At 76.2% G+C, this 56,445-nt stretch carries 46 protein-coding genes and 1 pseudogene (1 of these 47 only partly in view); 26 read left to right on the top strand and 21 right to left on the bottom strand.

Features of this window, described 5'->3' with window-relative positions; genetic code table 11:
* Positions 1-1,413: dipeptidase (locus ABTZ17_RS04650; protein ID WP_352194021.1), on the bottom strand; the 1,413-nt coding region annotated here is incomplete at its 3' end.
* Between the two features lie 176 nt (positions 1,414-1,589).
* On the opposite strand from ABTZ17_RS04650, the gene ABTZ17_RS04655 reads away from it, so the two are divergent.
* Positions 1,590-3,098, top strand: a complete 1,509-nt coding sequence (locus ABTZ17_RS04655; protein WP_352194022.1) for a geranylgeranyl reductase family protein — start codon at positions 1,590-1,592, stop codon at positions 3,096-3,098.
* Here ABTZ17_RS04655 and ABTZ17_RS04660 read toward each other — a convergent pair.
* Positions 3,085-3,552: a nitroreductase family deazaflavin-dependent oxidoreductase gene (locus tag ABTZ17_RS04660; protein ID WP_352194095.1), complete on the bottom strand. Its 468-nt coding sequence runs from the start codon at positions 3,550-3,552 to the stop codon at positions 3,085-3,087. The two genes, ABTZ17_RS04655 and ABTZ17_RS04660, sit on opposite strands and share 14 nt — an antisense overlap.
* Before the next feature lie 131 nt (positions 3,553-3,683).
* Here ABTZ17_RS04660 and ABTZ17_RS04665 point away from each other — a divergent pair, with 131 nt between their 5' ends.
* The gene (locus tag ABTZ17_RS04665; protein ID WP_352194023.1) at positions 3,684-4,376 is read left to right on the top strand and encodes a TetR/AcrR family transcriptional regulator; all 693 of its coding nucleotides are present in this window, start codon (positions 3,684-3,686) and stop codon (positions 4,374-4,376) included.
* 15 nt (positions 4,377-4,391) lie between these two features.
* On the opposite strand, the gene ABTZ17_RS04670 is transcribed toward ABTZ17_RS04665, so the two are convergent.
* Positions 4,392-5,156, bottom strand: a complete 765-nt coding sequence (locus tag ABTZ17_RS04670) for a maleylpyruvate isomerase family mycothiol-dependent enzyme (protein ID WP_502994593.1) — start codon at positions 5,154-5,156, stop codon at positions 4,392-4,394.
* A 115-nt stretch (positions 5,157-5,271) separates the two neighbouring features.
* On the opposite strand from ABTZ17_RS04670, the gene ABTZ17_RS04675 reads away from it, so the two are divergent.
* Both ABTZ17_RS04675 and ABTZ17_RS04680 read left to right on the top strand, forming a co-directional pair.
* Positions 5,272-5,919, top strand: coding sequence for an alpha-ketoglutarate-dependent dioxygenase AlkB (locus ABTZ17_RS04675; RefSeq protein ID WP_352194024.1), 648 nt, complete (start codon positions 5,272-5,274; stop codon positions 5,917-5,919).
* Positions 5,920-5,979: 60 nt separating this feature from the next.
* Positions 5,980-7,224, top strand: coding sequence for an ROK family protein (locus tag ABTZ17_RS04680; RefSeq protein WP_352194025.1), 1,245 nt, complete (start codon positions 5,980-5,982; stop codon positions 7,222-7,224).
* A 47-nt stretch (positions 7,225-7,271) separates the two neighbouring features.
* On the opposite strand, the gene ABTZ17_RS04685 is transcribed toward ABTZ17_RS04680, so the two are convergent.
* On the bottom strand, positions 7,272-7,799 hold the full coding sequence (locus ABTZ17_RS04685; RefSeq protein WP_352194026.1) for an ATP-binding protein: 528 nt from the start codon (positions 7,797-7,799) through the stop codon (positions 7,272-7,274).
* Positions 7,800-8,222: 423 nt separating this feature from the next.
* Positions 8,223-8,507, bottom strand: coding sequence for a hypothetical protein (locus tag ABTZ17_RS04690; RefSeq protein ID WP_352194027.1), 285 nt, complete (start codon positions 8,505-8,507; stop codon positions 8,223-8,225).
* A 181-nt stretch (positions 8,508-8,688) separates the two neighbouring features.
* On the opposite strand from ABTZ17_RS04690, the gene cds1 reads away from it, so the two are divergent.
* Entirely contained in the window at positions 8,689-9,843 is a 1,155-nt protein-coding gene (gene cds1 / locus ABTZ17_RS04695) for an L-cysteine desulfhydrase Cds1 (protein ID WP_352194028.1), read from the top strand.
* A 48-nt stretch (positions 9,844-9,891) separates the two neighbouring features.
* Here the strand turns inward: cds1 and ABTZ17_RS04700 are convergent, their stop codons facing one another.
* Positions 9,892-10,374: an SRPBCC family protein gene (locus ABTZ17_RS04700; RefSeq protein WP_352194029.1), complete on the bottom strand. Its 483-nt coding sequence runs from the start codon at positions 10,372-10,374 to the stop codon at positions 9,892-9,894.
* A 236-nt stretch (positions 10,375-10,610) separates the two neighbouring features.
* Here ABTZ17_RS04700 and ABTZ17_RS04705 point away from each other — a divergent pair, with 236 nt between their 5' ends.
* Positions 10,611-13,145, top strand: a complete 2,535-nt coding sequence (locus tag ABTZ17_RS04705) for a hypothetical protein (RefSeq protein WP_352194030.1) — start codon at positions 10,611-10,613, stop codon at positions 13,143-13,145.
* On the opposite strand, the gene ABTZ17_RS04710 is transcribed toward ABTZ17_RS04705, so the two are convergent.
* The 5 genes from ABTZ17_RS04710 to ABTZ17_RS04730 all read right to left on the bottom strand — a co-directional run bounded on the left by ABTZ17_RS04710 (position 13,078) and on the right by ABTZ17_RS04730 (position 19,166).
* Entirely contained in the window at positions 13,078-15,555 is a 2,478-nt protein-coding gene (locus ABTZ17_RS04710; protein ID WP_352194031.1) for a right-handed parallel beta-helix repeat-containing protein, read from the bottom strand. The two genes, ABTZ17_RS04705 and ABTZ17_RS04710, sit on opposite strands and share 68 nt — an antisense overlap.
* A 103-nt stretch (positions 15,556-15,658) precedes the next feature.
* Complete coding sequence (locus ABTZ17_RS04715; RefSeq protein ID WP_352194032.1) at positions 15,659-16,270, bottom strand: Rv1733c family protein; 612 nt, start codon at positions 16,268-16,270, stop codon at positions 15,659-15,661.
* Between the two features lie 69 nt (positions 16,271-16,339).
* Positions 16,340-17,176 carry an MOSC domain-containing protein gene (locus ABTZ17_RS04720; protein WP_352194033.1) on the bottom strand — a complete coding sequence of 279 codons (837 nt, stop codon included), beginning with the start codon at positions 17,174-17,176 and terminating at the stop codon, positions 16,340-16,342.
* A 66-nt stretch (positions 17,177-17,242) separates the two neighbouring features.
* Positions 17,243-17,779 (bottom strand): DUF6643 family protein, encoded by a 537-nt coding sequence (locus ABTZ17_RS04725; protein ID WP_352194034.1) that lies wholly within the window; start codon positions 17,777-17,779, stop codon positions 17,243-17,245.
* Between the two features lie 220 nt (positions 17,780-17,999).
* Positions 18,000-19,166 (bottom strand): glycosyltransferase, encoded by a 1,167-nt coding sequence (locus ABTZ17_RS04730; protein ID WP_352194035.1) that lies wholly within the window; start codon positions 19,164-19,166, stop codon positions 18,000-18,002.
* A gap of 188 nt (positions 19,167-19,354) precedes the next feature.
* On the opposite strand from ABTZ17_RS04730, the gene ABTZ17_RS04735 reads away from it, so the two are divergent.
* The 4 genes from ABTZ17_RS04735 (at position 19,355) to ABTZ17_RS04750 (ending at position 22,984) form a co-directional block, all read left to right on the top strand.
* Positions 19,355-20,143 (top strand): glutamate racemase, encoded by a 789-nt coding sequence (locus ABTZ17_RS04735; RefSeq protein WP_352194036.1) that lies wholly within the window; start codon positions 19,355-19,357, stop codon positions 20,141-20,143.
* 147 nt (positions 20,144-20,290) lie between these two features.
* The gene (locus ABTZ17_RS04740) at positions 20,291-20,827 is read left to right on the top strand and encodes a hypothetical protein (protein ID WP_352194037.1); all 537 of its coding nucleotides are present in this window, start codon (positions 20,291-20,293) and stop codon (positions 20,825-20,827) included.
* An 86-nt stretch (positions 20,828-20,913) separates the two neighbouring features.
* A complete protein-coding gene (lnt, locus tag ABTZ17_RS04745) occupies positions 20,914-22,494 on the top strand; it encodes an apolipoprotein N-acyltransferase (RefSeq protein WP_352194038.1) in 1,581 nt (526 codons plus the stop codon).
* Positions 22,495-22,504: 10 nt separating this feature from the next.
* Positions 22,505-22,984 carry an NUDIX hydrolase gene (locus tag ABTZ17_RS04750; RefSeq protein ID WP_352194039.1) on the top strand — a complete coding sequence of 160 codons (480 nt, stop codon included), beginning with the start codon at positions 22,505-22,507 and terminating at the stop codon, positions 22,982-22,984.
* Between the two features lie 75 nt (positions 22,985-23,059).
* Here ABTZ17_RS04750 and ABTZ17_RS04755 read toward each other — a convergent pair whose 3' ends face one another.
* Positions 23,060-23,830: a trypsin-like serine peptidase gene (locus ABTZ17_RS04755; protein ID WP_352194040.1), complete on the bottom strand. Its 771-nt coding sequence runs from the start codon at positions 23,828-23,830 to the stop codon at positions 23,060-23,062.
* 172 nt (positions 23,831-24,002) lie between these two features.
* Between ABTZ17_RS04755 and ABTZ17_RS04760 the strand changes: the two genes are divergently transcribed.
* Positions 24,003-25,079 (top strand): TerC family protein, encoded by a 1,077-nt coding sequence (locus tag ABTZ17_RS04760; protein ID WP_352194041.1) that lies wholly within the window; start codon positions 24,003-24,005, stop codon positions 25,077-25,079.
* Between the two features lie 4 nt (positions 25,080-25,083).
* Positions 25,084-25,323 carry a hypothetical protein gene (locus tag ABTZ17_RS04765; protein ID WP_352194042.1) on the top strand — a complete coding sequence of 80 codons (240 nt, stop codon included), beginning with the start codon at positions 25,084-25,086 and terminating at the stop codon, positions 25,321-25,323.
* A gap of 12 nt (positions 25,324-25,335) precedes the next feature.
* Here the strand turns inward: ABTZ17_RS04765 and ABTZ17_RS04770 are convergent, their stop codons facing one another.
* Entirely contained in the window at positions 25,336-26,859 is a 1,524-nt protein-coding gene (locus ABTZ17_RS04770; protein ID WP_352194043.1) for a glycosyltransferase family protein, read from the bottom strand.
* A gap of 178 nt (positions 26,860-27,037) precedes the next feature.
* On the opposite strand from ABTZ17_RS04770, the gene ABTZ17_RS04775 reads away from it, so the two are divergent.
* Both ABTZ17_RS04775 and ABTZ17_RS04780 read left to right on the top strand, forming a co-directional pair.
* Positions 27,038-28,345, top strand: a complete 1,308-nt coding sequence (locus tag ABTZ17_RS04775; RefSeq protein ID WP_352194044.1) for an ATP-binding protein — start codon at positions 27,038-27,040, stop codon at positions 28,343-28,345.
* Positions 28,346-28,878: 533 nt separating this feature from the next.
* The gene (locus ABTZ17_RS04780) at positions 28,879-29,196 is read left to right on the top strand and encodes a DUF6191 domain-containing protein (RefSeq protein WP_352194045.1); all 318 of its coding nucleotides are present in this window, start codon (positions 28,879-28,881) and stop codon (positions 29,194-29,196) included.
* Positions 29,197-29,253: 57 nt separating this feature from the next.
* Here the strand turns inward: ABTZ17_RS04780 and ABTZ17_RS04785 are convergent, their stop codons facing one another.
* The 3 genes from ABTZ17_RS04785 to ABTZ17_RS04795 all read right to left on the bottom strand — a co-directional run bounded on the left by ABTZ17_RS04785 (position 29,254) and on the right by ABTZ17_RS04795 (position 32,494).
* Complete coding sequence (locus tag ABTZ17_RS04785; protein ID WP_352194046.1) at positions 29,254-30,102, bottom strand: hypothetical protein; 849 nt, start codon at positions 30,100-30,102, stop codon at positions 29,254-29,256.
* Positions 30,099-31,811, bottom strand: a complete 1,713-nt coding sequence (locus tag ABTZ17_RS04790) for a serine/threonine-protein kinase (RefSeq protein WP_352194047.1) — start codon at positions 31,809-31,811, stop codon at positions 30,099-30,101. Before ABTZ17_RS04790 ends, ABTZ17_RS04785 begins: the two co-directional genes overlap by 4 nt.
* A 188-nt stretch (positions 31,812-31,999) precedes the next feature.
* The gene (locus ABTZ17_RS04795; protein WP_352194048.1) at positions 32,000-32,494 is read right to left on the bottom strand and encodes an NUDIX hydrolase; all 495 of its coding nucleotides are present in this window, start codon (positions 32,492-32,494) and stop codon (positions 32,000-32,002) included.
* Between the two features lie 229 nt (positions 32,495-32,723).
* On the opposite strand from ABTZ17_RS04795, the gene ABTZ17_RS04800 reads away from it, so the two are divergent.
* A complete protein-coding gene (locus tag ABTZ17_RS04800) occupies positions 32,724-32,915 on the top strand; it encodes a DUF1272 domain-containing protein (RefSeq protein ID WP_352194049.1) in 192 nt (63 codons plus the stop codon).
* Between the two features lie 114 nt (positions 32,916-33,029).
* On the opposite strand, the gene ABTZ17_RS04805 is transcribed toward ABTZ17_RS04800, so the two are convergent.
* Positions 33,030-34,265, bottom strand: a complete 1,236-nt coding sequence (locus ABTZ17_RS04805) for a cation diffusion facilitator family transporter (protein ID WP_352194050.1) — start codon at positions 34,263-34,265, stop codon at positions 33,030-33,032.
* A 161-nt stretch (positions 34,266-34,426) separates the two neighbouring features.
* Between ABTZ17_RS04805 and ABTZ17_RS04810 the strand changes: the two genes are divergently transcribed.
* From ABTZ17_RS04810 to ABTZ17_RS04820, 3 genes are read left to right on the top strand one after another with little or no spacing between them, the layout of a single operon-like run.
* Positions 34,427-36,790, top strand: a complete 2,364-nt coding sequence (locus ABTZ17_RS04810) for an ABC transporter ATP-binding protein/permease (protein ID WP_352194051.1) — start codon at positions 34,427-34,429, stop codon at positions 36,788-36,790.
* A gap of 13 nt (positions 36,791-36,803) precedes the next feature.
* The gene (locus ABTZ17_RS04815) at positions 36,804-37,703 is read left to right on the top strand and encodes an SH3 domain-containing protein (RefSeq protein ID WP_352194052.1); all 900 of its coding nucleotides are present in this window, start codon (positions 36,804-36,806) and stop codon (positions 37,701-37,703) included.
* Positions 37,700-38,674 (top strand): serine/threonine-protein kinase, encoded by a 975-nt coding sequence (locus tag ABTZ17_RS04820; RefSeq protein WP_352194053.1) that lies wholly within the window; start codon positions 37,700-37,702, stop codon positions 38,672-38,674. The genes ABTZ17_RS04815 and ABTZ17_RS04820 overlap by 4 nt, the downstream gene beginning before the upstream one ends.
* A gap of 33 nt (positions 38,675-38,707) precedes the next feature.
* On the opposite strand, the gene ABTZ17_RS04825 is transcribed toward ABTZ17_RS04820, so the two are convergent.
* Positions 38,708-39,976 (bottom strand): streptophobe family protein, encoded by a 1,269-nt coding sequence (locus ABTZ17_RS04825; RefSeq protein WP_352194054.1) that lies wholly within the window; start codon positions 39,974-39,976, stop codon positions 38,708-38,710.
* A gap of 160 nt (positions 39,977-40,136) precedes the next feature.
* Between ABTZ17_RS04825 and ABTZ17_RS04830 the strand changes: the two are divergent.
* Together ABTZ17_RS04830 and ABTZ17_RS04835 are read left to right on the top strand one after the other, a co-directional pair.
* Positions 40,137-41,474: pseudogene (locus tag ABTZ17_RS04830) on the top strand (DUF6777 domain-containing protein); the annotation flags it as partial.
* Between the two features lie 450 nt (positions 41,475-41,924).
* Positions 41,925-44,336 carry a SpoIIE family protein phosphatase gene (locus tag ABTZ17_RS04835; protein WP_352194056.1) on the top strand — a complete coding sequence of 804 codons (2,412 nt, stop codon included), beginning with the start codon at positions 41,925-41,927 and terminating at the stop codon, positions 44,334-44,336.
* 24 nt (positions 44,337-44,360) lie between these two features.
* On the opposite strand, the gene ABTZ17_RS04840 is transcribed toward ABTZ17_RS04835, so the two are convergent.
* Together ABTZ17_RS04840 and modA are read right to left on the bottom strand one after the other, a co-directional pair.
* Positions 44,361-46,433: an ABC transporter permease gene (locus ABTZ17_RS04840; RefSeq protein WP_352194057.1), complete on the bottom strand. Its 2,073-nt coding sequence runs from the start codon at positions 46,431-46,433 to the stop codon at positions 44,361-44,363.
* 259 nt (positions 46,434-46,692) lie between these two features.
* The gene (gene modA, locus ABTZ17_RS04845) at positions 46,693-47,517 is read right to left on the bottom strand and encodes a molybdate ABC transporter substrate-binding protein (RefSeq protein WP_352194058.1); all 825 of its coding nucleotides are present in this window, start codon (positions 47,515-47,517) and stop codon (positions 46,693-46,695) included.
* A gap of 276 nt (positions 47,518-47,793) precedes the next feature.
* On the opposite strand from modA, the gene ABTZ17_RS04850 reads away from it, so the two are divergent.
* From ABTZ17_RS04850 to ABTZ17_RS04860, 3 genes are all read left to right on the top strand, one after another.
* Entirely contained in the window at positions 47,794-48,168 is a 375-nt protein-coding gene (locus ABTZ17_RS04850) for an RNA-binding S4 domain-containing protein (protein ID WP_352194059.1), read from the top strand.
* A 240-nt stretch (positions 48,169-48,408) separates the two neighbouring features.
* Positions 48,409-49,095, top strand: a complete 687-nt coding sequence (locus tag ABTZ17_RS04855; RefSeq protein WP_352194060.1) for a DUF4142 domain-containing protein — start codon at positions 48,409-48,411, stop codon at positions 49,093-49,095.
* A gap of 4 nt (positions 49,096-49,099) precedes the next feature.
* Entirely contained in the window at positions 49,100-50,563 is a 1,464-nt protein-coding gene (locus tag ABTZ17_RS04860; protein WP_352194061.1) for a DUF1996 domain-containing protein, read from the top strand.
* A gap of 82 nt (positions 50,564-50,645) precedes the next feature.
* Here the strand turns inward: ABTZ17_RS04860 and ABTZ17_RS04865 are convergent, their stop codons facing one another.
* Positions 50,646-51,710, bottom strand: coding sequence for a PucR family transcriptional regulator (locus tag ABTZ17_RS04865; RefSeq protein ID WP_352194062.1), 1,065 nt, complete (start codon positions 51,708-51,710; stop codon positions 50,646-50,648).
* Positions 51,711-52,893: 1,183 nt separating this feature from the next.
* On the opposite strand from ABTZ17_RS04865, the gene ABTZ17_RS04870 reads away from it, so the two are divergent.
* From ABTZ17_RS04870 to ABTZ17_RS04880, 3 genes are all read left to right on the top strand, one after another.
* Positions 52,894-53,745 carry a ferric reductase-like transmembrane domain-containing protein gene (locus ABTZ17_RS04870; RefSeq protein WP_352194063.1) on the top strand — a complete coding sequence of 284 codons (852 nt, stop codon included), beginning with the start codon at positions 52,894-52,896 and terminating at the stop codon, positions 53,743-53,745.
* The gene (locus ABTZ17_RS04875) at positions 53,742-55,238 is read left to right on the top strand and encodes an NADH-ubiquinone oxidoreductase-F iron-sulfur binding region domain-containing protein (protein ID WP_352194064.1); all 1,497 of its coding nucleotides are present in this window, start codon (positions 53,742-53,744) and stop codon (positions 55,236-55,238) included. The genes ABTZ17_RS04870 and ABTZ17_RS04875 overlap by 4 nt, the downstream gene beginning before the upstream one ends.
* Before the next feature lie 191 nt (positions 55,239-55,429).
* Positions 55,430-56,445 carry the 5' portion of an SCO0930 family lipoprotein gene (locus ABTZ17_RS04880; RefSeq protein ID WP_352194065.1) on the top strand. Its footprint extends 79 nt past the window's final position, so the window shows 1,016 of its 1,095 coding nt (coding positions 1-1,016); it begins with the start codon at positions 55,430-55,432; its stop codon lies off the right edge, out of view.

The following is a 56,445-nucleotide window of genomic DNA, read 5'->3' on the forward strand; positions in this document are numbered from 1 at the left end:
GGCGAGCTTGCTGTCCACGTAGTCGTCGGCCTCGGCGCGGATCTCCTCCGCCTCGCGGCGGGCGTCGGCCAGGATCCGTTCGGCCTCGGCCACCGACAGCCGCTCCAGCTCCTCCGGGGAGACGCTCTCGTTGGCGGCGTGGATCTGCGCCTCCGGCTCGCTGAGCCCGATGAGCAGGATCTCCGCCTCCGGGTAGAGGCCCTGGAGGGTGTTGCACAGCGGGATCGAGCCGCCCATGCCCGCGGCCTGCATCTCCTGGCCGGGGTAGGCCACGCGCATCGCGGCGGCCATCGAGGCGTAGGCGGGGCTGCCGGTGTCGCCCTGGAAGGGCTGGCCCTGGCCGACCTGCTCGGTGCGGACCCGGGCGCCCCACGGGGTGTGCGCCACCAGGTGCGCCTCCAGCAGCTTGTTCGCCTCCACGGTGTCCATGCCCGGCGGCACCCGCAGGCTGATCAGGGCCTTGGCGGAGGCATGCACGGACGGGGTGGCGCCGACCACCGGCGGGCAGTCGATGCCGAGGACCGTCACCGCGGGCCGGGCCCAGAGCCGGTCGGCGACGGTGCCGTCGCCCTCGCCGATCAGGCCGACCCCGTCCAGCACCTTGGCGTCCCCGCGGAAGTCGGACTCGGGGTACTGCAGGCCCTCCCAGGCGGCGTCGGCGGCGAGCCCGTCCACCGTGGTCGAGCCGTTCTCCGAGCGCAGCGAGTCGAGGACCCGGATCAGCGCGGCGAGGGCGTCCGGGGCGGCGCCGCCGAACATGCCCGAGTGCAGGTTGCCCTCCAGCGTGTCCACCTCGACCCGGACCAGGGTCATGCCGCGCAGGGTGGCCGTGACCGTGGGCAGGCCGAGCCGGAAGTTGCCGGCGTCGCCGATCACGATGGCGTCGGAGGTCAGCAGCTCCGGGTGGGCCTCGGCGTACTGCTGGAGGCCGCCGGTGCCCTGCTCCTCGGAGCCCTCCACGATCACCTTGACCGACACCGGGACCCCGCCGTTGGCCTTCAGCGCCCGCAGCGCCAGCAGGTGCATGACGAACCCGCCCTTGCAGTCCGCGGCGCCGCGGCCGTACCAGCGGCCGTCCCGGTCCGTCAGCTCGAAGGGCGGGGAGACCCAGGCGGCCTCGTCCAGCGGGGGCTGCACGTCGTAGTGCGCGTACAGCAGCACGGTGGGGGCGCCCTCGGGGCCCGGCAGGAAGCCGTACACGGACTGGGTGCCGTCGGGGGTGTCCAGGAGGGCCACGTCCCGGAAGCCCTCGGCGCGCAGCGCGTCCGCCACCCAGTTCGCCGCGCCCTCGCTCTCGCTCTTCGGGAACTGCGCCCAGTCCGCCACCGACCGGAAGGCCACCAGCTCGGCCAGCTCGCTGCGCGCCCCCGGCATCAGGGAGGCGACGGTCTCGGCGATCGGGTGGGAGGTCATGGGCACGCTCCTCGTGGGTGCGACGTTGTACGGGTACGCCGGTACGGGGCGCTTCGTGAGCGCTCCGGGGCCCGGCGGGGACAGAGCCGATCTTCCCACAGCGGTACCGGACCGGGGGCCGCCGTAGGATGCGACCGGCACCGGAGCACTCAGGGGATCAGGAGCGACAGCACATCGTGAGCGAGCACGGGGACCAGCAGGACCGTCAGGACGGCGCGCAGGAGCGGCCGCAGCCCGTCGAACCGGTCGGCGCGGACCGGCCCGCGGCGGACGCCGACGCCGCCCGGGAGCCGGAGCCCGGCGCCGAGGTCGGGCCGGAGTCCGTGGCGGGCGAGGAGTCCGTCGCGGAGTCCGGACCGGGCGCCGCCGGGGCCGAGGCGGCAGCGGCGGCGGAGCCGGGCGCGGACGGGGACCGGGTGGTCTGGGACGTGGTCGTGGTCGGCGCGGGACCGGCCGGGGCCTCGGCCGCGCAGGCCGCCGCGGCGGCCGGGCGCAGGGTCCTGCTGCTGGAGAAGGCCGAGCTGCCCCGGTACAAGACCTGCGGCGGCGGCATCATCGGTCCCTCGCGGGACTCCCTGCCGCCCGGCTTCGTGCTGCCCCTGAAGGACCGGGTGCACGCCGTCACCTTCTCGCTGAACGGCCGTCTCACCCGGACCCGTAGGTCCCGGCACATGCTGTTCGGGCTGGTGGACCGGGCCGAGTTCGACGCCGGTCTGGTCGCGGCGGCCCAGCGGGAGGGGGCCGTGCTGCGGACCGGGGTGACGGTCGCCCGGGTCGAGCAGCACGGCGCGGCCGTGCCGGACCGCCGGACGGTGGCCGTGGTGCTCGCCGACGGCGAGACGGTGCTGGCGCGGGCCGTGGTCGGCGCCGACGGCAGCGCCAGTCGGATCGCCTCGCACGTCGGGGTGAAGACCGAGCAGGTGGACCTGGGCCTGGAGGCCGAGATCCCGGTGCCGGAGACGGTGGCCGAGGACTGGAAGGGCCGGGTCCTGATCGACTGGGGTCCGCTGCCGGGCAGTTACGGCTGGGTCTTTCCCAAGGGCGACACCCTGACCGTCGGTGTGATCTCCGCGCGCGGGGACGGCGCCGCGACCAAGCGGTACCTGGAGGACTTCATCGGGCGGCTGGGCCTGGCCGGTTTCGAACCGGCCCTGTCCTCCGGCCATCTGACGCGCTGCCGCAGCGAGGACTCCCCGCTCTCGCGGGGCCGGGTCCTGGTGGCGGGTGACGCCGCCGGGCTGCTGGAGCCGTGGACCCGCGAGGGCATCTCCTTCGCGCTGCGCTCCGGGCGGCTCGCGGGCGAATGGGCCGTGCGGATCGCCGAGGCGCAGGACGCCGTGGACACCCGCCGGCAGGCCCTGAACTACGCCTTCGCGGTGAAGGCCGGGCTGGGCGTGGAGATGGCCGTCGGGCGGCGGATGCTGCACCTGTTCGAGAGCAAGCCGGGGATGCTGCACGCGGCGATCACCGGTTTCCGGCCGGCCTGGCGGGCCTTCACGCGGATCACCCGCGGGTCCAGCACGCTCGCCGAGATGGTCCGTACGCACGCGGGGGCCCGCAAGGCCCTGCACCTGCTGGACCGCAGGCAGGCCGCGGCGGCGGCCGCCGCCGGTTCCGGAGGTCCGGTCGCGGCCGGTGCCGAGGGGCCGGAGGAGCCCGCCACGGAGACCGCTAGCGCACCGTGAGCCGGAAGACCGGGTGGTCCGGGGCGGCGGCGCGCAGCTCCTCCTCGGAGGAGTCCGCGGTGACGCCCCGGAAGAACCGGTCCACCTCCCACCCCCACTTCCGCAGGTAGGCGCGGAGGATCTCGGGGCTCTCGGCCGCCGGTACCTCCACGGCCGTGAAGGCGCGCGCCTTGCGGCCGACGCGGAGTTCGCCGCCGCCCGCGGCGCGCATGTTGCGCACCCACTGGGAGTGGCCGCGGGCGGAGACCAGGTACAGGGTGCCGTCGGTGTGCGGGTACGGGTTGACGGGGATGCGCTGCATGGTGCCCGAGACCCGGCCCCGCACCGACAGTTCGGCGGAGCCCGCGAGGCTGATGCCGAGGCGGGCGAGCCGGCCGAAGAGGGCGTTGAAGCGGGTGGCGAAGCGGCCGACGGGCACGTAGTAGGGCTGCGGAACGGGGCTGCTGCTGGTCATGTCGGCCTCCCGGCCCATCCGTGCGAGAGCGGTGCTCTCGCTCATGAGCAGTGTGCACGGATCGCCGCGGCGAAGCAAGAGCACCGCTCTCTTTTGTGGTCGCCGATCTGTTTCCGTGGCAGACTGCTGCCATGAACACCGTCCGAGGGGCCCGGGAGCGCGCCCGCACCGAAGTGGCCGCCGCGATCAAGGACGAGGCCCGCCGCATGCTGGCCGCCGAGGGCGCGGCCCGGCTCTCCCTCCGGGCCGTCGCCCGCGAGGTGGGCATGGTCTCCTCGGCCCTGTACCGCTACTTCCCCAGCCGCGACGACCTCCTCACGGCCTTGATCATCGACGCCTACGACAGCCTGGGCGCGGCGGCGGAAGGTGCGGACGAGGCCTCCGGTGAGCTGCGGCCGCGCGAGCGCTGGAACGCCGTGTGCGCCGCCGTCCGGGGCTGGGCACTGGCCCACCCGCACGAGTTCGCGCTCGTCTACGGCTCGCCCGTGCCGGGATACGCCGCCCCGCAGGACACCGTGGGCCCGGCCTCCCGGGTCGCCGAGTGCCTGATCGGAGTGGTCCGCGCGGCCCACGCGGGCGAGGGCCTGGACCGACCGCCGCTGCCCGCCGGGCTCCGCGCCGAGGCCGAGCGGATGACGGCCGACTTCGCCGAGGGACTGCCCCCGGAGGCCACCGCGGCGCTGGTGGCCGCCTGGGCACAGCTGGTCGGCCTGCTGTCCTTCGAACTCTTCGGGCAGTTCCACCGCGTGGTCGAGGACCGGGACGCGTTCTACGCCCACGCGGCGGACCGCCTCGCCGGGGAGGTCGGCCTCCGGGCCGCCTGAGCCCGGACCCCGGGATCAGATCGGCGAGGTGTCCTGCCAGAGGCGGGCCAGGGCGAGATCGCCCGTCACCCCGGGACCGGCCAGCGGCACCCGGTTCCACAGCGCCGCGTACAGCCACTCCGCGGTGCCCGTGGCCTCGCAGTCCGCCGGGCCCGAGGCGTCCCGTACGGTCCGCGGCGGCTCCGCGGACAGGTGCACGCTCCACACCGCCCCGGTGTCGGCGGCCCGCACCCGCAGCACCTTCGGCGCCCCGTCCGGGGTCCGCACCCGGCTGCGCGGACGGGCGTGGAAACCGCGCAGCAGCTCGTCCACTCCGTCCTCCGCGAGCGCCGCCGCCACCGGGCCGACCGCCCCGCCGAGCGCCGACTCCGCGTCCAGCCGGTGCACCGTGTTCTCGTGCGCCTGGCGCCGCGCCCAGAACTCCACCGGGGAGGCCGGCGCGGTGGGCAGGAAGGTCCAGCACTCCCGGTCCGCCGGAGCCGAGGCCAGCGTGTCCACCAGCGCCCGGTGCCCGTCGCGGAACCAGGTCAGCAGCTCACCGCCCGCGAGGTCCGGCGCCTCGACGAACGGACCCGGTTCCAGCAGGCCCTCGCCCACGTGGCGAGCGGCCCAGCGGTGCACCGAACCCGTGTGCCGCAGCAGATCGGTCACCCGCCAGCCGGGACAGTTCGGCACCGCGGCCTCCGTGCCGGCCCGTTCCGCGGCCTCCGCCAGGGCGGCCCCCTCCAGCTCGACGATCTTGACGTAGTCCGTGGTCCCCAGGACCTTCGTGATCTCCATGGCGCGGAGTCTGCCGGCCGCCGTGCCCGGGCAGCAGTGCATTACCGGCCCCGCCGTGGTCGGTGCGAGCATGGGGACGGAACCGGGGGCGTCCCCCGAGTGGGAAGGATCCGCCGTGCACGGAGAGCTCTTCCCGCGCGAGCGCGCCGAGACCGCCCCGGGCGCCGTCCACCTCCCCGACTGGCTCGACCCCACCGCGCAGGCCGCCCTGGTCGAGGACTGCCGCCGCTGGGCCCGCCCGCCCGCCGGGCTCCGCACCGTCCGCACCCCCGGCGGCACCATGACCGCCCGCCAGTTCTGCCTGGGCCTGCACTGGTACCCGTACGGCTACGCCCGGACCGCCGTGGACGGGGACGGCGCCCCCGTGAAGCCGATGCCCCCGGCCCTGGACGCCCTGGCCCGGGAAGCCGTCCTGGCCGCCTACGGCACCCCGGCCGGTCCGGAGCCCTACGACATCGCCCTCGTCAACTTCTACGACGCCGACGCCCGCATGGGCATGCACCGCGACGCCGACGAGCACTCCGACGCCCCGGTGGTCTCCCTGAGCCTCGGCGACAGCTGCGTGTTCCGCTTCGGCACCGCGGCTTCGCGGGGGCGACCGTACCGGGACGTGGAGCTGCGCAGCGGTGACCTGTTCGTCTTCGGCGGGCCCGCCCGGCACGCCTACCACGGGGTGACGCGGATCCTGCCCGACACGGCGCCCCCGGAGCTGGGCCTCACCGGCCGCCTCAACATCACCCTGCGGGTCAGCGGGACGGCCTGAGCGCCGCCGCCCCGGGGCGCGGATGCGGAACGCGTCCCGGATCATGCGAGGATCGGCCCCATGAACGGCAACGAGGCCCCGCGGCAGGTGGGGGACGTGTCCACGCGGACCCGACTGGAACGGGGCCGCGGAGCCCTCGGCCCGGCCCTGGAACTCGTCCACACCGGCCGCGCCCCCACCCGTGCCGTCCTCACCGCCGAACTGGGCGTCACGCGGGCCACCGCCGGGGCCGTGGCCGCCGAGCTGGAAGCCCTGGGCCTGATCCGCGTGGATTCCCGCCCCCAGGTCGCCGGCGGCTCACAGGGTCGTCCCTCGCACCGGCTGGCCATCGAGGAGGACGGGCCGGTGGCGCTGGCCGCGCAGGTCCACCCGGACGGGTTCCGGGCCGCGCTCGTCGGGCTCGGCGGTCGGATCGTGGCCACCACCCCCGGACAGGTCACCGTCTCCGCCGACCCGGCGCAGGTCCTGGGCGCCGTCGTCGAGGCCGGGGCCGCCCTGCTCGCCGCGAGCGGCCGGCGCTGCGTCGGGGCCGGTCTCGCGGTGCCCTCGGCCGTCGCCGAACCCGACGGCACCGCCCTCAATCCGCTGCACCTGGCCTGGCCCGCGGGGGCCCCGGTGCGCGCCATCTTCGCCGAACGGGTCCGTGCCGCCGGGATCGAGGGTCCCGCGCTGGCCGGCAACGACGTCAACCTCGCCGCGCTCGCCGAGCACCGGCACGGGGCCGGCCGGAGCGCCCAGCACCTGCTGTGCGTGGCCACCGGCCACCGCGGGGTGGGTGGCGCCCTCGTCCTGGACGGCCGCCTGCACAGCGGCAGTTCGGGGCTGGCCCTGGAGGTCGGGCACCTGACGGTGAACCCGGAGGGGCGGGCCTGTCACTGCGGCGGTCGCGGCTGTCTGGACGTGGAGGCCGACCCGTTGGCCTTCCTCACCGCCGCGGGCCGCACCCCCGGCCCCGAGGTGTCCCTGCTCCAGCAGTCCCGGGACCTGCTGCGCGAGGAGTACGAGGACCCCGGGGTGCGGCGCGCCGCGGAGGAGCTCATCGACCGGCTGGGCCTGGGCCTGGCCGGGCTGGTCAACATCCTCAACCCGGACCGCATCATCCTTGGCGGCCTCCACCGGGCCCTGTTGGACGCGGATCCGGAGCGGCTGCGGGCCGTGGTCGCCGACCGCAGCCTGTGGGGCCGCAGCGGGGGAGTGCCGATCCTGCCCTGCACCCTCGACCACAACAGCCTGGTGGGCGCGGCCGAACTGGCCTGGCAGCCGGTGCTCGACGACCCGCTCGGCAGCCTGGGCGCGGCGGCCTGACCCGCTCGCGGGCAAGAGCGGTGGCGGCGCCGGGCCCAGGGCCGCGGTCAGGCGGGGAGGGCCTCCGGGACCGCCGGCTCCGTGCGCACCGCTTCCCCGACGGGCACGGTCTCCGTGTGGAGGACGATCGGCGGGCCGGCCGGGTCGGGGCCCGCGGCGGTGGTCAGGGTGAACCAGACGAGCTTTCCCGGGGTGCCGGTCCGCGGCCCCGTTCCGGCCCCGTCCCAGGGCCGCACCCCCCACGCCTGGCTCATCGCGGCGACCAGGGCGAGGCCGCGGCCCCCGGTCTCCAGGGGATCCGCCTGCCGCACCTCGGGCAGTCGGGGGTCGTGGTCGCGGACCGAGACCGTCAGCAGGCCGCCGCGCAGCACCATGTCCACCGCGCACGTCTTGTCCGGCTGGGCGTGCCGGTGGACGTTGCTCAGGAGTTCGGTGACGCCGAGCGCGGCCCGGTCTATGAGGGGATCGAGCTGCCAGTGGCGAAGTTGAGCAGAAACGATTCTGCGGATCTGTCCGATGCGAGCGGGCAGAGCGTCGAGCTCCACCGCGCAGTGCCGGTACGAGTGACTGATCACAGCTGCGACTCCCCGAAAGTGGTCCGGAAGAAGACGGCGGTGCGAACCGGCGCGCGCTGACGCGGTGCGTGCGCGGGGGCACGGTGAGTGAGGCGCCTCCAGCGTGCCCCCGTGGTGCGGTGGTCCGCAACTCGCGGGGCGGTGCGCGGGCTCCGGAGCGCGGTGACCGATCGCCTCGGGCGCCGGCGGGGCTCGGGTCCGGCCGGGTGGGAGCGCGTCGGAGGGACGGACGCGGACCGCGCGGGACCCGGACATGCCGCATCCGGTGCTCCTCCGTCGCCGGTGGGGCCCGAGCGCGGCTGATCCGGGTGCTCGACGCGGCGCCGGCGGAGGAACGGGCGTGGGCGGGCCGAGCGGCCGGGCCCCGCCCACCGGGCGGGTCCGATTTCGGCCATGAGGCCCCAGGGGCGGGTCAGGGGAGGGTCAGGGACGGGCGGCGCGGGCCCGGCGGACGGCCTCCAGGAAGCGGCCGGAGGGCATCCGGAGTCGGTAGCGGGTGCCGTTCAACCGGGCCACCGTGGCCCGCCGACCGCTCAGCCAGGACCGGGCCGCGCGCACGGCGCCGACCGGCGCGCTGTCGATCTCCTGGTCCCTGCTCGTCAGCAGGTGCACCCGGCCGTCGCGGATCAGCACCTTGCCCGCCCGGGTCAGCGCCCGCGGCCAGCGGTCGATCCGTACGCCCGTTGCGGTGAACTCCGGTTCGGTCATGGCGGGCCGCCCCCTTCCGTCCCGACCAGCATGCCCGGCCGGAGGCCCCCGCGCCAGGGCTCCCGAGGGCTCGTACGGGCGTTCCCCAAGCGATTGCGATGGAACCCCAAAGCGACTGTTTGCGCAGGTCCGGGGAGTACATTGCGAGGAAGGGGACCATCGGGATCGAGGAGCAGGGCACATGAGCACCACCGGACAGCAGACCCGCGCGCAGGGAGTCGAGGGCCCCCGGGCGACCGTGGACGCCGACCGCAGCGACGCCGAGTACCGGGCCTGGCTGAAAGAGGCCGTCCGCAAGGTGCAGGCGGACGCCAACCGCTCCGCCGACACCCACCTGCTCCGCTTCCCGCTACCCGAGGAGTGGGGCATCGACCTCTACCTGAAGGACGAGTCCACCCACCCCACGGGCTCCCTCAAGCACCGCCTGGCGCGCTCGCTGTTCCTGTACGCCCTGTGCAACGGCTGGGTGCGCCCGGGCCGTCCGGTGATCGAGGCGTCCAGCGGTTCCACGGCCGTCTCCGAGGCGTACTTCGCCAAGCTGATCGGGGTGCCGTTCATCGCGGTGATGCCGCGCACCACCAGCCCCGAGAAGTGCCGGCTCATCGAATTCCACGGCGGCCGCTGCCACTTCGTGGACGACCCGATGAAGATGTACGAGGAGTCCGCCCAGCTCGCCGCGGAGACCGGCGGGCACTACATGGACCAGTTCACCTACGCGGAGCGGGCCACCGACTGGCGCGGCAACAACAACATCGCCGAGTCGATGTACCAGCAGCTGCGCCTGGAGCGGTATCCCGAGCCCGCGTGGATCGTGGCGACGGCGGGCACCGGCGGCACCTCGGCCACCATCGCCCGCTACGTGCACTACATGCAGCACGACACCCGCATCTGCGTCCCCGACCCGGAGAACTCCTGCTTCTTCGACGGCTGGACCCGCAACGACCCGCACGCGCACAGCGATTGCGGCTCCCGGATCGAGGGCATCGGACGGCCCCGCATGGAGCCCAGCTTCGTGCCGGGGGCCATCGACCGGATGATGAAGGTCCCCGACGCCGCGAGCGTCGCGGCCTGCCGCGCCCTGGAGCGGGCGATCGGGCGGAAGGCGGGCGGCTCCACCGGCACCGGCCTGTGGAGCGCCCTGAAGATCGTCGCCGAGATGGTGGCGGAGGGCCGCACCGGCAGCGTGGTCACCCTGCTCTGCGACCCGGGCGACCGCTACCTGGACAAGTACTACTCCGACGACTGGGTGGCCGCGCAGGGCCTCGACCTTGCCCCGTACACCGCCACCATCGAGACCCTCTTCGCCACCGGCACCTGGCACGAACCCGGAGCGTGAGCCGGGTCGGCGCCCTCCCGGGGACCGCCCCGGCGGGGCGCCGACCGGTCAGCCCCGCTGCGGGGCCGCGAGCCGGCGGTCCAGGGCCCGGGTGGCGTCGCGGAAGGCCCGCCCCAGACCGGGCCGGGCGGAGCGCAGCGCCAGCCGGAAGGGGGCCGGGCCGGTGGTGGCGAAGGTCCAGCGGACCCGGGTGCCGGTGCCGGCCGGTGTCAGCCGCCACTCCTCCAACAGGGCCTGCGGACCGGGCAGGTTGGTCTCGTCCACCCGGTAGGCGTACCGGCGGCCGGGGTCGGCGGCCATCACCGTTTCCTCGAAGCGGACCCCGCCGACCAGGCGGACCTCCCGGCCGGCCCCGCCGTGCATCGGTCGCGCCAGGGTCACGGCCCGGAACCAGGCCGGCCAGCCGGTGACCTCCTCGGCCAGGGCCCGGTACACCGCGTCCGCGTCGGAGCGGACCTCCGTCTCGAAGACCAGGCGGACCGGGGCGGACTCGGCGAAGTCCATTCCCACCGGGCGGAGTCGGCGTCTCATGGCGGGGTCTCCCTGTCGGTCGGCGAGGGGGCGGGCGGCGAACGCGGCGCGGGTGTGAGGGCGGCGGGGCGCGAGGGAAGGGAAGGCGGGCGGGCGACGGCGGTGCGGGAGGCCGGTCGACGTCCGCGTCACCCTAACTGACCGGAAGTCAGAAGTCTGCGGGGCGGCGGTCGTTCCGTCGGGATCGCGGCGGTCGCGTCCGGCGCGGGGGCTGGGCAGTCCGCCCGGCCGCCGCGATGCTGGTGAGGGGCCGGGCCCGCGCGGCGGGCCCGCGCACCTGCACCACGGGAGGAGCCGCCGTGCCCGCATCCCCGCCCCCCGCCCTCGAACTCCTGGTCCACGGCGTGGCCGGGGCCACCCCCGAGGAACTGCTCGGTGACCCGCGGACCGTGCGGGTCACGGGCGACACCACCGCCGCCGTGTTCCGTCGCGCCGAGGACGCCGATGCCGAGGACCGCCCCGAACGCGATCCGGGGCCGCCGATCCCCGAGGCGTACTGCTGGTCCCGGCTCACCTCCGGCAACGGGGCCCGGGCCCTGTGGCTGCTCCTGTTGCCCTTCATGGTGGTCAACCTCGCGCACTGGAACCGGCCCGCCGCCGCGGCCTCGACCCGCACCGTCCGGCTGTACGGGGTCCTGGTCCGGCTGGTCGCGCTGAGCCTGACCGTGCTCCTGGTGGCCGCCGCCTGCGAGGTGGCCCTGGACCTGGTGGCCTGGCAGTGCGCCGGCGACGCGCGCTGCGCCGCCGCCCGCGGGCCCCTGGAGCTTCTCGGCCCCGGCTCCGCCCCCGCCCAACCCGGCCGCCGGCTGGCCCTGGCCGCCCTGGTCCCCGCGGCCCTGACCGGGCTGCTCTGGTACCTGGCGCACCGCACCTGGAGCGCCTACGAGTCGCAGCCGCCGCCCCAGGCGGCCCCGCCCGCCGCCGAGGGCCCGGCCCTCGCCCCCGTACCCGACCCGGCGCCCGGGGCCACCGCGCCGGAGCCCGACGGGAAGTCCGCACCCGGACGCGCCCCGGGCGCCGTGCGGGGGGCCGACTCCGACCCGGCGCCGGAGGAGGACCGCGACCTCGGTGCGGACCCCCTCGGGCGGCCGGGTTTCTGGTACGGGCGCAGGCTGGTGGCCCGGCTGCGGGCCGCCCACACCGCGGCCGGGCTGCTCACCGTGGCCGCCGCCGTGTCCGTGCCGACCGCGGCGCGGGACCGGCGGGCCGCCCCCGGCTCCACGCTCGACGCCGCCGGCTGGGTCATCCAGGGCCTGCTGGCGGCGGCGGCCCTGGCCGTGGTCGTGGTGGTCTGCCGGCGGGGCCGCGCCGAACGCCGCCCGGACCCGGCCCGCGACCTGGCCCTCACCCGGGCCCTGACCGCCGGCGCCCTGGCCCTGCTGCTGATCGCCGCCGGATACGCGGCCTGGGACCGCCCCGACTGGCGGTCCGCGGGACGCCTCCCGGGGGACGCCGTCTTCGGCCTGCTCGTCCTCCTGCAGGCAGTGCTGGTCCTCGGCTCGGCGGTCACGGCGGCCCGGCTGCACCGCCGGGCCCCCGATCCGCGGGCGGCCCTGCGCGGCCTGGGGGGTCCGGCGGTGGCCATGCTGGCCTGCGCCCTGGGCGGGGTGATGTCCGGGGGAGTGGCCCGCTGGGTCGCGGACCGGCTGGATGACGGGGCGGGCGCCGGGGCGCCGCTGCCGGGGCCGCCGGTCCTGCTCTCCTGGCAGGCCGCGGTGCTGCCGCCGCTGGCGGTCGTCCTGCTGCTGCTCGCGGCCGGGTTCGCGGTGCGCGGACTGGCGTTGCGGCGGCGCCTGACCGCGGGGATCGCGGCCGAGTATCCCGGGCAGGGTGTGGACCCGGCCCGCAGCCGGTCCGTGGCGGGGGCCCGGGCCGCCGCCACCCTGACCGACGCCGTGCCGTGGCTCGCCGCCGCGGTGGCCGTCCTGTCGCTGGTCCTGGGGGCCGCCGCGGTGGCGGGGGCCTGGCTCACCGGCCGGGTCCCCGGTGAGGCCGCCCGGGGGAGCCATCCGCTTCTGACGGCGGCCGCGGAAGCCGCCCAGGACGCCGGCTCCTGGCTCACCGGCTTCGCCTTCCTGCTCTTCGTCACCTGGGGCCGCCGCGCCTACCGCGATCCGGCGGCCCGCCGCACCGTCGGCATCCTGTGGGACGTGGGCACCTTCTGGCCCCGGGCCGCCCACCCCTTCGCCCCGCCCTGCTACGCCGAACGCGCCGTACCCGATCTGACCTGGCGGATCACCACCTGGACGGCCCGGACCGGCGGCCGGGTGGTGCTGTCCGGGCACTCCCAGGGCAGTGTCCTCGCCGCCGCCGCGGTGCGGCAGCTGCCGCCCGAGGTCCGCGCCCGGGTCGCGCTGCTCACCCACGGCTCCCCGCTGGCCCGGCTGTACGGGCGCTGGTTCCCCGCCTACTTCGGGCCGGAGCCGCTGTCCGCCCTGCACCGGGACCTGGTCTGCTGGCGGAACCTGTGGCGGGACACCGACCCCATCGGCGGCCCGGTGCTGGGCGCGGCGGACGACGTGGACCTCGGCCCCCTGAAGGACCCCCTGGCCTACGGGCGGACGGCCGAACACCCGCTGCCCGCACCCCTGCTGGGGCACGAGGACTACCAGGCGGATCCGGTGTTCGCCGCCGAACGGCAGGCCCTGTTGGCCCGCCTCGACTCCGTGTCCGGCGGCCCGGTCGGACTGCCGGGCCCGCGGCTCAGCCCGGCGCCGGGGCCGCCGTCCGCTCCGGGAGCGGCGGCAGGTCCTCCGGGAACAACAGGGTGAGTTGGTCGGTGTCGGCCTCCGGGAGCCGGGCCAGCCGGCCGGCGTGCCGCTCCACCATCGCCTCGAAGGTCTGCCGGGCGGTCCGGCCGTTCCCGAAGGCCGGACCCCGGTGCAGGGTCGTCAGCGCGCCGAAGTACTCCAACAGGGCCTCGGAGGTGCCCGGCGCGAGCCGGTACTCGTGCTCCTCGGCCTGTTGCCCGACGATGCTCAGCAGGTCCTCCGGTCCGTAGTCGCCGAAGGTGATGGTCCGTGAGAAGCGGGAGGCCACACCGGGGTTGACGGTCAGGAACCGCTCCATCTCCGCCGTGTACCCGGCCACGATCACCACCACCGCCTCCCGGTGGTCCTCCATCAGCTTCACCAGCGTGTCGATGGCCTCCCGGCCGAAGTCCCGGCCGGAGTCCTCCGGTGCCAGCGCGTACGCCTCGTCGATGAACAGCACCCCGCCGCGGGCCCGGTCGAAGGCCTCCTGGGTGCGCAGCGCCGTGGAGCCGATGTGCTCGCCGACCAGGTCCACCCGGGACACCTCCACCAGGTGCCCGCGCTCCAGCACCCCGAGGGAGGCCAGGATCTCCCCGTACAGCCGGGCCACCGTGGTCTTCCCCGTGCCGGGGGAGCCGGTGAACACGAGGTGGCGGCGGACCGAGGCCGCCTTGAGGCCGGCCTGCTGCCGGCGCCGCCCCACCTCGATCATGTCGGTGAGGGCCCGTACCTCCCGCTTGACGCTCTCCAGGCCCACCAGCCCGTCCAGGGCTCCCAGCACCTCGTCCGCCCCGCGGGCGGCCGTGCGGATCCCCGGGGGGCCGGACGCGGGCGGTTCGCCGACGGGAGCCTCCTGCCGGGGCACCACGGGCACCGGCTCGACCGGGGCGACGGCGGGGCGGGGCGCGCTGGTCTGGGTCAGGGGCTGCGGGCCGGGCGCGACGGCACCCGGCCGGGCCGGGCCGCTGCCGTCGGAGGTGCAGTCGTGGGCCACGGGCCCCTCCTCGGGGAACTCGTACCCGCCGCGCGCGCAGCGTTCGGTACGACACCCCGTCAGCACCGTCCGGCAGCCGTCCAGGACGTGGAAGCCGAAGCCCTCGCCGTGGGTGACCCGGCAGTCGGTGAAGGAGCCGCGGCCCTCGGCGGACACGTAGAAACCGGATTCGGCGGCCCCGGTGACGGTGCAGCGCTCCACCCGCGGATCGGCCCCCTTGGTGACGATCACCCCGGTCTGTACCCCGTCGATCGTGCAGTCGGTCAGGGTGCCGCCGCTGCCGTGGTCGCGGAACCAGGCCCCGGTGCCGGCCTCCCGGATCCGGCAGCCCTCCACGGCGGCCTCCGCGCCGTCGCTCACGGACACGGCGGTGTTCCGCACCTGCGTCAGATCGCTGTCGTCGACCTCCGCCCGGGAGCCCCGGTCCAGGACGAACACGGCGTCCGGGACGTCGTGGACCCGGCAGCCCGTCAGCGAGGCCGTGGCCCCGTCGCTGATCCACACCGCCGGGTAGTCGCCCGTGCTGTCGTGGATCTCGCACTGCTCGGCGGTGGCGCGGGTGCCGGGGTCCCACACGGAGAGGCCGTTGCGGCCGAACCGGCGCACCGTGGTGCGGGTCAGGGTGAGCACCGAACGGGCCCGCAGGTCGACGGCGTTCTCCGGCACGTCGTGGATGTCGCAGCCGGCCAGGGACAACACGGCGTCGGTGTCCAGGGTGATCCCGTCGGAGGTGGTGCGGTGCACCCGGCAGTCGGTGAGCCGCGCCGCGGCCCGCGCCGACACCTGCACCCCCGTGCCCTTGATCTCGTACACCTCGCAGCCCACGGCCTCCAGGCCCGAGCCCTCACCGGCCACGCTCAACCCCGGGCCGCCGGTGTGGTGGATCCGGCAGCGTTCCAGCCGCGGGTGCGCCCCGCCCCGGACGGTCACCCCGGACTGCCCGGCGCCGACGACCTCGCAGTCCTCGAACACCCCGCCCGCGCCGTCCAGTACGGCCACGGCCACCCCGGCCGGATTGTCCACCGTGCACCGCCGGACCACCGGCCGGCCGTTCCCGCGCACCTCGATCCCCGCCGAACTGCGGGTCACCACGCGCAGGTCGGACAGTTCCGGGGCACCGTCCTCGACGAGCACCGCGGGCGCCGCCGCGTCCTGCCCCTCCAGGTGGAGGTCCTGGATGACGGCGGAGGCACGGACCGTCAGGGCCGGCCCGTCCGCGGGGGCGATGCGCACCGCGCCCGCGGAGCCGTCGGCCCCGCGCAGCGTCACGGCGTGTTCGAGCACCAGGTTCTCGCGGTAGGTGCCGGGGGCGATGGAGAGGACGTCCCCGTCGCCGGCCGCGGCCAGGGCGGCGGAGAGGGAGGGGTATTCGCCGGTGCGGCGCCGCCACCGCGAAGCGCTGCCGTGCGTGACCTGGACCGTGCCCTGAGCCATGGTGCTGTCGTGCCCCCACCTCTGCCGACCTGAACGGGTACCTTCCACCGGCACCGCATTGGTCGCTCCACCGTAGCGCGCGCGGAGCCACCGGGCGGCCCGCTCAGCTGCCGGCGCCCGCCCGGCCCCAGTCGGGCCCGGCCGCCGCCCAGGCCCGATCCAGACGCTCGTACCGCCGATGCACCAGCCGGCGTACGACCAGCCGCCGGAGCGTCTCCGCGAGCGCGGCCACGCCCAGGGCGGCCGCGAACCCGGCCACCACGGCGTGTCCGGTGGCCGCCGCCGGGTCGAGGGGCCGCCCCGCGGGCCGACCCCGGGAGTCCGTCCACACCGTGAACCGCTCCCCGGCCCGGGGCCGTTCCCCGGGCGCCCGCAGGGCGCCCCGGTGCGCGCTGCCGTCCGGCCCGGTCCAGTCGGCGATCACCCGCGGGTACGGCACGGACTGTCGCTGGGCCTGCGGATCGGCGGCCGCCGACAGCGGCCCCGGCGCCGCGGGCCGCAGCACCACCGCGGTCACCTCGTACCGGTGGGCGCGCTGCTCCCGCACGGCCTCCCGCAGGGCCGCGTCCACCCGCGCCCCCGCCGTCCACCCCACCGCCGGTGCCACCAGCAGCAGGCAGAGCAGGGCCAGCAGCGCGGCCCACGCCTCCGCCCGGTCGGTCCTCCGGCACAGCGGATTGCGCCGCCACCGCCACACGCCCGTCGCCGCACGCACCGTCCGGCCACCCCCTTCGGCCTCGCCCCGATCCCCGGTCCCCGCACCCCCGTGCGGGGGTCGTGCCCCTCAGTCCAGGACCCGCACCGGATCGCCGACGCGCACCGTGCCGCGCGTCACCGGAACGAGGTTCTGTCCGAACACCAGTCGCTTTCCGAACCGGCGGTGCCGCCCCAGGGTGAACAGCGGTTCCTTGCCGCGCGCGGCGGTGGTCTGGTCCGTGGTGGTCACCACGCACCGGCCGCACTCGCGGGCCACCCGGAAGGTCACCTCGCCCACCGCGATCCGCCGCCAGCCGTCCTCCTGCCAGGGCTCGGCCCCGGCCACCACCACGTTGGGGCGGAAGCGGTTCATCGGCAGCGGTCCCTCGGCCGCGTGCGGGCCGCCCGCGATCAGGGAGTTCAGGGCCTCCAGCGAGGCGAGGGTGGTGACCAGCAGCGGATAGCCGTCGGCCAGGCTCACCGTCTCGCCGGGCAGGGCGAAATCGGGATCGACGGGCCGGCGGTGCTCGGGGGCGTCCAGGTGCACCAGGCGGACCTCCGTCCCCAGGTGGGCGCTCAGCCAGCGGTGCGCCGGCTCCGGGCCGAGCACCGTCTCCACCTTCTTGCCGAACAGCAGCACCGGGACGAGTTCCCCGCCCGCCTCCGCGGCGGGCGGCACCGGCACGGTCAGGGCCGGGAGTCCCGGTGCGGACAACTCCAGCCCGCCGCCCCCCAGCGGGCGGGCCGAAGCGAGCGCGAGCCGCGGACGGTCGCGCTGGGTCCACACCGTGCCGTCCGGGCCGGTCACCGCCCAGCGGCGGTCCCCGGACAGCCCCCAGGGCTCCACGTCCGCAGCCTCGGGGGAGACTCCCCCCAGGGCCTTCACGGGATGGACATGGAGCGCCTGGACACGCAAGTTGTTCATGGGGGCATGCTGCCACCGGGACCCGGCCCAGCGGCACCCCTCATCAGACCCGCCTCCCGCGCACCGTCAGTAGCCGCGCCCGGGGTAGGGGCGGTTGTACGGGTCCTCGTACGGGGCCGGGGCGGGCTGGGCGGGCGCCGGCCTCGGCGCGGCCGGTCGCATCGCCTCGTAGCCGCCGGGCGCCACCGGACGCATCGGCTGGGGCTGTGGGTACCCGCGGGGCGCCCCCATCTGCTGCGGCACGAACGGCGCCGGAGCGTGCTGGAGGGGCACCGGGGCCGCGGGGGCCAGCTGCTGCTGCGGGTAGGCGTGCCCGTAGGCCGGGGTGTGCTGCTGCTGGTACTGGTACGCCGGCGCGGGTGCGGAGGGGAGCGCCGGCAGGGCGGCGGGCAGAGCGGGCAAATGACTGCTCACGGCAGGCAGATGGCTGCTCATCGCAGGCAGATGACTGCTGCTCACCGAAGGTTCGTAGGCGGCGGGTACGCGGATCGGGGCGATCTGCGGGGTGCCGCGCTCGGCCACGAGGGAGTCGTAGATGGGGGTGTCCGGGAAGGAGGGCGCGGAGTAATAACCGCCGCCGTAAGACGCGCGGGGGGAGGTCATGCGACATAAGTTAAGCCCCCGGGTGCACGGGGTCCATACCGAGGGGCCCCCGACCCCGTTCTGACCAGCTTCTTCGCAGGTCGGCAACACCCTTGTCACCTGACGCGCGTGTGCACGTTTCGTCACCTCCGCCCCGTTCTGCGCCCACTCGTACCCGCGAGTAGAACCGTGCGGAACGGATCCGTCCGTGACCGGCACCCCGTCAGGTCGGCCCCCCCCGTCAGGTCGGCCGCGCGTACGTCCGCCCCTTCCACGCCGCACCCTGCCCCCGGTAGTGCCGCACCGCCGAGTCCACCGTCATCAGCAGGTACAGCAACGCCGTCAACGGGAGGAGCGGGGCCGTGAGCGGGGGCTGCCGGTAGTAGCGCAGCATCGGCAGGTAGCTGGCCGCCATCAGCGCCCAGGCCGCCCCGCCCGCCCACGCCGCCGCCCCGGCGCCCGACGACAGGCCGACCACCAGGGCCACCGGCGGCACCAGGTACACCAGGGCCAGCCCGACCACCGTCCCCAGCAACAGCAGCGGGTTGTGGCGCAGCTGCGCGTACGCGCTCCGCGACACCATCCGCCACAGCTCCCCGAGCCCCCGGTAGGGCCGGACGCTCTCCACCCGGTCGGCCAACCCCAGCCAGATCCGTCCGCCCGAGTCCCGCACCGCCCGTGCCAGCGACACGTCGTCGATCACGGCCTGCCGGATCCGGTCGGGCACCCCGGCCCGTTCCGCGGCCGCCGTCCGCAACAGCACGCAGCCGCCGGCCGCGGCGGCCGTCCGCCCGCCCGGCCGGTTCACCCACCGGAAGGGGTACAGCTGAGCGAAGAAGTACACGAAGGCGGGCACGATCAGGCGCTCCCACCCGGAGGCCACTCGCAACCGGGCCATCTGCGAGACCAGGTCCAGATCGGCGGAGCGGGCCGCCGCCACCAGCTCCCGCAGGCTGTCCGGTTCGTGGGCGATGTCCGCGTCGGTCAACAGCAGGTACTCCGGCGCCCCGACCGGACAGGACCGGGCCAGCGCGATCCCGTGCCGCAGCGCCCACAGCTTCCCCGTCCACCCCGCCGGCGGCTCCCCGGGCGAGACCACCCGCAGCGGCAGTCCGTCGCCCGCCGCGGCCAACCGCACCGCCAGCTCCCCGGTGCCGTCGGTGCTGCCGTCGTCCACGAGGATCACCTCGGCCCGCCCCGGATAGTCCTGGGCCAACAGCGTGGGCAGGCTCCGCGGCAGCACCTCCGCCTCGTCCCGGGCCGGGACCACCACCGCCACCGAAGGCCAGACCTCCGGCGCGGTCCGCGGCGGCAGTCGCACGTCCGTGCGCCAGAACATGCCGCGCGCCAGCAACAACCAGATCCAGACGGCCAGGGACAGGAGCGCGGTCACCGTGAGGAGGCTCATCCGTCGCAGTCTGCACGACCGGCGCCGCCGCGTCCCGGGGCCCGCACGGCGTGTTCCCGCCCGGTCCGCCCGCCACCGCGCGCCCCGCCGCGTCCGGTACGACGGAATCCGGCCGGGGACGGCCCGCGCGCACCCGGTCCGGGGCGACCGTCCCCGGTCGGGCCGGGCTCGTCGATTAAAGTGACCGGGTGAAGATCGCTCTGATGGACTCCGGAATCGGCCTGCTCGCAGCGACCGCCGCGGTGCGCCGACTGCGGCCCGACGCCGATCTGGTGCTCTCCTCCGACCCCGACGGCATGCCCTGGGGCCCCCGCACCCCGGAGGACCTGACGGCGCGCGCTCTGCGCGTGGCCCGCGCCGCCGCCGCGCACCGCCCGGACGCCCTCATCGTGGCCTGCAACACCGCCTCCGTGCACAGCCTCGACGCCCTGCGCGCCGAGCTGGAGCCGACGATCCCCGTCATCGGCACGGTGCCCGCCGTCAAGCCCGCCGCGGCCGCCGGCGGCAAGGTGGCGATCTGGGCCACCCCCGGCACCACCGGCAGCCCGTACCAGCGCGACCTCATCGACCGGTTCGCGGCCCGCGCCGAGGTCACCGAAGTGCCGTGTCCCGGCCTCGCCGACGCCGTGCAGTGGGCCGACGACGACGGCATCGCCCGCACCGTGGCCGCCGCCGCGGCCCTCACCCCGACCGACGTCACCGACCTGGTCATCGGCTGCACCCACTACGAGCTGGTCGAGGAGCCGATCCGGGCCGCGCTGCGCGCCCGCACCGGCGGCCCGCTGCCCGTCTTCCACGGCTCCGCAGGGGCCGTCGCCGCGCAGGCGCTCCGCCGGATCGGCGCCCGGCCCGACCCGCAGGCCGCCCCCACCGGCGGGCTGACCGTGCTGCTCAGCGGCCGGGAATCGGCGTTGCCCGCGGAGGTCCTGCACTACGCGGACGGCCGCCTGCTGACGGCCGCGCCCGTCCACGGCTGAGCGCTCCCCGCCGGGAGCCCGCCCGGAGCCCGTCCGGCCGCGCGGAGCGTACCCGCCCCGGCCCCGGAGGCGGCCCGCCCGGCGGGTTTTCCTCCGTGCGGCGCACGTGCCGTGCCGGCGGCCCGCCCGCTGAGTACGCTGCCTGACATGAGGGACCTTTCCCCCGGCACCGGCCCGGCCCTCTGGTCCGGCCGTGCCACCAATCGCGCGCAGTGGGTGCTCGCCATCGCGGGCGCCGCCTTCCTGGCCCTCGGGGTCGAACTGGCCGTCGTGTCCGCCTGGACCACCGGCCTGGTCGCCCTGGTCATGGCGGTCGTCGGCTGCACGGCCGCGGGCCTGCTGATCCTGTACGGCACCCTGGCCTTCGTCCACGTCGCCGTGACCGTGGACGACGAGGCCATGGAGGTCCGGTGCGGGCACATGGGCCTGCCCCGGCGCCGGATCCGGCTCTCCGACATCGCCTCCGCCGAGTTCGAACCCCGCGTCACCCCCCGCCACTGGGGCGGCTGGGGCTACCGCTGGCGTCCGGAGAAGGGCACCGCCGTCGTGGTCCGCCGCGGTGAGGGCCTGGTCCTCCGGCTCGGCGACGGCCGCACCTTCACCGTGACCGTGGACGACGCGGAGACCGCCGTCCGCGTCATCCGGGACCGGCTCCTCGCCCTGCACCCGCCCCGACCCGCCTGACGCCGACCCCGCCCCGCCGGCCCTGTCCCGGGGCCCCGTCCGGGGTCCCGGGGAACCGGCACAGGAGGGCGTCGTACACTCCGCCAATGAGCAGCGTCACCCCCAGCACAGCGCCCCGGCCCACCGCAGCCGCCCCCCGCGACCTGCGGCGCAGGCTCCGCGGCGGTGCCGACGCCCTGCTCGCGGCCCTGGCCGGCGTCCTGCTCTACCTCAGTTTCCCGCCCCGCCCCCTGTGGTGGCTGGCGGTCCCCGCCCTGGCGCTGCTGGCCCACACCCTGTACGGCAGGCGCCCGCGCGCCGCCTTCGGTCGGGGGCTGCTCGCCGGGCTCGGCTTCCTGCTGCCGCTGCTGGTGTGGACGGGCGAGGAGGTCGGGCCGGTGCCGTGGCTGGCCCTCACCTTCGTCGAGGCCCTGTTCATCGCCCTCGGCTGCGTCGGGATCGCCCTGGTCACGCGGCTGCCGCTGTGGCCGGTGTGGGCCGCCGCGGTGTGGGTGGCCGCCGAGGGGCTGCGGGCCCGGGTCCCCTTCGGCGGGTTCTCCTGGGGCAAGCTCGCCTTCGGTCAGGCCGACGGGGTGTTCATCCCCCTCGTCGCGCTCGGCGGCACGCCCCTCGCGGGCTTCGCCGTCGCCCTGTGCGGGTTCGGCCTGTACGCGCTGCTGCGCCTGGCCCGCGACACCCGCCGCTTCTCCGCCGTCGCCGCACTGACGGTGGTCCTGCCGATCGCGGCGGGCCTGGCGGCCCGTCCCCTCGTGGACGCCTCCGCCGAGGACGGCACCGCCACCGCGGCCGTCATCCAGGGCAACGTCCCCCGGGCCGGTCTGGACTTCAACTCCCAGCGCCGGGCCGTCCTCGACAACCACGCCCGGCGCACCGAACAGCTCGCCGCCGACGTGGCGGCGGGCCGGGTCCCGCACCCCGACTTCGTGGTGTGGCCGGAGAACTCCTCCGACCTCGACCCGTACACCAGCCCCGACGCCTACGAGGTCATCGACCGGGCCGTGAAGGCCATCGGCGTGCCCGTGTCCGTCGGCGCGGTCCTCGCCCCCGAGACCGGCCCGCTGCGGAACACGCAGATCCTGTGGGACCCGGTGCACGGCCCCACCGCCACCTACGACAAGCGGCAGATCCAGCCGTTCGGCGAGTACATCCCGATGCGCTCGGTCGCCCGCTTCTTCAGCTCGGACGTGGACCGGGTACGACGGGACTTCGGCCCCGGCGACAAGCCCGGCGTGTTCGCGATGGCGGGCACCCGCGTCGGCCTGGTCACCTGCTACGAGGCCGCGTTCGACGGCCGGGTCCGCGACACCGTCCGGGCGGGCGCCCAGGTCATCTCGGTGCCCAGCAACAACGCCACCTTCGGCCGGACCCAGATGACCTACCAGCAGCTCGCCATGGACCGGGTACGGGCCGTGGAACACGGCCGGACCGTGCTCGTCCCCGTCACCAGCGGGGTCAGCGCCGTGATCCGGCCGGACGGCCGGGTCGTGCGGCAGACGGAGATGTTCGTGCCGGACGCGCTGGTCGCCGAGGTGCCGCTGCGCTCCTCGCTGACTCCCGCCACCCGCCTCGGTCCCGTCCCCGAGTACGCCCTGTTCGCCCTGGCCGCCGCCCCCCTGGCCTGGCTCGTGTACGGCGCGTGGCGGGACCGCCGTCGCCGGTCCGCATAGGGTCGGGTCCATGGCCACGCCCGAGTTCATCCGACGCCTCCGCGCCACCGCCGGACACCAACTGCTCCTGCTGCCCGGGGTCACCGCCGTGGTCTTCGACGGGACGGGGGAGCGGGTCCTGCTCGGCCGCCGCGCCGACACCGGCGGCTGGTCGGTGATCGGGGGCATCGCCGAACCGGGGGAGCAGCCCGCCACCACCGCCGTGCGCGAGGTGTACGAGGAGACCGCCGTCCGGTGCGTGCCCGAACGCGTGGTGCTGGTGCAGCAGCTGCAGCCCGTCACCTACGCCAACGGCGACACCTGCCAGTACATGGACATCACCTTCCGCTGCCGGGCGATCGGAGGCACTCCCCGGGTCAACGACGACGAGTCGCTGGAGGTGGCCTGGTTCCCGCTGGGGGAGCTGCCGCCGCTGGAGGAGTTCGCCTCGGAGCGGATCCGGCGGGCCCTGGACGACCTGCCCACCTGGTTCGAGCCCGTCCCGTCCTGACCGTCCCGTCCTGATCGTCCCGGCCCCGGGGCGGGGACGCGCGGGGCGGACGCCCCCCGCGGCCCGGCGGGCGGGTCAGCCGCCGGAGACGGCGGCCCGCCGGTACAGCTCCAGGGCGGCCCCGCCCAGGACGGCGCTGTAGGAGACCTCGGGGACGGTGCCGCCGCCCTCGTGGCCGCCGAGCACCCCCGCCAGCTTGCCCGAGGCCGTCAGCCACGGGCTGCCGCTGGTGCCGCCGCTCAGCGCCGGACAGTCGATCTCCCGCTGCGTACCGCTCCACAACCGGGTGGTGTTCGTGCAGGTCAAGGGGGACTCGCGGGAGGCCGGGTAGCCGACCACCGTGACGGCCACCCGGTCCGACTGGGCGGCCTGGAGGGGGAACCCGCCCAGTACGTCCTCGATCTCCCGGCCGTCCACCGGGGCCACCGTCGCGAAGCCGATGTCGGTGTCCGGGTCCTCCGCGGACTCCCAGGACGGGGCCGTGTACGCGGCCGTGACCCGCCACAGCCCGTACGGGGCCTCACCGTCCCGGTAGCCGGGCGCGAACCAGGTCTCCTGCGGCCGTTCCAGGCAGTGCGCGGCGGTGGCGATGAGGTTGCGGTCGTCGCTGCGGACCACCGAGGCGGTGCAGAAGTGCCCGCCGTCGGCCCCGCCCAGGAACAGCGCCCCCACCCGGTCGTTGCGCGCGCCGGCCGGCGCCCCGCCGGTCACGCCGAGCGGCAGCGGGGCCGAGAGGGCCGGTTCCCCGGTGGCGGCGACGAGGGCGGCCAGGGCCGCGGTGGCGACGACCGCGCGGGCCGCGGACCGCAGCCGCGCGGTCGGACGGAGGAGCATGCGGTGGATCATGCACCGAAGGTGCGCCCCGAGGCTATGGCCCGAGCCCGGTTCCGCCTGAGAATCCCCTGTGAATCCGGGTGGCGGCCGGCTCCGGGGCGCGCGGCTCCCCTGCGACAGCGGCCCCGACCTGCGCGACACTCGTAGGAAGACCGTGGGTCCATCGCGTCCGAGGGGTCGGATCGTGCACGACGTGCCGTTGTGGCTGTGGTTGGTGTTCGTCGCCACCGTGGTGGTGTCGCTGACGGTCGATCTCCTGGCGCACCGCAAGGCCCATGTGATCGGCTTCCGCGAGGCCGCCGTGTGGAGCTGCGTGTGGGTGGGGCTGGCCGTGGCCTTCGGGGCCCTGGTCTTCCGGGTCGTCGGTTCGACCGCGGGGGTGGAGTACACGACGGCCTGGCTGCTGGAGAAGAGCCTGTCGGTCGACAACCTCTTCGTGTTCGCGCTGATCTTCGGCTACTTCCGGGTGCCGCGGGCCTACCAGCACCGGGTGCTGTTCCTCGGGGTGCTGGGCGCCCTGCTCTTCCGCGGGGTGTTCCTCGCCGCCGGTGTGGCGGTGGTCAGCCGTTTCACCGCGGTCCTGTTCGCCTTCGCGGCGGTGCTGTTCTACAGCACGTACAAGATCCTGAAGGGGGAGGAGGACAGCTTCGACCCGGGGCGCAGCCTGGCCGTGCGGCTGCTGCGGAAGGTCGTGCCGGTCCGGGACGAGTACGCGGGCACCCACTTCTTCGTCAAGGAGGCGGGGAAGCGGGTGGCGACCCCGCTGCTGGCGGTGGTCGCCGCGATCGAGGCCGCCGACCTGGTCTTCGCCGTGGACAGCGTGCCGGCGGTGCTGGCCGTGAGCAGCGACCCCTTCATCGTCTACACCAGCAACGCCTTCGCGATCCTGGGCCTGCGGGCCCTGTACTTCCTGCTGGCCGGGCTGCTCGACCGGTTCCACTACCTCAGCAAGGGGCTGGCGTTCATCCTCGCCTTCATCGGCGTGAAGCTCCTGCTCCAGGCCTCGCACGAGACGATCAGCACCTCGATCCCCGAGATCCCCTCCCTGGTGAGCCTGGCGGTCATCGCCACCGTCCTGGCCGCCTCCGTGGTCCTCAGCCTGCTCCGTCCCCCGCCGGTGGACCCGGGGGAGACGGACGGGGACCGAGTCGGGGACACGGGCGAAGACGGGGGCGGGGACACGGGTGGGGACGGGGAGGGCACGGCCGGAGACGAGCCTCCCGACCGACCTTCAATAGGGGGCAAAAGGGACTTAAAGTAATGGTATGGACAGTGAACGGAAGGCCACGGCGCCCCCACCGCCCGGATTCGTCTGCCGTACCTGCGGACAGCCCGTGCAGGCCGTCGTGGAACGCCACAAGACCATGGGCGTCTACGTCCCCACCTGGACCGCCGGCCCCTGCCACCACCCGGACTGCGGCCGGTACGTCCCCGAGCAGGTCCCCGTCACCTCGGTGCGCGGCGCCGTCTGGAAGGAACTGACCGGCTGGTCCCCCGACCGCTGACCGGCCCGCCCGTCACCGCCCGGAGCGCTCCGCCACCTGCTCGTACAGGGCCACCCGGCGGCCCCGGGAATCCTCCTGCGACAGCATCCGGAAGTGCTCCGCCAGCACCCGCAGCTTGACCCGGTCCCGGGCGTTGGGAGACCTGCGCACCCCGTCCGAGACGTCCGTTACCAGCAGGATCCGCTGCCGCGCCAGCATCCGCGCGCGCAGCGGACCCCCGTCCGTCTCCACGCCCTTCAACGTCCCCGACACCACCGGACTGCGCTCCAACGCGATGTCGGCCACCCCCGTGAACTCCTCCGGGCACACCAGCGCCGTGTCCCGCCGGGCCGCCGGCAGGAACAGCACCGCGTCCCCCGGCGCCTTCAACTGGCCCACCAGCGAGGCCGCGGCCACCACGTCGTCCACACGGCTCCCCGGCTCCCGCTTCGCCCGCTCCAGCGGCAGCGTCCCCAGCAGCGCCGCCCCCGCCAGCACCGGCACGACCAGCACCGCCGTGCCCCGCGGGCCCCGCCGCCGCGTCCCGCGCACCGCCGCCCCCAGCGCCCCGCCCACCAGCACCGCCAGGCCGAGCAGGCTGAACAGCACGTACCGGTCCAGGTACAAGGGCTTCACCAGGGAGGCCGCCAACAGCCCCAGCTGCGGCACGGCCAGCAGCGGCAGCCCCACCGACACCGGGGTCAGCCGACCCGGCCGGGCCGGTCGCACCAGCGCGCAGGCCCCGCCCGCCGCCAGCAGCACCACCGGGGCGATCAACGTGTGCCAGGTCGTCGGCGCGATCCACGACACCTGACCGGACTGGCCCCGACTGAACAGCACCAGCGGCAGCGCCCCCACCACCGCCGCGCCCGCGGCCACGGCCCACCGCCGCACCACCGCCCGCCCCGGCCGCACCCAGGCCAGCGTCACCGCGTGCGCCACCGGCACCAGCAGCGAGAACCAGTTCAGCAGCGCGCAGCACAGCAGCGCCGCCCCGTACGCCGCCCACGTTACGGCCCGCCCGGGAGCCGGCCCGCCCGTCCCGGACCCCGCGGCCTCCCCCAGGATCCGCACCAACAGCCAAGACGCCACCGCGGCCCCGGCCAGGACCAGCGCGTACGGCCGTCCCTCCTGGGCGTAGAACTGCACCGCCGGCAGCAGCGCCAACGTGAGCCCGGCCGCGAGCCCCGCCCAACGCCCGGCCAGGCGGGCGGTCGTCACCGCCACCAGGCCCGCCGCCGCGGAGGCCGCCAGCACCGACGGCAGCCGCAGCGTGGTCGTACTGTCCCCGAACACCTCGAAGAGACCGTGCATGATCAGGTAGTACAGCCCGTGCACGGCGTCCACCTGACCCAGCATGTGCCAGATCTGCGGCACCGTCCGCAGTGCCGTCTGCCAGGTCGCGGCCTCGTCCCGCCACACGCTGTGCCCCCGTGACAGCCCCCACAGCCCGAGCACCAGCAGGAACACCGCCGGGACCAGCGGCACCGCGAGGGCGCGCCACCGGTCGGGACGGCGGGGAACGGGGCGGTCGGGCGCGGAAGGCAGGGGCGGCATGGGACTTTCGCGGCGGGAGAGGGCGGCGCAGGCGCCGGCCGCGCCCCCGCGGCCGCCCCGGACGGGCGGCCGCGTCTATAGACGGAACGGCGGGCCCGCGGGTTGCCCGTTGTGCACCACGTCACTGAGAGCGCCCGCCCCGACCCGCCTAGCCTCGCCCCACACGCAAGGACAAGGGGTGGCAACGGTGCACAGCAACGGCTGGCTGATCCACGACTACCGCGAGGGCGACCTCGCCGCGGTGGTCCATCTGATCGACACCACGGCCGAGCTCGGCCAGGAATCCGTGTACTCCCTCGCCGAGTGCATCAGCGCCCTCACGAGCCGCCAGCCCGCCGTGGTCGCGGTGCACCAGGGCGTCCCCATCGGCGCGGCCCTCGCGCACGTCGCCGGCGAACGCGCCTGGGTGATGCGGATCGCCATCAACTCCGGCTGGCGCGGCCGCGGCCTGGCCAGCGCCCTCCTGGTGGAACTGGAACGCCGCCTCATCGCCGCCCACGTCAGCAAGATCGCCTACGTGCTGCCCGAGGAGGACCTGCTCGGCGAGGGCCTCCTCAACGCCGGCTACACCCGCCAGCCCGCCGTGGCCTACTTCGAGAAGACCGAACCCCTCCACGGCCCCGCCGCCGGCGTCCTCGACGAACTCGGCGGCCGGCTCCTCCCCGGCGGCCTGTGGGCGGGCGTCGCCGGCATGGAACGGGAGAAGGACCTCATCGAACGCCGGGTCGTGCTGCCCCTCGCCGAACCCGAACGGGCCGCCCAGCACGGGGTCCGGCCCCCGCGCTCCATCGCCCTCTTCGGGCCGCCCGGCACCGGCAAGACCACCTTCGCCCGGGCCATCGCCTCCCGCCTCGGCTGGCCCTTCGTGGAGCTCCTGCCCTCCCGCCTCGCCGACGAGGGGAACCTCGCGGCCGCCCTGCGCACCGCGTTCGCGCGGATCGCGGAGCTGGAGCGCGTCCTCGTCTTCATCGACGAGGTCGAGGAGATCGCCCCCGTCCGCACCGAACCCGCCCGGCCCGGCGGGGTGCACGGGGTCACCAACGAACTCCTCAAGCTGATCCCCGGTTTCCGCGAGGGCGACGAACGGCTGCTGGTCTGCGCCACGAACTCGATCCGTTCCCTGGACCCGGCCTTCCTGCGGCCCGGCCGCTTCGACTACCTGATCCCCATCGGCACCCCCGACGAGGCCGCCCGGTCGGCGATCTGGTCCCGCTACACGGCGGGCCGGCCGGACGTGGACGTGGCCGCGCTGGTCGCGGCGAGCGAGATGTTCTCCCCGGCGGACATCGAGCACGCGGCCCGCATCGCGGCGCAGGTCTCCTTCGAACGGGACCTGGAGTGGGCGGGACCCCGGAGCGGGGCCCCGGACCGGCCGGGTGCCACCACCGAGGACTACCTCGCCGCGGTCGCGGGCGGCCGGCCCACCGTCACCCCGGAGGCGCTGGAGGAGTTCGAGGCGGACATCTCCGCCCACGCCCGGGCGTGACGGCCGTCCGGGCCCGACGGCGGCCCGGTCCCGTGCCCGGACCGGGCCCGCCGCCGGCGGGAGGGTGGGCCCGCAGCACTCCCCAAAGCACTGCGGGCCTTCCGCGCCGAAGGGTGCCGGCGCGGAACGCCGCGTTCCGTTGGGGTGTGTCGCCGGCTGGAACGCGGTCGCCTCGACCGCCGCGGAAGCGGTTCGGCGCCTCCGCTGCGGTACGTTCCGATTCAACCCGCCGGGCCGGGACCCGCGCTTCGGCCGCCCGGCCCCTCCTCGCTCCTCCGTCCGACGGGTTCGCGCCGGACCCCGCCCGGCCGTCCGGCCGGTGTCCGGAGGGCCCGCCCGACCGGGCCGTCCGACCCCGCCGGAAGGCCCCGCGGCGGGCGCGCCGGAGGTCGGGTCGACGGTCTCGCGGCGGGCGCGCCGGCGGGGCGGACACGGGTTCCGGGAGGCGCCGCCGGGGCGGTGACCGGCCGGCGCCGGTGGACTAGGGTCGGGGCGGGAGCGGGCCCGGGACCGGGCGCACGGAGGGGAGCGGCATGGGGTTCGCGGTGTTCGTCACCCTGCCCGGACTGGCGATCCTGCTGACGCTGATCGCCTTCCTCGACTTCGCCCTGGCCCGCGCCGGGCGCGCCGGTCTCCTGCCCTGGCGGTGGGGCGGCAACGGCGGTCAGGTGTCCGCCACCGGCTTCGAACAGCTGCACGCGAGCTTCTCCCCGGGCAAGCAGCACGAACTGCGCGAGCGCCGCAGCTCCCTGGTCATGCGCGACGACGAGGAGGACGGCGCCCCGCCCCGGACGCGGGTGGACCTCGACGGCGGCACGGCCGTCATCCGGGTCCCGGGCGAGCGGCCCTGACCGGGCCCCGTGCCCGGCCGGTGCCCGGACCCCGCCCGGAGGCGGTCGGGGGCGTGCTCAGGGGCAGCGGTAGGTGAATCCGGCCGAGGCCGTCCGCGGGGCCGGGCCGAGGAGCTCCAGGGTGGCCCGGGCCCGGTAGGTGCCCTCGCCGCGGAAGGTCCACAGCAGGTTCAGCCGGGTCTCGCGCCGCCCCTGCGGGACCCGCTCGGTCAGCTCCGCCGACCGGCCGCCGTCGCTGCGCGCCCACCGGTAGCGCAGGGTGCCGGGCCGCCCGTCGGTCCGCACCACGGCGACCACCCGGGCCGCCGTGTCACAGGCCGGACCCGCCGGATCGGTCCGCACCTCCACGGCGGTCACGCGCAGCACCGGACCGAACCGCTGCCAACTCAGGTAGCCGAGCACCGCGAGCAGGACGAGCAGGGCCAGGGCGTACCGGCGCAGCCCGGCGCCCCGGCGCCGCCGGCGTACGGGGACGGGCGGCCGCGGCGGGGCGCCGTGCCAGCGGGCCAGGGTGCCCGGTCCCGCCGGCCGGGCGGCCGCCGCCGCGGTCACCCCGGGACCGAAGCGCAGCACGGAACCCTCCACCCGGTCGGGCATCACCGGGGTCGGCGCGGACTCCCGGAGGGTGGTCGCGATCCCGGGAGTCGGGTCGGGTCCCGGCGGGGCGGTGGCCCGTACGGTCCCGGGGTGCGGGGTGTCGAACCAGTGGCTGCCGAGCACCGTGGCGCTGTACCCGGACTCCGAGGTGTCCCCGGACGCCCGGTCCGGGTCCGGGGGTGCGGCCTCCGGGACGACGGGCACGCCCCGGGGGACGGTGTCCGCCACCGGGTCGGGCACGGTGGTCGCGGTGGTGGTGTCCGGGTCGGGTTCGGGGTCGCGGGCGAAGGGGACGCGGGGATCGCTCATGAGATCGTGCACCGCCTGACGAAGAGCTGCTGTACCGAGGAGCCGTTGCCCGCGGCGGGCCGCGTGGTGGCGCGGACCGACCAGTAGCAGCCGTTCCCGGAGAAGGAGTGGGACACCGTCAGCGGGCCCTCGCCGTACGGATGGGACTCCGAGCCCTCCGGGCTGCCCGGCCCCCCGCTCTCGTCGGAGGTGAACCACTCCAGCGTGACGGTGACCGCCCCCGCGGCCCCCGTGCCGGCCCGGCTGGACCGGCGGGAGTCGGCGGCCTCCCGGGTCACCGTGACCACGGCCTCGCCGGTGGTCACCCCGGTCTGCCGGAAACCGCTCACCTCCACCGAGCGGACCCGGGGCTCCGGCACCGGGGGTTCCGTGGTGGGCGGCGGGCTGACGGGCGGTCGGGTCACCGACCGGGTCGGGGTGGGCGTGGCGCTCCACGAGGGAGTCCACGACGGGCTCGGCGAAGGCGTCCACGAGGGGGTCGGGGACGGCGTCCACGAGGGGCCGGGATCCGGGCTCCCGGTCGGGGTCGGCGTGGGACCGGTCGGGTACGGGGCCTCGGGGGTCGGGGAGGCCGAGGGGACCGGCCCGGTCGCGGTCCCGGTGGGGGACGGGCCGGGCCCCGCGCTGGTGGTCGCGAAGGAGCTGACGGCGGCCCGCCCGCCGGGCTCGCCGCCCGCCGCCTGCGTGGCCAGCACCAGCACGGCCCCCGCCACGGCGGCCGCGCCCGCCGCGAACAGGCCCCGCCGGCCCGGCCACCAGCCGCCCGGGTCCGTGCCGTCCGTCGGGCCGGACGCCAGCTCGGTCTCGGCGAGGGAGGTGGTGCCGGCCGCGGCGCCGCCCTGGGCCGAGGGGAAGAGCAGCGGCAGCAGGGCCGCCAGGGCGGCGAGCCGGCGCTGTCCCCGCTCCTCCCAGTCCGGCCCGTACGCGTGCCGGGCCACGCCCTCCAGCTCGGCCACGAAGACCTCGGCGTTCTCCGGCCGGTCCCTGGGGGACTTGGCCAGACCGCGCAGGATCAGCGGCCGGACGGGCTCCGGGGCGGCGTCCGCCGGCACCGGGGCCTCGATGTGCTGGAGGGCCAGCTCGGCGAAGTTCTCCCCGGCGAATGGCTTCCGGCCGGTCAGGCACTCGAAGAAGACGGCCGTCGCCGCGTACACGTCGGCGGCGGGCGAGGCCGGGCCGCCGCGCCACTGCTCGGGCGCCATGTACGCGGGCGTACCGGCCACGCCGGGGGTGGTGCCGCGGCCCGCCGCGATCCCGAAGTCCACCAGCTTGGAGGTGCCGTCGGCGGCCACGAGCACGTTCTCCGGCTTGTAGTCCCGGTGCACCACCCCCGCCCGGTGCGCGGCGACCAGCCCCAGCAGGGACCCCTTGAGGACCGCGAGGGCGGGCTCGGGGCCGGTGCCGCCCTCCTGCGCCAGCAGGGCGCGCAGGGCGATCCCGTCCACCAGCTCCATCACGATCGCGGCCCCGTCGGGGGCCTCGACGTACTCGTACAGTCCGACCACGTACGGCGACCGCAGGCCGCCCAACAGCCGGGCCTCGCGCCGGAACTCGGCGACGAAGGCCGGATCCCGGCGCAGCCGCTCGCTCAGGTACTTCACCGCCACGGGAACGCCGGTGGCCCCGTGCACGGCGAGCACCACCCGACCGCTGCCGCCCGACCCGAGCTCCCTGGTCTCCGTGTAGCCGGGGACCGTCCACGCGTTCATCTCGCCCCCCTGGGCGGGTCGCCCCGCCGTGCCGTGTCAGCCGTTCCCGTCGCACCCCTGCAGACACGATTCCCGCCATGTCCGGTTCCCGCACACCGGGGCGGGCACGGCTTCCGGGAGTCGGTGGGCGGAGCGGGGCCCGGCCCGGCGTCGGAGGGGACGGGGCCGGGCCGTGGGCGGAGGGCGGGTCAGTCGGCGGCGGCCAGTCGCTCGCCGAGGCGTTCCAGGAAGGCGAACTGGGCGGCCACCACCCGGCCGCGGGCCTCCTCGGGGGTGAACCAGGCCACCCGGTCCAGCTCGGGGAACTCCCCGAACCGCCCGGAGTGCGGGGGCCATTCCATGGTGAAGGTGCCCGGCCGCATCAGCTCCGGGTCGAAGTCCGCGGCCACCGCCCACACGGTCACCAGCTTGCCGTTCTTCTGCCGGACCTCACCCAGCGGCAGGTACGGCCCCGGCGGCGGGGCCGCCCCCAACTCCTCCTCGAACTCCCGCAGCGCCGCGGCCTGCGGCTGCTCCTCGGGCCCGTACTCGCCCTTGGGGACCGACCAGGCGCCCTCCTCCCGGTGCTCCCACAGGGGGCCGCCCATGTGCCCGAGCAGCACCTCCAGCTCCCCGTTCCCGGCCCGCGCCCGGTACAGCAGCAATCCGGCGCTCCGCTTCTGCGTCCGTTCCTGTCCGCTCATCCCCGCAGCATGCCCGGGCCCCGCACACCCCCGGAAGCCGCCCCGCGGAACGACCGGACCGCGACCGGAGGGCGACCGGCCGGGGACGGTCGCAGAGGGGGCGGCCGGATCGTACGCGGGGCCGGCCCGGCCGGGCCTTTCCGGGAAGATCGTTCCCGCCGAGGATGGAGCCCCCGGGGCCGCCACCGGCGCCCGGACCCGTCACGAGACCCACCTCGGAGGAGACGTCATGGCCCTGGAGATGCGCGAACGCTGCGAGCGGTGCGGCACCGCGGAACTGCCCGCGGAGGCCGCCGCCCGCATCTGCTCGTACGAGTGCACGTACTGCGTGCCCTGCGCCGACGCGATGGCGGACGCGTGCCCCAACTGCGGCGGGGAGCTCGTCGCCCGCCCGCGCCGGTTGCCCGCCTCCTCCGTCTGAGCACCGCCTCCGCCTGCCCACCGCGTCCGTCCGAGCACCGGGTTCGTCCGACGCGACGCCCGGGCCCGGGCACCCGACCCTGGCGCGCCCGGGCGGCGTTCGGTCCGCCGGCGGTCAGTGGGGGTGCGGGCCGCCGTGGTGCACCGGACCGTGCGCGGCGGCGCAGTGGCCGGGGTCCTCGGCCCGGGCCCCGCTGCCCACCGTCAGCAGCACCTCGGGGGCGTGGTCGACCTGGAGGGTGGTGTGCCCGATGCCGTACTCCTGGCGCAGCAGGGACTCCAGGTCGCGGCGGACGGCGTGGCAGTCGCCCGCCGGAGCCACCAGGACGTGCGCGGACAGGGCCGCCTCGCCCGAGGTGATGGTCCAGATGTGCAGGTCGTGGACCTCCGCCACCAGGTCGCGGCCCGCCAGCCTGTCCCCGACCGCGTCCGGGTCGAGGTGCGCGGGCGCCGCCTCCAGGAAGATCCGTCCGGACTCGCGCACCAGCCCGTACCCGGCCCGCAGCATCAGCACCACCACGACCAGGGTGGCGATGGCGTCGGCGCGGGCGAAGCCCGTGGTCATGACGACCAACCCGGCCACGGCGGTGCCGATGAAGGCGTAGAGGTCGTTCAGGACGTGCTGGAAGGCTCCCTCCACCGCGAGGGAGGAGCGGTTCGCCTTCGAGATGCACCAGGCGGCGGCGACGTTCACCACGATCCCGGCGAGCGCCGTCACCAGCACCAGACCGCCCTCGACCTCCGGCGGGTCGAACAGCCGGCGGACCGCCTCGTAGCCGAGCCAGGCCCCGAGCAGCAGCAGCGTCAGCCCGTTGGCCTGGGCGGAAAGTATCTCCGCCCGCTTCAGCCCGTAGGTGAAGCCGCCCTTCGCCGGCCGCGCGGCCAGCCGCATGGCGATCAGGGCCAGCACGATCGACACGGCATCGGTCAGCATGTGCGCCGCGTCGGAGATCAGGGCCAGGGACCGGGCGAGGACGCCGATGACGACCTCGACGGCCATGAACGAGGTGATCAGCACCAGGGCGATGGTCAGCCAGCGGCGGTCGGCGTCCGCGGACACCCCGTGCGCGTGCCCGCCGTGCCCGTGCCCGCCGTGGCCGTGGCCGTCGTGCTCGTGCGCCCCGCGGCCCTGCCGGCCGCGCCCGTGCCCTGGCCCGTCCCCGTGCCGGTCCTCGTGCCCGTCCCCGGACGCGTGCCGGTGGCCGTGATCGGTCCCGGGCCGGCCGGTCCGTGCGGCGCTCGGCGCGGTCCGGGTCGTACGGACGGTCCCCCCGTCCTCCTCCTGCGGGTGCCCGCCGCCCCCGTCCCGACCCTCACCGCTCCTGCCGTGCGCGTGGTCCTGCGCGCCCATGACGCCCCCGCAATCCGTTCGAAAGCCATCCGCTGACGCACGCAGTGAAGCGCAGCCCGAGCGCCTTGGCAAAGGCTGCACCGGTGACCGTTGTCATTACGGTTAACATCCTTCTGACCTGCGACGATGCCGGAGCGGTAGGATCGTGGGAAAATCTGCTCATGGTTCGGCAGCAGGGCGCGCCCACCGCGCCCGAGCTCTTCCTGGACACCGACTCGGGCACCACGCTCATCCGCCCGGGCCGGACCTACCACGTCGGCCGGGACCCCCTCAGCGAGATCGTCCTCGACGACGCGCGGGTCTCCTGGCACCACGCGGTCCTGCGCCCCGAGGGCGACCACTGGACCCTGGAGGACGAGGACAGCACCAACGGCACCTACGCCGACGGGCAGCGCATCCACGCCTGGGACGTCGGCCCCGGCAGCGTCCTCCACTTCGGCAGCCCCGCCGACGGCCCCCGCGCCCTGCTCCGCGACGGCACCCCCGCCCCGCCGCCCCCGGCCGCCCGCGCCGCCCGCCCCTCGGCCGTCCTCCACCCCGGACTGACCGGCACCTTCCGCAGCCCCGCCAGCGTGCGACCGCTGGACGCCCGCACCGTCTGCCGGATCGGCCGGGCCCCCGACAACGACCTCGTCATCGACGACCTGGTGGTCTCCCGCCGACACGCCGAACTCGTCCCCGCCGACGGCGGCGGCTACGAGATCGTCGACCTGGGCAGCCACAACGGCACCTACCTCAACGGAGCCCGCGTCACCCGCGCCCCCCTCGCCGAGGGCGACATCGTCGGCATCGGACACAGCGCCTTCTCCCTCGCCGGCGGCCACCTCCAGGAGTACGTGGACACCGGCGACGTCTCCCTCGACGTCCAGGACCTCGCCGTCGCCGTGGACCACGGCCGCAAGGTCCTCCTCGACCACGTCTCCTTCCCCGTCGGCGCCAAATGCCTGCTCGGCGTCGTCGGCCCCAGCGGCGCGGGCAAGTCCACCCTCCTCGGCGCACTCACCGGTCTGCGCCCCGCCGACCACGGCACCGTCCTCTACGACGGCCGCGACCTCTACCGCGACTACGCCGAACTCCGCAGCCGCATCGGACTCGTCCCGCAGGACGACATCCTGCACGCCCAGCTCACCGTCCGCCGCGCCCTCGGCTACGCCGCCGAACTGCGCTTCCCCCAGGACACCGCCCGCCACGAACGCGAGGCCCGGGTGGACGAGGTGATCCGCGAACTCGGCCTGGAACAACGCGCCGACCAGCCCATCCACAGCCTCTCCGGAGGCCAGCGCAAACGGGTCTCCGTCGCCCTCGAACTCCTCACCAAGCCCTCCCTGCTCTTCCTCGACGAGCCCACCTCCGGACTCGACCCGGGCATGGACCGCTCCGTGATGCACATGCTGCGGGCCCTCGCCGACGACGGCCGCACCGTCATCGTCGTCACCCACAGCGTGCTCTCCCTCGACGTCTGCGACCGCCTGCTCGTCCTCGCCCCCGGCGGCCGCATCGCCTACTACGGCCCGCCCGACGAGACCCTCGACTTCTTCGGCTTCACCCAGTGGCCCGAAGCCTTCGAAGCCTTCGAGACCGAACGCGACCGGGACTGGGCCGGGCAGTACCGGACCTCGCCCCTGCACCAGCGCTACGTCACCGGGCCCGGCACCCCCCGGGCGGGCACCCCCGACCGGCCGCCCGCCCCCGTGGCACCGCCCCCCAAGGCCCAGAGCTGGGGCTCCCAACTCGGCACCCTCGTCCGCCGCTACGCCGCGGCCCTCGCCGCGGACCGCACCTTCCTCGCCATCATGATCGCGCTGCCCTTCGTGATGGGAGCCATGGCCCGCGCCCTCGCCGGCAGCCGGCTCACCCAGGAGACCGCGATGAACGCCCTCCTGATCCTCTGCGTCGGCGGGGTGCTCACCGGGGCCGCCAACGCGGTCCGCGAACTCGTCAAGGAACGCGTCATCTACCGGCGGGAACGGGCCGTCGGCCTGTCCCGCTCCGCCTATCTGATGTCCAAGGTGGTGGTGCTGGGCACGATCACGGTGGTGCAGGCCGTCGTGCTCACCCTGGTCGCCCTCGCCGGGGTCGACCTCAACGCCCCGGACGGCCGCGGGGTCCTGTTGCCCCCACTGGCCGAGATCACCTTCGCCGTGGCCCTGCTCTCCTTCACCGCCATGATGCTCGGCCTGCTGGTCTCCGCCCTGGTCCGCAAGGAGGAGGTCACCATGCCGCTGCTGGTCCTCCTCGCCATCGTGCAAGTGGTGTTCTGCGGCGCCCTCCTCCGGCTCCACGGCGTCCTCGTCATCGAACAGTTCGCCTGGCTGGTGCCCTCCCGGTGGGCCCTCGGCGCCATGGCGGGCACCATCGGGCTCGGCCGGATCGTCCCCGGCGAGCTCACCACCGACCCCCTGTTCGCCCACGCCCGCGACGTCTGGCTCCTCGACCTCGGCATGCTCCTCGCCCTGTCCCTCCTCTTCGGGATCCTCGTCGCCCGGCTGCTGCGCCGCCACGAGCCCGCCGTCATGCGGAAGTAGCGGGGCCGGCGCCATGACCGACTTCCTCGACACCCCCGGAACCCCCGCGCCCGGCCAGGATCCCGGCCCCGGACCGGGCCCCGCCTTCCGGCCCTCCCACGTGGTCCCCCAGGACGGACTGCCCGCCTGGGAAGGCCCCGACATCACCCGCCCCACCGTGCCCCTGGACCCCTTCCTCCCCGTCCGACTGCTCGCGCGGCGCGGGGAATGGGCCGAGATCCTCTGCTCCAACGGCTGGTCGGCCTGGGTGGACGGCCGCCTGCTCGTCGCCGTGCCCGTCCCCCCGCCCACCGCCGGACGCCCCCTCAGCCGCGCCGAGGACCCCCGCCCCCTGCTGGCCCGCGCCGCCGAACAACTGGAGCGCTACCGCCGGGCCGCCGAGGACCTCGCCGCCGGCCGCACCGACCGCGAGACCTTCCGCCGCGCCACCCGCGGCCTGCGCACCGGACTCGTGCTGGACGGGGAGTCCGCCTGGCTGTTCGAGGAGACCGCGGCCCGCTGGATGTACGGCGACGGCAGCCGCCTCACCACCTTCGCGGCCGTGTCCGGCCCGGGCACCGAACCCGCCCCGGACGTCCGACCGGAGCCGCCGCAGGAGCCCCCGCGGCCGGCAGGGGCACCGGAGCCGCCGGACCTACCGGAAGGGTCGGAGGCACCGGAGGGGGCGCGGACCGGCGCGGAGGACCTCACCGACGTGCTCGCGGCCCCCGCCGGCGCACCCGCACCCGCGGCGAACCAGGGCACCACGGGCGAGGAGCCTTCCGGCACCGGAAGCCGTGACGGAGCGCGGGGCGAGCCGGAGGACGAGGACGAGCCCCCGACACCCGCCGAAGGGGCCACCCTCCGCACCCCGACCGGGCATGCGCCGACCCAGGTGGTCCGGCCCTCCGACGGAGGGGCGGGCGCCCCGTGACCGCCCGCCCCCGGGAACACGACACCCGGCTGCCGTACGACCTGACCGGCCGCCGGGTCGCCGGCTACCTGGTCGAGGCCGAGATCGGACGCGGCGGCATGGCCGTCGTCTACCGGGCCCACGACGTGCGCCTCGGCCGCACCGTGGCCCTCAAGGTGCTCGCCCCCGAACTGGCCCGCAACGACTCCTTCCGCGCCCGCTTCGCCAGCGAGTCCCGGGCCGCCGCCGCCATCGACCACCCGCACATCGTCCCGGTCTTCGAGGCCGACGAGACCGAGGGCCTGCTCTACATCGCCATGCGGTACGTCCCCGGCCAGGACCTCCGCGCCCTCCTGGACCGCACCGGCCCGCTGCCCCTCGACACCGCCGTCCGCGTCGCGACCCAGGTGGCCTCCGCCCTGGACGCCGCCCACGGGCACCGCCTCGTCCACCGCGACGTCAAGCCCGGCAACATCCTCGTCGCCGCCGGCACCGACGAGGAACACCCCGAGCACGTCTACCTCGCCGACTTCGGCCTCACCAAGAAGTCCCTCTCCCTGAGCGGGGTGACCACCGTCGGCGACATCGTCGGCACCCTCGACTACATGGCCCCCGAGCAGATCGACGGCCGCCCCGTGGACGGCCGCTGCGACCTCTACAGCCTGGGCTGCGTGGTCTACGAAACCCTCGCCGGCGGGCCCCCGTTCCGCCGCGACAACGACATGGCCCTCCTCTTCGCCCACACCCACGAGCCCCCCGCGCCGATCGGCGGCCTGCGCCCCGGACTGCCGCCCGCGCTGGACGAGGTACTGGCCCGGGCCCTCGCCAAGGACCCGGAGGACCGCTACGACAGTTGCCTGCTCTTCACCGCGGCCCTGCGCACCGCCGCCCGTGCGCCGTCCCCCGTGCCGGTCCGGACCGCGCAGGCGGTCACGGGGCCCGCGCCCCCGCCGCCGCCCTGGGCCCTGCCGGTGTTCCGGGCGCACCCCTGAACCGACGCCACGGAACCGGCGGAACCGGCTGCCTCAGGGGAGGTCCTGGCGGCCGCGCCGCGGGGTGCTCAGGGTGCCGCCGAGGAGGCCGGAGAGGGCGCCCCACAGGAAGGCCAGGCCCACGTTGCGCCACAGCAGCGGATTCAACTCCACCCGCCCGCCCAGGCCGTCCACCTCGCCGATGCCGATCAGCGAGAGGCCGAACCGGGCCTGCACCCCCGCGAGCAGGCACACCACCAGGGTGGCCAGGGCCAGGGCGACGCCCAGGCGCAGGGCCAGCTGCCAGGGCCGCGTCCCGACGGGGGAGCGCCGGGCGTTCGCGATCCCCGCGGCGACGAGCAGCACCGCCGCGACCACGGCCAGCAGCCAGGCCCTGCCGTCCCGGTCGCCGAGCGTGCCGAGATCGAGGGTGGACACGTCGGGCGTCCGCAGGACCTCGTCCAGCACCTTCGGCATCGGCAGCCCGAACGGGCCGTCGACCCGCCCCTCCCAGGCCCCGCCGAACCCCACCGTGAACGCCATCCAGACCAGGTTCGGCAGGCCGAGCAGGAGCACCGCGAAGGTCTCCGCGGTGTGCCCCCGGGTCACGGCCACCACCAGTCCGGCGACCACGCCCAGGGCCACGTAGGCCAGGAGCAGCAGCACGACGGCCGAGGCCGCGGGCCGCACCGCCGCGTGGAAGCGCAGCAGCCGGGCCGGCAGCGGGGCGCTGCGGGACACCGACAGGACCAGCGCCACCAGTCCGAGGATCCACAACAGACCGAAGAGCAGGGTGACCGGCAGGTCCCCGCGGAACCCCACGGTCGGTGCGGCGTCGAAGATCTCGCCGAGGGTACCGATGGCCCCGTCGCCCGTGGAGATGCCGAAGGTCTGCCGCGCGTACAGGGTGAAGCCGGTCAGGGCCACCAGCCACAGCACCGTCAGCCAGGCCACCCGGTACACCAATTGACGGCCCGTCAATACGGCGTGGTGGCGCAGCGGGCGGAGCAGGCACAGGCCCGCCACGAGCGCTCCGACCAGGGTCACGGACAGCGGGAGCACGGAGATCCCGGCGTCGGCCCCCGCCAGGAACCCGGCACTGCCCGTGACGTCCACGGAACCGCCGGCGGCCATCACCACCACCGCAGCGACGACTCGGGGGAAGGCCCCGTCGGGCAGGTCGTCGGCGCCGGCGGCCGCCAGTCCGGCGGCCGCGACCACGGTCATCGCGAGGAACCCGGCCAGGACCGTGACCAGCGCGTCGCGCCAGCCGGTCAGGGCCGCCGGGTGCCGTTCCGGCGCCGCCGCGGGTGAGGGGCTCACCCTGCCACCGTAAGCAGCCGAGGAGCGGTGCGCGCGCCGGGAGCCGGAGCGGCCCGGGTTGCGGCCCCCACCCGGATGGCGCACACAATGGTCGCCGGGAGTGACGAAGTCCGGCGCGCCCCCTGGGCGGCCGGAGACCTCCGCCAGGAAGAAGTCGCCCGTGAGCACTGAACCGACCGGCCCGCCGCCTTCCGGCCGCCCCACAGGGCCCCCCTCGGGCCCCCTTTCCGGCCCCGGATCCCCGGGGCCGGAGAGCAACCCGACCACGGCACCCCCCACCGTCGCCGTCCCCGCCGGCCCGGGCTCCGGACCGGCCGCCGGCGGCGGCTCGGGGGCCGGTGGCCCGACCGGCGGCTCCGGCTCCGGTGGGGGTGCGGGCGGCTCCTCCGGCGGTGGCTCGGGGGCCGACGGTCCGACGGGCGACGGCTCCGGCGGCGGCCACCGCCCCTGGTGGCGCTCCGCGCCCCGGGTCGCGACCGCCGCGGTCGCCGTGATCGCCGCCGTCGTCCTCGCCGTGGTCCTCACCCGGCCCGGCTCCGACGGCTCCAAGAGCACCGAGAGCGGCGGCGAGGTCTTCCTCCAGCCCGCCGCGGCCACCGGGCCCGACCCGTTCACCCGCTCCACCGCGGTCACGCCCCCGTCCCCGGAGACCACACCGGAGCGGACCGGAACCCCGACCGTGCCCACCGGGCCCCCCACCGGCCGCGGCACCACCGTCACCCGCAGCGTCAGCGGGGCCTCCGCCGGCCTGTACGGCGGCACCCGCAACGTCGCGAGCTGCAACGTCGACCAGCAGATCGCCGTGCTCTCCGCCGAACCCGCCAAGAACAGCGCCTTCGCCTCGGCCCTCGGCATCCAACCCGCCGCCGTCCCCGGCTACCTGCGCTCCCTGACCGCGGTCCAGCTCCGCTCGGACACCCGGGTCACCAACCACGGCTACCGCGACGGTCGCCCCACCAGCTACCAGGCCGTCCTCCAGGCCGGTACCGCCGTCCTCGTCGACGACCGCGGGGTCCCGCGCGTGCGGTGCGCCTGCGGCAACCCCCTCGGCCCGCCCGTCGCCCTCCAGGACCCGGTCCGCACCGGACAGCCCTGGCCCTCGTACCGCCCCGCGGAGGTCGTGGTGATCGCCCCCTCCGTGACGGTCATCAACACCTTCGTGATCTACGACATCGACAACCGGCGCTGGTACGAGCGCGACCGCGGCCACCACAAGGGCGACCGGCCGGTGCCGCCCCCGCCCGACCCCTCGCCGTGGGTGTCCCCCTCGCACTCGGTGTCCCCGTCGCACTCGGTCTCGCCCTCGGACTCGACCTCCCCGTCGGACTCCACCTCGCCCTCGGACTCGACCTCGCCCTCCGATTCCACGGCCCCTTCGGACTCGACGTCACCGTCCGACTCCACGTCGCCGTCCGATGCGACGTCCCCGTCGGACTCCACCTCGCCCTCGGACTCCGCCTCGCCCGCCGATTCCGCCTCGCCGGCGGGCGACGGTTCCCCGTCGGCGAACCTGGTGCAGCCGGTGGCCCCCACCCCCTGCCCGGTGCTCTCCGGCACGGTGATCGTCACGCCGACCCCGGCCCCCGGCGTCACTCCGCAGAACCCCTGCCCGCCGGTCCGGGTGCCCGCCAGTTCCCCGGCCGAACCGCCCGCGCTGTCCTCGGCGCCCGCGGTGGAGTCGCCGGCGGCGCCGGTCCGGTCCGCCGCGCGCTCCGAACCGGCCGCCCCGGTGAGCTCCGCCGAGCAGCCGCCCCCCGCCCCGCAGACCGTGCTGCCGCCGGAATCGCCGGCGGCCCCGCCCGCCGTCAGCTCGGCACCGCCCCCGGTCGTCGGCTCCAGCCCGGCAGCCCCGCCCGACGACGGCTCCTGACCGGACCGACCCCGCCCGCCCCGACGCCCGGACCGGCCGGTCCGGGCGGCCGGGGCGGATCGGTGAGAGAGTGGCAGCATGGCCGACAGGGGAACACCCCGGGCCGACCGGCCGTCCCCCGACGCCTGGCCCGCCCGGACCGACCTCAGCCTCGCGCTCAACCGCATGGGCACCTTCGACTGGAACCTCGACAGCGGTCAGATGTACCTGGACCCGACCGCCCTCGACGTCTTCGAGTTGACCCCCGCCGAGTTCGGCGGCACCCAGGCCTCCCTGCGGCAGCGGATCCCGCCCGGCGAGGCCGCCCGCCTCGACGCCCGCGTCTCCGAGGCCCTCAAGGCCGGACACAGCGAGTACGGGGCCTACTTCCGGATCCGGCGGCCGGACGGCTCCTCCCGCTGGACCCACACCCAGGGCCACATCCTCCGCGACCAGCGCGGCCGCCCGTACCGGGTCATCGGGATCGTCCGCGACGCCTCCCCCGACCCGCACGTGCCCGGCGGCCGGCCCGAGCCCGGCGAGGCCGAGGAGGTCCGGCGCCGCATGACCGGGGTGGTGGACCGCACCACCGCGATCCTGGCGCACGCCCGCACCGTCCACGACGTCACCGACGTGCTCAAGGACCCCGAATCCCTCGGTCACCTCGGCGCCGTCAGCGTCATGCTCGGCGTCGTCGACGGCGGCCGCGTCCACCTCGTCGCCGAAGGGCGCCTCGGATCGTACGTCCCCGAGATCGAGTACACGCGGATCGACGCGCAGTTCCCGATGAGCGAGGCCGTACGGACCCTGCGCCCCGTGTTCCTGAGCACCCGCGAGGAGTTCCAGACCCGCTACCCCCTGCTGTGGCCGTACGTGGCCCCCCTCGACGTGCGCAGCGGCGCCTACCTGCCGCTGATCGCCCAGGGTCGGGCCATCGGCGCGCTCGGCCTGCTCTACGACCGGGAGGAGGGCTTCACCGACGAGGAGCGCAACCTCCTCGTGGCCCTGGGCAGCGGCATCGCCCAGAGCCTCCAGCGGGCCATGCTCTTCGAGCAGGAGCACGACCTCGCCGAAGGGCTCCAGCGGGCCATGCTGCCGCGCAGCATTCCGGCCGTGCCCGGGGCCGAACTCGCCGTGCGCTACCGGGCGGCGCGGATGGGACGGGACATCGGCGGGGACTGGTACGACGTCATCCCGCTGGCACCCGGCCGGATCGGGGCGGTGATCGGGGACGTGGAAGGGCACGACACGGACGCGGCGGCCCTGATGGGGCAGCTCAGGATCGTGCTGCGGGCCTACGCGACCGAGGGCCACAGTCCCGGCGCGGCCATGGCCCGGGCCTCCGCCTTCCTGCGGGAGCTGGACACCGACCGGTACGCCACCTGCACCTACGCCGAGGTGGACCTGGTCACCGGCCTGGTCCAGCTGGTCCGCGCGGGCCACCTCGACCCGGTGGTGCGGCGCGGGGACGGCAGCTGTCACCGGATCGTGGTGGCCGGGGGCCTCCCGCTGGGCCTCCCGCTCAAGCCGGAGGCGGGTCCGCCCGCCGGGGACCCGGGCGCGGGCGCGGCGGACCCGGAGGGCATGGGTACGGGCCGGACCGGACCCGACGGGACGTACGGCACCGGCTACCCCGTCACGGCCCTGGAACTGCACCCCGGGGACACCCTGGTCCTCTGCACGGACGGGCTGATCGAACGACCGGGGGCCGACCTCGACCTGGGCATGCGCGAGCTGATGGACGCGGTCCGCACCGGCCCGGCCGGCCTGGAGGAGCTGGCGGACCGGCTGCTGGACCTCGTCGGCGACGCGGGCGGCGGTGACGACATGGCCCTGCTGTTGCTGCGCCGCCGGGGCACCCCGGAGCCTCGCGGCGGCGGACCGCTCCGCCAGAGCCTGACGGCCGGGGACCCGGAGGGGCCGGCGGAGGCACGGCAGCTGGTGCGGGCCGCGGCCGCCGCCTGGGGCGCCCGGGACCGGGCGGACGAGATCGTGCTGGCCGCCGACGAGCTCATGTCCAACGCGCTCGTGCACACCGGGGGCGGGGCGGTGCTCAGTCTGCGCTTCACCCCCGCGGGCCGGATCCGGGCCGAGGTCGAGGACTCCTCGGGGGACCTGCCGCGGCGCCGCGAGGCGGGGGAGTGGGCGGTGTCGGGCCGGGGACTCCAGCTGATCGACGGCCTCGCGGACGCCTGGGGAGTGGAGCCCCGGGGCGGGGGCAAGGCGGTGTGGTGCGAGTTCACGGTGCCCGGCCCGGACTCCGGGACCGGCACCACGGCCGGCGCGGGAGCCGGGAACGGGGCGGGAGCCGGGAACGCGGTGGGTGCCGGGAACGGGGAGCGAACGGGCCCCACGCCGAGGCCCGAGCCCGAGTCCGGAGCGGACACCGACTCCGGTTCCGGTACGGCCCCGGGCTCCGGTTCCGGTTCCGGTGCCGATTCCGGATCGGGCGCGGGTTCCGGATCGGGCTCGGGTTCCGACTCCGCACCCGTACCCGGGCGGTCCGCCTGACCGGGCCCCGCGCCGGTGGCCCCCTCAGAGCTCGACGAGCGTGACCTCGGTGGCCTTCACGCTGGTCCACACGGGGACCCCTTCGGCGAGTCCCAGTTCCGCCGCGGCCTGCGGGGTGACCTCGGCGACGAGATCCGGGCACTCCGACGAGGTGACCAGGACCCGCAGCCGGCTGCCGACCGCGGTCACCTCGCGCACGGTCCCCGACCAGACGTTGCGGGGGCTGCCCCCGGGCCGCTCACGGTGCACGGCCACCGCCTCCGGGGCGATGATCGCCAGGGCCTCGGCGCCGGCCGGCGCCGGATCGGCGAGGACCAGCCGGCCCCCGCCCGCGGTGCGCAACACCGTCGTCGCGCCCCCCGCCGGCTCCGTACCCGGCGCGGGATCCGAACCGGACGCCGGCTCGGCGAGGACGGTGCCCGGCCAGGCGTTGCGGCCCAGCATCCGGGCCACCCACGGGGAGCGAGGGCCCCGGGTGACCTCGGCCGGCGGGGCGTCCTGGAGGGCCCGTCCGCCGTCGAGGACGAGCACCCGGTCGGCCAGCGACACCGCTTCCACCGGATCGTGGGTGACGATCAGGCAGACCCCGTCGAACCCCGACAGGTGGGCCCGCAGGGTGTGCCGGACCCGGGCCCGGGTCGTCTGGTCCAGCGCGGCCAGGGGCTCGTCGAGGAGCAGCAGTCGGGGTCGGGCGGCGAGGGCCCGCGCGAGGGCGACCCGCTGCGCCTGCCCGCCGGACAGCTGGGCGGGCCTGCGGTGCGCGAGGTGGCCGACGCCGAGCCGATCCAGCCAGTTCTGGGCGTCCCGGCGGGCCTCGCCCCGGGACACGCCCTGGGCGCGGGGCCCGTACGCGGTGTTGGCGAGGGCGGTGAGGTGCGGGAACAGGGCGCCGTCCTGGGGGACCCAGGCCACGTGCCGCCGGTGCGGGGGCAGCCCCGTCACCTCGGTGTCGCCGAGTCGGAGCCGGGCGTGGGCGCGGGGGGTGAGGCCGAGCAGGGCGCGCAGCAGGGTCGTCTTGCCGGCGCCGTTCTCCCCGACGACGGCGATCGTGGTGCCCGGCGCGGCGTCCAGGGTGAGCTCGTTGAAGCCGGTGACCTCGGCGTGCAGCGGCCAGGCAGGGGCGGGCGGCGCGGCGGGTCCCGGGCGGGTCGCCGTGCCGGCCCCGCCCCGCCGGCCGGCACCGCCGGCGTCCTTGCCGACCGGCTCCGGGGCGACCGGCTCCGCGGCGACGGGCTCCGGAGCGGGGCTCGGGGCCTCGCGGCGGCCCGTGGGCGTGCCCGTCCAGCGGCCGCGCAGGCCGATGAGCACGGCCATCGCGATGCCGAGCAGCAGCAGCGAGAGGGAGGTCGCCGCCTCGGGCTGGTCCTGGAGCAGCAGGTACACCTGGAGAGGCAGGGTCTGGGTGGTGCCGGGGAGGTTCCCGGCGAAGGTGATGGTGGCCCCGAACTCGCCGAGCGCCCGCGCCCAGGTGAGGGCGGCCCCGGCGATGAGCCCGGGCGCCACCATGGGGAGGGTGACCGTGAAGAAGACCCGGACCGGTGAGGCGCCGAGGGAGGCCGCGGTCTCCTCGTAGCCGGGCTTCAGCCCGCCGAGCGCCCCCTCCAGGCTGATCACGAGGAAGGGCATGGCCACGAAGGTCGCGGCGATCACGGCCCCCGAGGTGTGGAAGGGCAGGGTGATCCCGAAGGTGCCCTCCAGCCAGGGGCCGATGAGCCCGCGCCGCCCGAACCCGAGCAGCAGGGCCACGCCGCCGACCGTCGGCGGCAGCACCATCGGCAGCAGGACCAGGGACCGCACGAGGGCCTTCCCGCGGAACTCCACCCGGGCCAGCAGCCAGGACAGCGGCACGCCGAGGAGCAGGGACAGCCCCAGCGCCCAGAAGGACACGAGCAGGGACAGCTTGAGGGCCTGGACCACTCCGGGGGTGGTCAGGTGCGCGCCGAGGTCCCGCCATTCGGTGCGGACGAGGATGCCGAGGAGCGGCAGCAGCAGGAAGGCCACCGCGAGCAGCGCGGGCAGGGCCAGGGCGGCGGGCGCCCGGAAGGTGCGGGACCGTGCCGTGCCGCTGCTACGGGTCGGGGCGCCGGGGCGTTTCATGGGTTCCTGCGTTCTGTCGGGACGGTCGCGGTCGCGGTCGCGACCGTGTTCGCGGGTACGGGCTCGGTCGCCGCGCCGGCACCGGGCGGGGCACGGGCCGCGGGTGCCGAGGGTACGGAGCGCGGTCCGGCGGGTGTGCGAGGGGGCCCGGCGCGCCGGGTTCCGGCCGCCCCGGACCCCGGGAAACGCGTGAGGGGACTGCCCTCCCCCCGGGTGCGGGCAGTCCCCCTGCGGGCGGCGCCTCGACTGCCGCCACGGGTCACGGCTGCTGGAAGCCCGCTTCCTGGAGGATCTTCTGGGCCTCGGGGGTGCTGAGCCAGGCCACGAACGCGGCGGCGGCCGCGGCGTTCTTCGAGTCCTTCAGCGCGGCGGCCGGGTAGGAGGCGATGGCGTTCTGCTCGTCCGGGATGACCACGGCCTCGACCTTGCCCGCGGCCTTCTCGGCGTCCGTCTTGTAGACCAGGCCGGCGTCGGCCTCGCCGAGCTCGACCTTGGAGAGGACGGCGCGGACGTTGGGCTCCTGGGAGACCGGCTTCACGGTCACCTTCTGGGCGTCCAGGATCTTCTGGCTGTAGCGGCCCACGGGGACCTCGGGGGCCGCGAGGACCACCTTCAGCTTGGTGTCGGCGAGGTCCTTGAGGGCGCCGACCTTGTGCGGGTTGCCCGGGGCGGTGGCGATGACCAGGCGGTTCTTCGCGATGACCGCGGGGGTGCCGGACAGTTCCGCCGTCAGCCCGTCCATGGTCTTGGTGTCGGCGGTGACCAGCGCGTCGGCCGGGGCGCCCTGCTTGACCTGCGCGGCCAGTTCCTGGGAGCCGGCGAAGGAGAAGGTGACCTTGGTGCCGGGGTGGCTCTTCTCGTACGCGGCGCCCGCGGTCTTGAAGACGTCCGTCAGGGAGGACGCCGCGAGCACCGTCAGGTTCGCCGCCTCGGGAGCGGTGGACGCCTCCGCGGACTTCCCGGTCGAGGCGGACGGCGAGTCCGTCGCCTTGTCGCTCCCGCCCCCGCAGGCGGTCAGCGGAACGAGCAGGGCCGCGGTGAGGGCGGCGGCGAACGCGCGGCGACGGTTCACGATCGGGGACATGAAGCAGGACTCCTCGGTGGGGCGGACGGCCGGTAATGGGCCGCATGTGCGACAAGGTAGAGGCACCGTCCGCGCAGATGCAATTCACTTGGGACGATCCATCCAGCAGATGCGGAATGGCTTGTTTCATCCCACGAAGGGCCTCCGAGGGGCCCGCACGGGCCCCTCGGCCGTGCCGTCGGGAGGCCGTCGGGGCGGGTGCGCACCCTCCCGCCGGGTCCCGCCAGGTCAGGCGGCGGGGGACGGAATGGGGACGGAACGGCCTAGAGTGCGGTCATGGCTGAAGAGGGGACCACCGCACGCGTGGACAGCTGGATCTGGTCCGTCCGGCTCACCAAGACCCGTTCGTCGGCGGCCGCGGCCTGCCGGGCCGGGCACGTCCGCGTCAACGGGGAGCGGGCCAAGCCCGCGCAGACCGTGAAGGAAGGAGACGAGGTGCGCCTCTTCCACGAGGGGCGGGAGCGGGTCGTCGTGGTCCGCAGGGCCGTCACCAAGAGGGTCGGGGCGCCGGTGGCCGCGGAGTGCCTGACGGACAACAGCCCGCCGCCGCCCACGAGGACCGAGGCGGCCGCGCTGGGGCTGCGCGACCGGGGCACCGGTCGGCCCACCAAGCGGGACCGCCGCGACATGGACGCCCTGCGCGGTCGCTGACCGCGCTGCTCCGGCCCCGGTCCGCCACCGCGGCGGCCCCGGGCCGGAGACGAGGGCGGGGGCGGGCACGGGGCCGGAGGCGGATCGGGGCGGCGCAGAGTAGCAGCCGGGGGCACGGCCGGGTCGGGGTTTGTCGGGTGCCGATGAGAGCCCGCCGGAGCGGGCCACCGGGCCCGCGCGCGGGGTTAGCGTCCGGGTCCGTCCCTCCCGTCCTCCCGCCCTCCCGGCAAGGAGACCCCGGTGCGCCCTCGTATCCGCCGTGCCCGCCCCGTCCGCGGGGCCGCCGCCCCCGACCGTCCCCTCGCCTCCGGCCGCGCCGTGGGCACCGGGCTGGTGGTCCTCGCCCTGGCCGCGACCCTGGCGGCCCTGCTCGTCCCCGTGCACGCCTTCGGCGGGAACCGCTCGGCGGCGGCGGCCGGGCCGCCCTTCACGGATGACGGCCGGGGCACCGTCGACACGCCGTACGGCCCCCTCACCCCGCAGGACCGGGACTTCGTCCGCCGGGTCCGTCTGGCCGGACTGTGGGAGCTGCCCGCCGGCCGGGACGCCCGTCGGCGGGGCGGCCGGGAGACCGTCCGCACCGCGGGGGAGCACCTGGTCGCGGGCCACACCGAGCTGGACCGTCGGGCCCTGAAGACCGGCGAGGCCCTCGGGATGTCCCTGCCCGACCGGCCCAGCGCCGAACAGCAGGGTTGGCTCGACCGGCTCGCCGTGGCCGAAGGCAGCCGCTACGACGCCCTGTTCGCCCAACTGCTGCGGGCCGCCCACGGGAAGGTCTTCGCCCTCGTCGCGCACATCCGCGCCAACAGCCGCAACGCGATGGTCAGATCCCTGGCCACCACCACCAACTCCGTCGTGCTCGACCACATCACCGTCCTGGAGGACACCGGACTGGTCGACTTCGACGCCCTCGACGAAAGCAGGTGATCGTGTGGAGCCGCAGCGTCGTGCCCGCCACCGTGACCGTTCCGCCCGCCGGACCCTGGCCCTGACCGCCGTCCTCGTCCTGGGCTGCGGGGGCGCGGCCGTACTCGCCGCCAACGCCTCCGGTGCTCCGCCCGCCGTCCCGGAAGAGTCCACCCCCGTGCCCGCCGCCGTGTGGACCGGCACGGTGGTCTGCCCCGACGTGGGCGACCGGTTACGGGAGGTACCGGCGGCGGCCCGCCCGGAGGTGGACCGGACCCTCGCCCGCCTCGACACCCAGATCGCCGAGGCCTACGGGCGGCTGGCCCGGGGCGCGGACGACCGGACCGTCCTGACCGGGCTCGCCCGGGGGCGCGGGGTCGCCCTCGACGGGATCGCCGGGGCCCTGGAACGCGGGGGAGCAGCCCGCCCCGCGGGGTTGGCGGAGTGGGGCGGCTGCCGGCTGAGCCCGGGGGAGCCGACGGCCTCCGGGTCCGAAGGTGCCGCCGCCGGCTCCGACGCGGACGGCGCGGCCGCGGTCGCCGCCGGTGCCGGGACGGGGGCGGACGGGGAGAGGTCGGGGCGGCCCGGCAACGGTCCCCGCCGTTCGGACTTCGCGGACATCACGCGGGTGCGGCCCAACGTCTTCCGTCCCGACCGGGGGCGGAACTCCTCCGACGGCACGTTCCGGTCCCGCTGCGGGACCAACCGGGAGGGCCGCTTCAACTCCGACAACGTGATCGTGGCCCCCGGAGTCTCCAACGGCGCCCACCACATGCACGACTACGTCGGCAACCGCACCACGGACGCCTTCTCCACGAACGACAGTCTCGCCGCCTCCGGCACCACCTGCTCCAACGGTGACCGGTCCACCTACTACTGGCCCGTGTTGCGGGTCCAGGACGGACGCCGCGAGCAGGACGCCGACCTTCCCGGCGGCGGCACCGAGGGGAACGCGGGCACGATCCTCACCCCCAAGGAGGTCACCCTCACCTTCACCGGCAGCCCGGTCTCGAAGGTGACGGCGATGCCGCGGTTCCTGCGCGTCATCACGGGGGACGCCAAGGCGTTCACCAACGGCACCGCCAACGCCAACGCCTCCTGGAGCTGCACCGGTTTCGAGGACCGACAGCTCAAGGACCGCTACCCGCTCTGCCCGCGCGGCAGCGACGTGGTGCGGACCTTCTCCTTCCAGAGCTGCTGGGACGGCCGGAACACCGACAGCGCCAACCACCGCACGCACGTGGCCTTCGCCCGCCCGGACGGCCGCTGCCCGACCGGCTTCCGGGCCGTCCCGCAGCTCGTGCAGCGGATCGTGTACGCGGTGCCGCGCGGCGGCCGGGACGGCCGGGCCCCGCTCTTCGCCGTGGACAGTTTCCCCGAACAGCTCCACAAGCCGGTCACGGACCACGGGGACTTCATCAACGTGATGGGGGAGGGGCTGATGGCGAGGGCGGTGGACTGCATCAACCGGGGCCGCCGCTGCGGCTGATCGTCACGCGGCCCCCACAGCGACGCTGTGGGGGCCGCACCCGTGCCGAACGGGGAGCCGTGGACGGCACGTTCAGGGTCGGTCAGAGTCCGTTGATCCGGGCCTCGCGCGCCGCCTCCGGTGGCTGCCGGTCCCCGCCGCGGCCGGCCCGCCCGCCGCGGGGCAGTCGGGGTCGTCGCCGGACCTGCTCCACCTCGGCGGCCAGGCGTCGCCCCCGCAGGGCCAGTTCGAGCTCGAAGCGGGTGCCGGGATCGCGCAGCGAGGGCCCGAAGAGCCGCTCGATCTGCCGCAGCCGGTAGCGCACGGTCTGGGGGTGCACCTTCAGGGCGCGGGCGGCCTCGGGGGCGCCGCCGCCTTCCAGCCAGGCCAGCAGGGTCAGCTCCAGGCGCTCGCGCTGACGGGGGGTGAGCGGGTCCAGGGGGCGCAGCCGGCAGTCGGCCAGGGCCCGGGTCAGCGGTTCGTCCTGCATCAGCAGCAGTCCGGCGAGGTGGTCGTCGACGAAGGCGGCGCGGGTCTCGGGGCCCGTCCGGTCCGGGGTCAGGGCCAGCAGCCGGCGGGCCCAACGCACCGAGCAGCCGGTCTCGGCCAGGTCCACCACCGGTCCCACGGCCGCCGTCCGGCCCCGCAGGGCGGTGTCCAGGACGGCCCGGCCCGGGTCCTCGGCCGTCTCCCGGGCGCCGGGTTCGGTGGGGTGCCGGCCGGCGGGGCGGCCGTCGGGGGGAGCGTCGGATCCGTCGGGGGAGTGCGGCCAGGCCCCCGCGAGGCGGTCGGGATCGGGTACCAGCAGGCACAGGTCCTCGCCGACCGTGCCCCACAGGGCGTCGCCGAGGGAGGCCAGGTAGGGGGGCTCGCCGGGGCAGTCCAGGGCCACGGCCCGGACCGTGGTGGGCAGGGGCCACCCCGCCAGGCGCGCGAGCTGCGCGAGGGCGGGGCCGGTGGCGGGACCCGTACCGGCCCCGGGGGATCCGGCCACGAGGATCTCGAACAGTTCCTGCCGGGCCCGGCCCGCCACCGCCGGGCGGCGGGGGCGCGGGACCCGGGGCGCCGGGCCGTCGGCCGGACGCGGACCCGGCGGGCTGGTGGCCAGGGCGCGGCGCAGTACGCCTTCGATGCCCGCCCTGACCAGGTCGCGGTCGGTTGCGGTCATCAGATCTGCAAATTGGGGAATGTCACGTTCAAGTTCGGACATGATCGCGTCCGCCCATAAGGCGGGGGACGGCGGATCCTGGCCGGGCGCGGGCGTGGTGTCCGCCTGCTCCCCTGGCCTGATGTGATTCACCAGTTCGTACATGTCACCTAGCTCTTGCCGGGTCGAGACCGGGCCGGGGTCCCCCGGCGGCCTCGTCGAGGCCGCCACCGGCCACCGGAGCATCGCGGTCTCTTTGCCTCCGGGACGTTTGCCCGGGATCATGCCGGGCCCGGCGCGGTGAGAGCAGGGGGATGCGGGAAGTTGTCATGTTTCGATAAATCGCCGAGGCGTTCGGACGGGGTCCGCGAGGCTGCTGCCTCCAGAACGACCTGACGCGAGCGCCCCCGGCCCCACCGCCCCGCGCTCGCGCGGACCGGGAGGCAACCCGATGCCCATCACCCTTCCGCGGGCGCCCCGATTACGCGGGACGCGCCGCAGGGGGCGCCATGCCGGACCGACCGCGGAAGGGGACCCCGGTCCCGCCCCCGCGGTCCCGCCCCCGGCCCCCGAGCCCGCCGAGGCCCCGCAATCCCCACCCCCGCCGGCACCCGGGCCCCCGCCGTGGCCGGGCCCCGACGGCCCGCACGGCCCGGCCGTCGCGCGGCCGGTCCCGGGCGACCCCTGGAACCCCGACCCCGCTCCGGCAGCGGCCGGCGCTCCCTTCCCCGGACCCGGTCCCGGACCCGGACCCGTACCCGGTCCCGCTCCGGCTCCCGCGTCCCCTTGGTCCCCGTACCCGGGACCCGCGCCGGCCGCCGCACCCCGCGCGCACCCCGCCGACGCGCCCGCTCCCGCCCGCGGCCCGCACCCCGCTCCGCCCGTCCCGCCCGCCCCGTACGGGTGTCCGGCGGACCCGGGCGCCACCCCGCCCCACGGCGTCCCCCACCCGTTCCGCCCCCCGGCCGGACAAGACCCGGAGCCGTACCCGGACCCGTACGCCACGCCCCCGCACGGTGGCTCGTACGCCGCCTCCGCCCCGTACCCCGACGGTCCGCCCGCCCACCCGCACCCGGCACCGCCCGGGCCCGCGGGCGGCACCGGCCCCGACCCGTACGCCACGCCCCCGCACGGCGCCGCGTACCCGTACCCCGTCGCCCTCTCCCCGGACCCGTACCGGGGGGCGGCCTCCGGCCCCGCGCCGGTGGGGGCGCCCGAGGCGCCGACCGAGGAGCTCCCCCTCCTCGCCCTCAGCCCCCGGGAGGACCCGTACCCGACGCCGCCGCACGGTGCCGGGTCCCACCGGAGGGGTACGGCCGCCGACCCGCCCCGGTCGAACCCCGCCGCGACGGCGCCCCCGCGGCACCTGCCGCGCCGGCCCGGACCGCACCGACCCGGCCCCCGGCCGCCCCGCCCCCGCCCCGACCGCCCCCGGACCTTCCGGGGGCCCGCCCTCGGCGCCGCCCTGCTGCTCTTCGCGGTGGTCGCCGCGGAGGCGGGGGCGTACGGCGCCCTGTGGAGGTTCCTCGACTACGGCGCGGGCGTGCTGGCCCTGGTCTCCCTCACCGCCACCGTGCTCTGGGGGCTGGCCGCCACCGACCGGCTCCTGCTGCGCTCCGGACACCGCCTCCTCGCCCAGGGCGTGCACCGCGGCCTGGCCGTCGCCGGACTCGGCTTCCTCCTCCTGCACGTCACCGTCAAGATCGTCGAAGGGCGGACCGTGCCGGCCGCGGCGGCCGTGCCCTTCAGCGACCCGACCCGGCCCCTCCTCATCGGCCTGGGCACCCTCGCGGGCTGGCTGTTCCTCGCGGTGGCCGTCACCGGCGCCGTCCGCAGCGCCTTCGCCTCCGGCGGCCCCGCCACCCGCCGGCGCTCCCGCTGTTGGCGGGCCCTCCACATGAGCGCCTACCCGGCCTGGGGCGCGGCCCTGGTCCACGGCCTCCGGTCCGGCCGCCCCGCCGCGGGCTGGGTCACCGCCGGCTACGCCCTCGCCCTGACCGGAGCCCTCGTCCTGCTCGCCCTGCGCCTGTGGCCCGCCCGCCGGAGCCGCCGGTGATCACCACCCTGCCCGCGCTCGTCTCGCTCGGCCCGCCCCGCCTGCTCGCCGGACTCGACGGCACCGGACGCCTGGACCGCGTCGGCCACCTCACCGTGCACGGCTCACCGCCCCGGCCGCGCCCCGACGAGCTCCTCGACCTCGCGGAGAACACCGGGCTGCGCGGCCGCGGCGGCGCGGGATTCCCCTTCGCCCGCAAGCTGCGGGCCGTCGCCACCGCCGCCCGCCGGACCGGCCGCACCGCCGTCGTCGTCAACGGCAGCGAGGGAGAACCGGCCTGCCTGAAGGACACCGCCCTGCTGCTGTACGCCCCCCACCTGGTCCTCGACGGGGCCCTCCTCGCGGCGGCCGCCCTCGGAGCCGGCGAGGTGGCCGTGGGCGTGCACCGCGCCGACGTGGCCCGCTCGGTCCGCGCCGCCCTCGCCGAGCGCGGCCCCGAAGGCCGCCGGGTCCGCGTGGAACGGCTCCCCGACCGGTTCGTCGCCGGCGAGAGCTCCGCCCTCGTCGCGGGCCTCGGCGGCGGTCCCGCCGTCCCCTCCGGGCGCGGGGTCCGTACCAGCGAGAGCGGACTCGGTGGCCTCCCTACCCTGCTGTCGAACGCCGAGACCTTCGCACAGCTGGCCGTGGCGGCCCGACTCGGCGCCCTGGCCTACCGGGACACCGGCCTCCCCGCCGAACCGGGCACCCTGCTCCTCACCGTCGCCGGGACCTGGGTGGTCGAGGCTCCCACCGGCACCCCGCTGCGGGAGGTGCTCCGCCTGTGCGGGCTCGGGCCCGGCCAGGGCGTGCTGACCGGCGGCTACCACGGGCGGTGGCTCCGCCCGGAGGACGCCGACCGCGCCGAACTGTCCCGGGACTCCCTGACCGCCCTCGGTGGCGCCCTCGGGGCCGGGGCGCTGTTGCCGCTGCCCCCCGACACCTGCCCGGCCGAGGAACTCCTGCGGGTGGCGCGCTGGCTGGCCGCCGAGTCGGCGGGACAGTGCGGGCCCTGCGTGCGGGGGCTGCCCGCGATCGCCGCGGCCCTGGCCGCCGTCACCCGGGGCGGCGGCACGGCGGCCCTCGACGATCTCCGCCGGGCCCTCGGAGCCGTCCCCGGACGCGGCGCCTGCAGCCACCCGGACGGCACCGCCGGCCTGCTCCTCTCCGCCCTGGAGACCTTCCCGGAGGAGTTCGCCGCCCACGCCCACGGCGGGGGCTGCGGCCGGGCCCTCGGCGGAGCCCTGCCGGTGCCCGGACCGGCCGCCCCGGCCCCCGACCCGTTCGCGGGCGCCCTCACCGAGCCCCCGGTCCGCGCCCGCGGGGAAGCCCTCACCGTCGACTGGACCCTCTGCCAGGGCCACGGCCTGTGCGCCGACATCGTCCCCGAGGTGGTCGAGCTCGGCGCCGATGGCTACCCGGCGGGCGCGGCCATGCCGGTGCCCCGACGCCTGCGCAACCAGGCCCTGCGGGCCGTCCGCCGCTGCCCCGCCCTCGCCCTCCGCATCCGCGACTAGGGCGCGTGCGGGAGGCGGGCTCAGGTGTTCCCCTCCCCGCCGCCGTCCCGGCCCCCGTCCCGGCCGACCCCTGTCCCCGAGTCCGGCGCATCGAATTCTTGGCGGGCCGTGACAAATTATCCGGAGTGCCGTGACAAAGCCCGCCTGAATACGGCTCGATGGTCCGGAGAACTCTTCGAGGAGTGATGTTCGTGAAGAAGCGCATACGGTTATCCGCGGCCACGGCACTCGTGTCCGCCCTCCTGCTCTCCACCGGCTGCGGTAACGACGGAGGCGGAGAGAAGACCCTGGTGCAGCCCGCTGCCGGCAGCGTCGACGGTGACGCCGGACAGGCCGGCCGGGACGGGTCCGGTGCGGGTGGGGATGATGCCGCCGGGGATGCCGCGTACGGCTCCGGCGGATACGGGGACGAGAAATCAGGCTCCGCCAACGGAAACTCCGATGAAGCGGGCGGAAACGAAAGCGGAACCGGTGGGAATCAGGTCGGAAAGAGCGCCGGTCGTCTGAACGTCCGTGACATCGCCGGGATCGGCCCCTCGGTCACCGACAGCCGCGGCTTCACCCTCTACCTCTTCGACAAGGACACCACCGACCCCGCCGCCTCCACCTGCGCGGGGGAATGCGCCCGCACCTGGCCGCCGGTGCCGGCCGACGACGCCACCGCCGGGGCCGTGGTCGACCCCCGACAGCTCGGTGAGGTGCCCCGCGCCGACGGCACCCGGCAGCTCACCCTCGGCGGCCGCCCCGTCTACCGCTACCGCCTCGACACCGCCCCCGGACAGGCCAAGGGCGAGGGCGTCGGCGGCACCTGGCACGCCATCGGCCCGGACGGCCGGGCCGCCGCCCGGGACGGCGCGGGCCGCACCCCGGAACCGAGCCCCCCGCCCGCGGCCCCCGCGACACCGCCGGCGGCACCGCCCGTCGCGCTCGCCACCCGGCAGGACCCCGAGCTCGGCAGGATCCTCGTCGACGGCCGCGGCCACACCCTCTACCGCTTCGACAAGGACAGTGCCTGGCCCATGCGGACCGCCTGCACCGGGGCCTGCGCCGACCAGTGGAAGCCGGTCCCCCCGATGGGCCGGGCCGGGGTCCGCGGCGTGGACCCGGATCTGGTGAACTCCTTCACCCGGCCGGACGGGACCCGGCAGCTCGCCGTGGACTGTTGGCTGCTCTACACCTACGTCGGGGACACCCGCCCCGGCGAGGT

The organism is Streptomyces sp. NPDC097619 (assembly GCF_040302735.1).
GTDB lineage: Bacteria > Actinomycetota > Actinomycetes > Streptomycetales > Streptomycetaceae > Streptomyces.

What these genes read in the sequence shown, in the direction of transcription:
- ABTZ17_RS04720 (WP_352194033.1), bottom strand. Translation starts at nt 17,176, where the DNA reads ATGAACAACTTGCGTGTCCAGGCGCTCCATGTCCATCCCGTGAAGGCC.
- ABTZ17_RS04725 (WP_352194034.1), bottom strand. Translation starts at nt 17,779, where the DNA reads ATGACCTCCCCCCGCGCGTCTTACGGCGGCGGTTATTACTCCGCGCCC.
- ABTZ17_RS04710 (WP_352194031.1), bottom strand. Translation starts at nt 15,555, where the DNA reads ATGGCTCAGGGCACGGTCCAGGTCACGCACGGCAGCGCTTCGCGGTGG.
- ABTZ17_RS04705 (WP_352194030.1), top strand. Translation starts at nt 10,611, where the DNA reads ATGCTGGTGAGGGGCCGGGCCCGCGCGGCGGGCCCGCGCACCTGCACC.
- ABTZ17_RS04730 (WP_352194035.1), bottom strand. Translation starts at nt 19,166, where the DNA reads ATGAGCCTCCTCACGGTGACCGCGCTCCTGTCCCTGGCCGTCTGGATC.
- ABTZ17_RS04835 (WP_352194056.1), top strand. Translation starts at nt 41,925, where the DNA reads ATGGCCGACAGGGGAACACCCCGGGCCGACCGGCCGTCCCCCGACGCC.
- cds1 (WP_352194028.1), top strand. Translation starts at nt 8,689, where the DNA reads ATGAGCACCACCGGACAGCAGACCCGCGCGCAGGGAGTCGAGGGCCCC.
- ABTZ17_RS04840 (WP_352194057.1), bottom strand. Translation starts at nt 46,433, where the DNA reads ATGAAACGCCCCGGCGCCCCGACCCGTAGCAGCGGCACGGCACGGTCC.
- ABTZ17_RS04790 (WP_352194047.1), bottom strand. Translation starts at nt 31,811, where the DNA reads ATGAACGCGTGGACGGTCCCCGGCTACACGGAGACCAGGGAGCTCGGG.
- ABTZ17_RS04750 (WP_352194039.1), top strand. Translation starts at nt 22,505, where the DNA reads ATGGCCACGCCCGAGTTCATCCGACGCCTCCGCGCCACCGCCGGACAC.
- ABTZ17_RS04800 (WP_352194049.1), top strand. Translation starts at nt 32,724, where the DNA reads ATGGCCCTGGAGATGCGCGAACGCTGCGAGCGGTGCGGCACCGCGGAA.
- ABTZ17_RS04780 (WP_352194045.1), top strand. Translation starts at nt 28,879, where the DNA reads ATGGGGTTCGCGGTGTTCGTCACCCTGCCCGGACTGGCGATCCTGCTG.
- ABTZ17_RS04770 (WP_352194043.1), bottom strand. Translation starts at nt 26,859, where the DNA reads ATGCCGCCCCTGCCTTCCGCGCCCGACCGCCCCGTTCCCCGCCGTCCC.
- ABTZ17_RS04785 (WP_352194046.1), bottom strand. Translation starts at nt 30,102, where the DNA reads ATGAGCGATCCCCGCGTCCCCTTCGCCCGCGACCCCGAACCCGACCCG.
- ABTZ17_RS04665 (WP_352194023.1), top strand. Translation starts at nt 3,684, where the DNA reads ATGAACACCGTCCGAGGGGCCCGGGAGCGCGCCCGCACCGAAGTGGCC.
- ABTZ17_RS04865 (WP_352194062.1), bottom strand. Translation starts at nt 51,710, where the DNA reads ATGACCGCAACCGACCGCGACCTGGTCAGGGCGGGCATCGAAGGCGTA.
- ABTZ17_RS04680 (WP_352194025.1), top strand. Translation starts at nt 5,980, where the DNA reads ATGAACGGCAACGAGGCCCCGCGGCAGGTGGGGGACGTGTCCACGCGG.
- ABTZ17_RS04690 (WP_352194027.1), bottom strand. Translation starts at nt 8,507, where the DNA reads ATGACCGAACCGGAGTTCACCGCAACGGGCGTACGGATCGACCGCTGG.
- modA (WP_352194058.1), bottom strand. Translation starts at nt 47,517, where the DNA reads ATGTCCCCGATCGTGAACCGTCGCCGCGCGTTCGCCGCCGCCCTCACC.
- ABTZ17_RS04755 (WP_352194040.1), bottom strand. Translation starts at nt 23,830, where the DNA reads ATGATCCACCGCATGCTCCTCCGTCCGACCGCGCGGCTGCGGTCCGCG.
- ABTZ17_RS04670 (WP_502994593.1), bottom strand. Translation starts at nt 5,156, where the DNA reads ATGGAGATCACGAAGGTCCTGGGGACCACGGACTACGTCAAGATCGTC.
- ABTZ17_RS04815 (WP_352194052.1), top strand. Translation starts at nt 36,804, where the DNA reads ATGACCGACTTCCTCGACACCCCCGGAACCCCCGCGCCCGGCCAGGAT.
- ABTZ17_RS04765 (WP_352194042.1), top strand. Translation starts at nt 25,084, where the DNA reads ATGGACAGTGAACGGAAGGCCACGGCGCCCCCACCGCCCGGATTCGTC.
- ABTZ17_RS04805 (WP_352194050.1), bottom strand. Translation starts at nt 34,265, where the DNA reads ATGGGCGCGCAGGACCACGCGCACGGCAGGAGCGGTGAGGGTCGGGAC.
- ABTZ17_RS04740 (WP_352194037.1), top strand. Translation starts at nt 20,291, where the DNA reads ATGAGGGACCTTTCCCCCGGCACCGGCCCGGCCCTCTGGTCCGGCCGT.
- ABTZ17_RS04810 (WP_352194051.1), top strand. Translation starts at nt 34,427, where the DNA reads ATGGTTCGGCAGCAGGGCGCGCCCACCGCGCCCGAGCTCTTCCTGGAC.
- ABTZ17_RS04660 (WP_352194095.1), bottom strand. Translation starts at nt 3,552, where the DNA reads ATGACCAGCAGCAGCCCCGTTCCGCAGCCCTACTACGTGCCCGTCGGC.
- ABTZ17_RS04795 (WP_352194048.1), bottom strand. Translation starts at nt 32,494, where the DNA reads ATGAGCGGACAGGAACGGACGCAGAAGCGGAGCGCCGGATTGCTGCTG.
- lnt (WP_352194038.1), top strand. Translation starts at nt 20,914, where the DNA reads ATGAGCAGCGTCACCCCCAGCACAGCGCCCCGGCCCACCGCAGCCGCC.
- ABTZ17_RS04850 (WP_352194059.1), top strand. Translation starts at nt 47,794, where the DNA reads ATGGCTGAAGAGGGGACCACCGCACGCGTGGACAGCTGGATCTGGTCC.
- ABTZ17_RS04700 (WP_352194029.1), bottom strand. Translation starts at nt 10,374, where the DNA reads ATGAGACGCCGACTCCGCCCGGTGGGAATGGACTTCGCCGAGTCCGCC.